The 57,671-nt window shown below is 59.3% G+C and carries 50 protein-coding genes (2 of these 50 cut by a window edge); 24 read left to right on the plus strand and 26 right to left on the minus strand.

Features of this window, described 5'->3' with window-relative positions; all coding sequences use genetic code 11:
* Together EX00_RS13545 and melA are read right to left on the minus strand one after the other, a co-directional pair.
* On the minus strand, positions 1-1,561 hold the 5' portion of the coding sequence (locus EX00_RS13545) for an ABC transporter substrate-binding protein (RefSeq protein ID WP_047458475.1). It extends 527 nt beyond the left edge of the window; the window shows 1,561 of its 2,088 coding nt (coding positions 1-1,561); the start codon lies at positions 1,559-1,561; its stop codon lies beyond the left edge, outside the window.
* Positions 1,562-1,701: 140 nt separating this feature from the next.
* Positions 1,702-3,168: an alpha-glucosidase/alpha-galactosidase gene (melA, locus tag EX00_RS13550; protein ID WP_047460283.1), complete on the minus strand. Its 1,467-nt coding sequence runs from the start codon at positions 3,166-3,168 to the stop codon at positions 1,702-1,704.
* A 213-nt stretch (positions 3,169-3,381) separates the two neighbouring features.
* Between melA and EX00_RS13555 the strand changes: the two genes are divergently transcribed.
* Entirely contained in the window at positions 3,382-4,284 is a 903-nt protein-coding gene (locus EX00_RS13555; RefSeq protein ID WP_047458478.1) for an AraC family transcriptional regulator, read from the plus strand.
* Between the two features lie 298 nt (positions 4,285-4,582).
* Positions 4,583-6,826 carry a glycoside hydrolase family 2 protein gene (locus EX00_RS13560; RefSeq protein ID WP_047458481.1) on the plus strand — a complete coding sequence of 748 codons (2,244 nt, stop codon included), beginning with the start codon at positions 4,583-4,585 and terminating at the stop codon, positions 6,824-6,826.
* A gap of 91 nt (positions 6,827-6,917) precedes the next feature.
* Here EX00_RS13560 and EX00_RS13565 read toward each other — a convergent pair whose 3' ends face one another.
* A complete protein-coding gene (locus EX00_RS13565) occupies positions 6,918-7,844 on the minus strand; it encodes a GntR family transcriptional regulator (protein WP_047458484.1) in 927 nt (308 codons plus the stop codon).
* A 230-nt stretch (positions 7,845-8,074) separates the two neighbouring features.
* Here EX00_RS13565 and EX00_RS13570 point away from each other — a divergent pair, with 230 nt between their 5' ends.
* The 7 genes from EX00_RS13570 (at position 8,075) to EX00_RS13600 (ending at position 15,204) form a co-directional block, all read left to right on the plus strand.
* Positions 8,075-9,580, plus strand: coding sequence for a UxaA family hydrolase (locus EX00_RS13570; RefSeq protein ID WP_047458487.1), 1,506 nt, complete (start codon positions 8,075-8,077; stop codon positions 9,578-9,580).
* Positions 9,581-9,664: 84 nt separating this feature from the next.
* The gene (locus EX00_RS13575; RefSeq protein WP_047458489.1) at positions 9,665-10,684 is read left to right on the plus strand and encodes an aldo/keto reductase; all 1,020 of its coding nucleotides are present in this window, start codon (positions 9,665-9,667) and stop codon (positions 10,682-10,684) included.
* A 180-nt stretch (positions 10,685-10,864) separates the two neighbouring features.
* Positions 10,865-11,854 (plus strand): ABC transporter substrate-binding protein, encoded by a 990-nt coding sequence (locus EX00_RS13580; RefSeq protein ID WP_047458492.1) that lies wholly within the window; start codon positions 10,865-10,867, stop codon positions 11,852-11,854.
* 135 nt (positions 11,855-11,989) lie between these two features.
* Positions 11,990-13,540 (plus strand): sugar ABC transporter ATP-binding protein, encoded by a 1,551-nt coding sequence (locus tag EX00_RS13585; RefSeq protein ID WP_047458494.1) that lies wholly within the window; start codon positions 11,990-11,992, stop codon positions 13,538-13,540.
* A 30-nt stretch (positions 13,541-13,570) separates the two neighbouring features.
* The gene (locus EX00_RS13590) at positions 13,571-14,542 is read left to right on the plus strand and encodes an ABC transporter permease (RefSeq protein ID WP_047458497.1); all 972 of its coding nucleotides are present in this window, start codon (positions 13,571-13,573) and stop codon (positions 14,540-14,542) included.
* Positions 14,543-14,614: 72 nt separating this feature from the next.
* On the plus strand, positions 14,615-14,896 hold the full coding sequence (locus EX00_RS13595; RefSeq protein ID WP_047458500.1) for a type II toxin-antitoxin system ParD family antitoxin: 282 nt from the start codon (positions 14,615-14,617) through the stop codon (positions 14,894-14,896).
* Between the two features lie 2 nt (positions 14,897-14,898).
* Entirely contained in the window at positions 14,899-15,204 is a 306-nt protein-coding gene (locus EX00_RS13600; RefSeq protein WP_047458503.1) for a type II toxin-antitoxin system RelE/ParE family toxin, read from the plus strand.
* Between the two features lie 154 nt (positions 15,205-15,358).
* Here EX00_RS13600 and EX00_RS13605 read toward each other — a convergent pair whose 3' ends face one another.
* The 4 genes from EX00_RS13605 to EX00_RS13620 form a co-directional block, all read right to left on the minus strand.
* Positions 15,359-16,360 (minus strand): acyltransferase family protein, encoded by a 1,002-nt coding sequence (locus tag EX00_RS13605; RefSeq protein ID WP_047458506.1) that lies wholly within the window; start codon positions 16,358-16,360, stop codon positions 15,359-15,361.
* Entirely contained in the window at positions 16,357-17,649 is a 1,293-nt protein-coding gene (locus EX00_RS13610; protein ID WP_047458509.1) for an O-antigen ligase family protein, read from the minus strand. The genes EX00_RS13605 and EX00_RS13610 overlap by 4 nt, the downstream gene beginning before the upstream one ends.
* 9 nt (positions 17,650-17,658) lie before the next feature.
* Positions 17,659-18,933 (minus strand): polysaccharide biosynthesis/export family protein, encoded by a 1,275-nt coding sequence (locus tag EX00_RS13615; RefSeq protein WP_047458512.1) that lies wholly within the window; start codon positions 18,931-18,933, stop codon positions 17,659-17,661.
* Between the two features lie 84 nt (positions 18,934-19,017).
* Entirely contained in the window at positions 19,018-19,698 is a 681-nt protein-coding gene (locus EX00_RS13620) for a sugar transferase (protein ID WP_047458515.1), read from the minus strand.
* Between the two features lie 740 nt (positions 19,699-20,438).
* Between EX00_RS13620 and EX00_RS13625 the strand changes: the two genes are divergently transcribed.
* Positions 20,439-20,729: an exopolysaccharide production repressor protein gene (locus tag EX00_RS13625; protein ID WP_047458518.1), complete on the plus strand. Its 291-nt coding sequence runs from the start codon at positions 20,439-20,441 to the stop codon at positions 20,727-20,729.
* An 89-nt stretch (positions 20,730-20,818) separates the two neighbouring features.
* Positions 20,819-21,829 (plus strand): glycosyltransferase family 2 protein, encoded by a 1,011-nt coding sequence (locus tag EX00_RS13630; RefSeq protein WP_047460286.1) that lies wholly within the window; start codon positions 20,819-20,821, stop codon positions 21,827-21,829.
* Between the two features lie 11 nt (positions 21,830-21,840).
* On the opposite strand, the gene EX00_RS13635 is transcribed toward EX00_RS13630, so the two are convergent.
* On the minus strand, positions 21,841-22,782 hold the full coding sequence (locus tag EX00_RS13635) for a polysaccharide pyruvyl transferase family protein (RefSeq protein WP_047458521.1): 942 nt from the start codon (positions 22,780-22,782) through the stop codon (positions 21,841-21,843).
* An 85-nt stretch (positions 22,783-22,867) separates the two neighbouring features.
* Positions 22,868-23,827 (minus strand): glycosyltransferase family 2 protein, encoded by a 960-nt coding sequence (locus EX00_RS13640; RefSeq protein ID WP_047458523.1) that lies wholly within the window; start codon positions 23,825-23,827, stop codon positions 22,868-22,870.
* Positions 23,828-23,945: 118 nt separating this feature from the next.
* Here EX00_RS13640 and EX00_RS13645 point away from each other — a divergent pair, with 118 nt between their 5' ends.
* Entirely contained in the window at positions 23,946-25,433 is a 1,488-nt protein-coding gene (locus EX00_RS13645) for a lipopolysaccharide biosynthesis protein (protein WP_047458525.1), read from the plus strand.
* 87 nt (positions 25,434-25,520) lie between these two features.
* Here the strand turns inward: EX00_RS13645 and EX00_RS31465 are convergent, their stop codons facing one another.
* Positions 25,521-25,721 (minus strand): hypothetical protein, encoded by a 201-nt coding sequence (locus tag EX00_RS31465; RefSeq protein WP_155294064.1) that lies wholly within the window; start codon positions 25,719-25,721, stop codon positions 25,521-25,523.
* A 145-nt stretch (positions 25,722-25,866) separates the two neighbouring features.
* Here EX00_RS31465 and EX00_RS13650 point away from each other — a divergent pair, with 145 nt between their 5' ends.
* The 8 genes from EX00_RS13650 (at position 25,867) to EX00_RS13685 (ending at position 35,394) form a co-directional block, all read left to right on the plus strand.
* Positions 25,867-26,940, plus strand: coding sequence for an acyltransferase family protein (locus EX00_RS13650; RefSeq protein WP_080761271.1), 1,074 nt, complete (start codon positions 25,867-25,869; stop codon positions 26,938-26,940).
* Between the two features lie 3 nt (positions 26,941-26,943).
* Positions 26,944-27,747, plus strand: a complete 804-nt coding sequence (gene exoK / locus EX00_RS13655; protein WP_047458528.1) for an endo-1,3-1,4-beta-glycanase ExoK — start codon at positions 26,944-26,946, stop codon at positions 27,745-27,747.
* 109 nt (positions 27,748-27,856) lie between these two features.
* Entirely contained in the window at positions 27,857-29,065 is a 1,209-nt protein-coding gene (locus EX00_RS13660) for a glycosyltransferase family protein (protein WP_047458530.1), read from the plus strand.
* Positions 29,062-30,060 (plus strand): glycosyltransferase family 2 protein, encoded by a 999-nt coding sequence (locus EX00_RS13665; protein WP_047458534.1) that lies wholly within the window; start codon positions 29,062-29,064, stop codon positions 30,058-30,060. Before EX00_RS13660 ends, EX00_RS13665 begins: the two co-directional genes overlap by 4 nt.
* Positions 30,057-30,998, plus strand: coding sequence for a glycosyltransferase family 2 protein (locus EX00_RS13670; protein ID WP_047458537.1), 942 nt, complete (start codon positions 30,057-30,059; stop codon positions 30,996-30,998). Before EX00_RS13665 ends, EX00_RS13670 begins: the two co-directional genes overlap by 4 nt.
* Positions 30,995-32,044, plus strand: coding sequence for a glycosyltransferase family 2 protein (locus EX00_RS13675; RefSeq protein WP_047458540.1), 1,050 nt, complete (start codon positions 30,995-30,997; stop codon positions 32,042-32,044). Before EX00_RS13670 ends, EX00_RS13675 begins: the two co-directional genes overlap by 4 nt.
* 4 nt (positions 32,045-32,048) lie before the next feature.
* Positions 32,049-32,954, plus strand: a complete 906-nt coding sequence (locus tag EX00_RS13680) for a UTP--glucose-1-phosphate uridylyltransferase (protein WP_047458544.1) — start codon at positions 32,049-32,051, stop codon at positions 32,952-32,954.
* Between the two features lie 82 nt (positions 32,955-33,036).
* Complete coding sequence (locus EX00_RS13685; protein WP_047460292.1) at positions 33,037-35,394, plus strand: polysaccharide biosynthesis tyrosine autokinase; 2,358 nt, start codon at positions 33,037-33,039, stop codon at positions 35,392-35,394.
* A gap of 6 nt (positions 35,395-35,400) precedes the next feature.
* On the opposite strand, the gene EX00_RS13690 is transcribed toward EX00_RS13685, so the two are convergent.
* The 5 genes from EX00_RS13690 to EX00_RS13710 form a co-directional block, all read right to left on the minus strand.
* Complete coding sequence (locus EX00_RS13690) at positions 35,401-36,288, minus strand: DMT family transporter (protein ID WP_052210737.1); 888 nt, start codon at positions 36,286-36,288, stop codon at positions 35,401-35,403.
* 128 nt (positions 36,289-36,416) lie between these two features.
* Positions 36,417-36,977 (minus strand): NADPH-dependent FMN reductase, encoded by a 561-nt coding sequence (locus EX00_RS13695; protein WP_047460294.1) that lies wholly within the window; start codon positions 36,975-36,977, stop codon positions 36,417-36,419.
* Between the two features lie 82 nt (positions 36,978-37,059).
* A complete protein-coding gene (locus EX00_RS13700; protein ID WP_047458550.1) occupies positions 37,060-38,286 on the minus strand; it encodes an NAD(P)/FAD-dependent oxidoreductase in 1,227 nt (408 codons plus the stop codon).
* Positions 38,287-38,296: 10 nt separating this feature from the next.
* Positions 38,297-38,611, minus strand: coding sequence for a MocE family 2Fe-2S type ferredoxin (locus EX00_RS13705; protein WP_047458551.1), 315 nt, complete (start codon positions 38,609-38,611; stop codon positions 38,297-38,299).
* Positions 38,612-38,641: 30 nt separating this feature from the next.
* The gene (locus tag EX00_RS13710; protein ID WP_047458554.1) at positions 38,642-39,727 is read right to left on the minus strand and encodes a fatty acid desaturase family protein; all 1,086 of its coding nucleotides are present in this window, start codon (positions 39,725-39,727) and stop codon (positions 38,642-38,644) included.
* Between the two features lie 154 nt (positions 39,728-39,881).
* On the opposite strand from EX00_RS13710, the gene EX00_RS13715 reads away from it, so the two are divergent.
* Both EX00_RS13715 and EX00_RS13720 read left to right on the plus strand, forming a co-directional pair.
* Positions 39,882-40,910: a LacI family DNA-binding transcriptional regulator gene (locus EX00_RS13715; protein WP_047458557.1), complete on the plus strand. Its 1,029-nt coding sequence runs from the start codon at positions 39,882-39,884 to the stop codon at positions 40,908-40,910.
* Positions 40,911-41,069: 159 nt separating this feature from the next.
* A complete protein-coding gene (locus EX00_RS13720) occupies positions 41,070-41,882 on the plus strand; it encodes a TIM barrel protein (protein ID WP_047458559.1) in 813 nt (270 codons plus the stop codon).
* A gap of 36 nt (positions 41,883-41,918) precedes the next feature.
* Here the strand turns inward: EX00_RS13720 and nikR are convergent, their stop codons facing one another.
* The 3 genes from nikR to EX00_RS13735 form a co-directional block, all read right to left on the minus strand.
* Positions 41,919-42,356 (minus strand): nickel-responsive transcriptional regulator NikR, encoded by a 438-nt coding sequence (nikR, locus tag EX00_RS13725; protein WP_047458562.1) that lies wholly within the window; start codon positions 42,354-42,356, stop codon positions 41,919-41,921.
* Positions 42,357-42,428: 72 nt separating this feature from the next.
* Entirely contained in the window at positions 42,429-43,187 is a 759-nt protein-coding gene (cobM, locus tag EX00_RS13730) for a precorrin-4 C(11)-methyltransferase (protein ID WP_047458564.1), read from the minus strand.
* Between the two features lie 16 nt (positions 43,188-43,203).
* Positions 43,204-44,430 carry a bifunctional cobalt-precorrin-7 (C(5))-methyltransferase/cobalt-precorrin-6B (C(15))-methyltransferase gene (locus EX00_RS13735; RefSeq protein ID WP_047458567.1) on the minus strand — a complete coding sequence of 409 codons (1,227 nt, stop codon included), beginning with the start codon at positions 44,428-44,430 and terminating at the stop codon, positions 43,204-43,206.
* Between EX00_RS13735 and EX00_RS13740 the strand changes: the two genes are divergently transcribed.
* A complete protein-coding gene (locus EX00_RS13740) occupies positions 44,429-45,199 on the plus strand; it encodes a cobalt-precorrin-6A reductase (protein WP_047458569.1) in 771 nt (256 codons plus the stop codon). The genes EX00_RS13735 and EX00_RS13740 overlap by 2 nt on opposite strands.
* On the opposite strand, the gene EX00_RS13745 is transcribed toward EX00_RS13740, so the two are convergent.
* The 8 genes from EX00_RS13745 to EX00_RS13785 form a co-directional block, all read right to left on the minus strand.
* Positions 45,163-45,927, minus strand: a complete 765-nt coding sequence (locus tag EX00_RS13745) for a precorrin-3B C(17)-methyltransferase (RefSeq protein WP_047458572.1) — start codon at positions 45,925-45,927, stop codon at positions 45,163-45,165. The two genes, EX00_RS13740 and EX00_RS13745, sit on opposite strands and share 37 nt — an antisense overlap.
* Positions 45,924-46,661, minus strand: coding sequence for a precorrin-2 C(20)-methyltransferase (locus EX00_RS13750; RefSeq protein WP_047458574.1), 738 nt, complete (start codon positions 46,659-46,661; stop codon positions 45,924-45,926). Before EX00_RS13750 ends, EX00_RS13745 begins: the two co-directional genes overlap by 4 nt.
* On the minus strand, positions 46,658-47,290 hold the full coding sequence (locus tag EX00_RS13755; RefSeq protein WP_047458576.1) for a precorrin-8X methylmutase: 633 nt from the start codon (positions 47,288-47,290) through the stop codon (positions 46,658-46,660). The genes EX00_RS13750 and EX00_RS13755 overlap by 4 nt, the downstream gene beginning before the upstream one ends.
* A 2-nt stretch (positions 47,291-47,292) precedes the next feature.
* Positions 47,293-48,705, minus strand: a complete 1,413-nt coding sequence (cobG, locus tag EX00_RS13760) for a precorrin-3B synthase (protein WP_080761242.1) — start codon at positions 48,703-48,705, stop codon at positions 47,293-47,295.
* A 75-nt stretch (positions 48,706-48,780) separates the two neighbouring features.
* Positions 48,781-49,557 (minus strand): precorrin-6A synthase (deacetylating), encoded by a 777-nt coding sequence (cobF, locus tag EX00_RS13765; protein WP_047460298.1) that lies wholly within the window; start codon positions 49,555-49,557, stop codon positions 48,781-48,783.
* Between the two features lie 74 nt (positions 49,558-49,631).
* Positions 49,632-51,428, minus strand: coding sequence for an HAD-IIIC family phosphatase (locus EX00_RS30805; RefSeq protein ID WP_052210738.1), 1,797 nt, complete (start codon positions 51,426-51,428; stop codon positions 49,632-49,634).
* 701 nt (positions 51,429-52,129) lie between these two features.
* Positions 52,130-53,791: an FAD-binding dehydrogenase gene (locus EX00_RS13780; RefSeq protein WP_047458581.1), complete on the minus strand. Its 1,662-nt coding sequence runs from the start codon at positions 53,789-53,791 to the stop codon at positions 52,130-52,132.
* Between the two features lie 109 nt (positions 53,792-53,900).
* A complete protein-coding gene (locus EX00_RS13785) occupies positions 53,901-54,362 on the minus strand; it encodes an Lrp/AsnC family transcriptional regulator (protein WP_047458583.1) in 462 nt (153 codons plus the stop codon).
* Positions 54,363-54,550: 188 nt separating this feature from the next.
* Between EX00_RS13785 and putA the strand changes: the two genes are divergently transcribed.
* Positions 54,551-57,671, plus strand: the 5' portion of a protein-coding gene (gene putA, locus EX00_RS13790) for a trifunctional transcriptional regulator/proline dehydrogenase/L-glutamate gamma-semialdehyde dehydrogenase (RefSeq protein ID WP_047458586.1). 584 nt of this gene lie beyond the right edge of the window; the window shows 3,121 of its 3,705 coding nt (coding positions 1-3,121); its start codon is at positions 54,551-54,553; its stop codon lies beyond the right edge, outside the window.

Consider the following 57,671-nt stretch of genomic DNA (forward strand, 5'->3'; position numbering starts at 1 on the left):
TCTCCATCTGGCCCACGACACCCTCGGCAAGGCTCTTGTCCGTGGTGTAGTCATTGTTGACCAGCAAGGTGATCTCGACATCCTTGCCACCGGCCGTGCCCGCCGGGAAGTTGACGATACCGTCGCCATCCGTGTCCTTGAGACCGGCCTTGGCAAGCTCTGCCTTCGCGCCGGCGAGGTCGAAAGGATAATAGACGGTGGAGGCGCGATCGTAGAAGCTGGTGCCCGAGGACAGGCCGCCTGGATAGATCGCCGTGAACGGACCCTTGACCAGCGATTCACCGATCGCCTTGCGATCGAGCGCCATGGTCACGGCCTTGCGGAAATCCTCATTGCGGTTCAGCTCGCGAACAGCCTGTCCGCGTGCATCCGGGCTGCCCCAGCCGTTGGCCGAGAAGTTCATCTGCAGGTTATAGCCGATGAGGCGTGGTCCGAAGGCAAGACGTGCCGGGGCGTCCGGCTGGGCGGCGCGCTTCAGCGAGGCGACGAAGTTTTCCGGCTGCTCCAGATTGGAAAGGTCGCCGGAGCCGGCAACGGCCTGCACATCGCGGTCAGCCCAAGTCGAGAGCTTGTAGTCCAGCTCGTTGAGGTAAGGCAGCTGATTGCCCTTCTCGTCGACCTTCCAGTAATAGGGGTTGCGGCGCAGAACGATAATGTCATCGGAACGATATTCGACCGGCACCCAGGCGCCCATGACGGGTATGTTCATGTATTCCGGCGGGAATGCATTCTTGAACTGGTCGTAGGTGTTCTTCGAATATTTCGGGTGCTGCGGCTTGAGGATATGCGACGGACCCGGGCAGAAATTCGGATAGGCCATCGTGTAGAGATATTGCGTCGGGAAGGCATCCTTGAAGGTCCACTCGACGGTATAATCGTCAATCTTTTTCAAGGTCGTGCCGACGCCGAACGCTTCTGGCGACGCACCGCCGCCGAGCGGCGAGACGTTCGGATCGATGACTTCGTCTTCCCAATAGAACATGATGTCATCGGCATTGAAGGGTACGCCGTCGGACCATTTCGCACCTTCGATCAGATGCATGGTGAGCTTGTGGCCGTCCGCCGACCACTCCCATCCCTTGGCAAGGTTCGGCAGCGGCTCGGTGTCCTTCGCCTCGACCTGGAACAGTGGTGCTGTGCGCGTCAGGCATTCGGACAGGGCGATATCGATGCCGCCCCAGCCCTGGGTCTGGCCGGCGCCGTAGTTCCAGCCTTCCGGCCGGCCGCCAACGACATGGCGCAGCGTGTCGCCATAGACGCCGATGCCATCAGGCATGTTGCCGGTCTTGTAGACGAGCGGCTCCTTCGGCAGGCGATCCTTGACCGGCGGCAGCTTGCCGGTCTTCACGAACTTCTCGGTGACCCAATCCGGCTCGTGATAGTCCGGCAGCGCCTTGAACTCCAGAATGGAGTCGCGCGGCACATACTTGATCTTGCCTTCCGCTGGGAACACCGGCGGGACCGGCGGCGCGGTCGGTTCTGATGCATAGGCGCTCATGGCGATCGCGGACGTCGCAATCGTCATCGCCGCTAGAATGCTGATCGGTCGAAAATGTCTCATCGTTTTCTCTCTCCCCTTATCGCGAGCGTCCCCGTGGAAGCGCCGCATTCCTCCAACGAACGCGAACCCGTTGACCGGATGCGGCGGGCCTTTCCTCCTGAGAGCCCCGCCGCAGCCAACATGTCCCGGACGTCAATCCACTAGCCGGCCTGTTTCAGGGCTGCCTTCTCCGCTCTCAATTCCTCGATCGAGCGGGCGTTGCGGCTGGCCGCGCCCTTCCAGTCGCGGGTCTTCACCTTGGCCCTCGACAAGCGGTCCTTGGCGCCCTCGACAGCATGCGCATATTGCGGCAGCCAGCGGGCCTCCGCGACGACCATTTCATCGACCATCTGCCAAACTTCTTCCGGTGTCGATATTGCGCCGACCAGCGGATCGTGCAGAACCGCGAGTTTCAGCAGATCGAGATCACCGCTGACGGCGGCATGGACCGACATGCGCTGGACATTGATCGAGGAAATGCAGGTCGCGGCGCAAGCTTCCGGCAGTGTGATCCCGGCCACCATGTTGATGCCGAAACGATCGACGAAGCCCGGCGACTCGATGATGGCGTCAGCGGGCAGATTGGTGATGACGCCGTTGTTCTTGACGTTGAAATGACCGCGATAGACGCGATTGGTTTCCAAGGCCTCGAGGATGTGGCTCGCATGCTCGTTCGAACGCCTGGCCGGATCGATGGGCTGTGATGCGCCGTCGAGGATCTGCTGGAATTCCGTCTCGAACCAGTTGCGGGTCTCGGTGGAATGGCGCAGATAGCCGCCGGTCTCGCCATGGATCCAGTCGGACATGTCGATCCACTTGTTGATCTCGTCCGGCCTCTTGCGATACCAGGGCAGATATTCCGAGAGATGGCCATTGCTCTCGGTGGAATAGACCCCGAAGCGCTTCAGCACGTCGATGCGCAACTTTTCCTGCTGCGAGAAGACGGGATGCGCTTCGAAAGCGGCGATCAGCTCGTCCTTGCCGATCTTGCGGCCATTGAGGCGAAGATCGGTAAACCAGGTCTGATGGTTGATGCCAGAGCAGATATAGTCGAGCTCCGCCTTGTTCTTGGCGCCGAGAACCTCGGCGATCTGTTCGGCACCATGCTGGACGCCGTGGCAGAGGCCGATGGTGTCGACCTTGCCGTATTCGATCGCCGCCCAGGTGTTCATCGCCATCGGGTTGGCATAGTTCAGGAATTTCGCGCCGGGCTCGGCGACCTCACGGATATCCTTGCAGAAATCAAGAATGACCGGAATGTTGCGCTGGCCGTAGAGAATGCCGCCGGCGCAAATCGTATCGCCGACGCATTGGTCGATACCGTATTTCAGGGGAATGCGAATATCTTCGGCATAGGCTTCCAGCCCGCCGACCCGCACGCAGCTGATGACGTAGCGTGCGCCGGAGATCGCCTTGCGGCGCTCGGTGGTGGCCGTCACCCGCGTTGGCAGCTTGTTCGCCTCGACGATCCGGTCGAGGATCGCCTTGATCATCGTGAGATTATGCTCGCTGACATCGGTCAGCGCGAATTCGACGTCCTGGAACTCCGGCACGCAGAGAATGTCGGTGAACAGCTTTTTCGTGAAGCCGACGCTGCCGGCACCGATAATAGCGATTTTGAAACTCATGATCCTCACCTTGAAGTCGGTCAAACAATCAGCAACGGAGAAGAGAATGGTGTTTTCGTCCCATGATCGCGCGGCGTTGGGCGAGATGGCAAAACGAGCATTTTTTCCTCCTCCTACCGGTCCTCATCGGCAGGTACTTGCTGTTTTCTGGCGGGATTATGCCTATAATGAACGGGCCGACCAGAGAACAATTATGCTTTCAAGGGTAATTTTGTGCTGCAAGATTTGATCGCCAACGGCCAGACCATGCGGACTGTGTCATTGCCGCGCGGCCGCCACCGGCTGCACGCCATGCCGACCAGCGCCGGCTATGAAATAAGGGATAACGAGCCTTACGATTGGGATGGGCGCCGGCGTGGCCAGACGCCGTTTACGGTATTGCAGCATACGATCAGCGGCAGCGGCCGGCTGCGCTACGAGAATCGCGATTACCGTGTTGACCCGGGCGATACATTGCTGGTGCTGGTGCCGCATAATCATCGTTACTGGTTGGAAAAAGGCGAACGCTGGGAGTATTTCTGGATATCGATGAATGGCGAGGAAGCGCTGCGCATCCACCGCCTGATTCTCGCCGCCGCCGGGCCAGTGCTGAAATTGCAGCCGGCAACGATCGATCATCTCGCCGATTGCAGCCTGCGGCTGGTGCGTGGCGCCGCGACGCCGGCCTCGGCGTCAGCGGTCGCCTATGAAGCGGCGATGGCGCTTTATGACGACGTCTTCGGTTCACATGGCGTTGCCGCCGATCGTTCCGCCATGCAGACGGTCATCGATCATATCAACGCCAATCTCGACAAGCCCCTGCCCGTCAGCGAACTCGCCAAGGTCGGGGGCCTCAGCCGCGCTCATTTCTCCCGTGTCTTTGCCGACAGCGAAGGCTTGCCGCCGGGCGAATTCGTCCTGCAGCAACGCATGCAGCGGGCGGCAAAGCTGCTCACCAAGGCGGCCTTCATTCCGGTCAAGGAAGTGGCGATCATGTCGGGCTTCGACGACGCCAATTATTTCTCGAAAGCCTTTCGGCGCATCTACGGCATCAACCCCACCGAATTCCGCACCACTGGCATGTATGCCGCGGTGCGCAGTCCGCAGGAGGACATCAGAGCCGGGAAGGGCAAGTAGCCGAATCACGCGAGCTGAGCATGCGGCATGCCGCCGCAGGTCGTTCCCCGCCGCAGGACTATCGGCCTCTAAATGCCTAACTTTCTTGACATAACGGCCGCAGAAGTAAGCTCGGATAAGGCCGGGCGAAAACGTTTTCGGCGGAAACGCCGATCCGGCCTCCGATTGCGTTGCGCCATGGCTAGAGGCCTGTATAGATATCGCCCGCTGCGGCCATGATCGCGTCGCGGCCGCGCCTCTTTGTCTAAGCAACACTCGTTCGTCCAAGGTACGGCGGGCTCTTTCGATAGGATTGAATATGCGTTCTGTTGTCGCTTTCAACGAATCCTGGACTTTTCGCGAGGGGTTCTCGGCTGCCGAGGCCGGCCGCCGCCAGGAAGGGCAACCGGTCGCATTGCCGCACACGGCGGTCGAGTTGCCGTTCAATTATTTCGATGAGAAATCCTATCAGCGCGCCTTTACTTACCAAAAGCTCCTGCCCTGGAGCGCCGATTTCGCCGGGCGAGACGTATCGCTGGTTTTCGACGCCGCCATGGCCGACGCTGTCGTCTATCTCAATGGCGAGGAAATCGTCGCACACAGGGACGGCTACACGCCCTTCGAAGCGCGGCTGACGGGCCGCCTGAAGCAGGGCGACAACCTGATCACTGTCAAGATCGACGGCAGCGAGAACCCTGAAATCCCGCCCTTCGGCGGCCGCATCGACTATTTGACCTATGCCGGCATCTACCGCGACGTCTGGCTGAAGATTGCCGCACCCGTCTCGATCGCCAATATCAAGGTCGAGACCGGCAAGGTGCTGGCCGATGTGAAGTCCGCCACGGTCCGCTGCGACATTACCAATCCGCAGAGCCTCACCTTCAATGGCTCGGTGACTGCAAATCTCCGCGCGCCGGACGGCAAGGTGCTCGCGTCCGCGACCACCGAGACCTCGGGCGGCAGCGTGACCTTCTCCTTCGACGATCTGGCCGGCATCTCACTGTGGGATCTCGACAGTCCCGTGCTCTACACGCTGGAAGCCGAGCTGAAGACTGATCATGGCTCCGACCAATATGTCGCGACGTTCGGTTTCCGCACCGCCGCGTTCACCGACGAAGGCTTCGTGTTGAACGGCAAGAAGCTGAAGCTGCGCGGTCTCAATCGTCACCAGGCCTTTCCTTATTCCGGCTATGCCATGGGGCGCTCGGCGCAGGAGCGTGATGCCGAGATCATGAAGCAGACGTTGAAGTGCAACGTCGTGCGCACCTCGCATTATCCGCAATCGAAATGGTTTCTCGACCATTGCGACCGCATCGGCCTGCTGGTCTTCGAGGAAATTCCCGGCTGGCAGCATATCGGCGGCGAAGAATGGCAGCAGGAGTCGATCCGCAACGTCCGCCGCATGATCGAGCGTGACTGGAACCATCCCTCGATCATCATCTGGGGCGTGCGCATCAACGAGTCGCAGGATTCGCATGATTTCTACGCCGAGACGAACCGGCTGGCGCGCGAGCTCGATCCCACCCGCCAGACCGGCGGCGTGCGCTATATCACCGAGAGCGAAATGCTCGAGGACGTCTATACGATGAACGACTTCATTCTCGGCAACGAGGAACTGCCAGGCGTCAATCGCCCACGCACGCCGCTGCGGCCGCAGCAGGAAAATACCGGCCTGTCAAAGAACGTGCCCTACCTGATCACCGAGTTCGGCGGCCACATGTATCCGACGAAGATCTACGATCAGGAGCAGCGCCAGGCCGAGCATGTGCGCCGGCATCTGGAGGTGTTGAACGCGGCCTATGGCGATCCTTCGATTTCCGGTGCCATCGGCTGGTGCATGTTCGATTACAATACCCACAGCGACTTCGGTTCCGGCGACCGCATCTGCTATCACGGCGTCATGGACATGTTCCGCGAGCCGAAATTCGCGGCCTATGCCTATGCCAGCCAGTGCGAGCCTTCCGAAGATATCATCATGAAGCCGGTGACGATCTGGGCGCGCGGCGAGCGCAATATCGGCGGCGCGTTGCCACTGATCGTGCTGACCAATTGCGATGAGGTCGAGCTGCGCTATGGTTCGCTGACCAAGCGACTCGGCCCCGATCGCGAAACCTTCCCGCATCTGCCGCATCCGCCCGTCGTTTTCGACCATCGCCACTTCACAAAAGACGAACTGGGTGTCTGGGGCATGGAATGGGAAGATGCCCACTTCACCGGTTTCGTCAACGGCAAGCCGGTGGCGGAGCTGCACATGGTCGCCGACCCTCTTCCGACAAGGCTGGAAGTGGAGGCTGACAGCCTGACGCTGCGTGCCACAGAGCGCGATACTACCCGCGTCATTATCCGTGCGCTCGACCAGGCAGGCACGCGCCTGCCCTTCCTCAACGACGTCGCGACCATCAAGCTCATTGGCCCCGCCAAGCTGATCGGGCCGGACTCCGTGGCCTTCCAGGGCGGCACGACGGGCTTCTGGCTGCAGGCGACTGGCGAGGCCGGCATGATCGCGGTCGAAGTGTCCTCAGCGCGCTTTGCCAGCCAGACCGTCGAGCTGAAGGCGGAATGATCGCCTGATCAAGCGGTGGGCGATCAACAGATACTCGCCCGCCCCGCTCTAATCCACCGGCGCAACTCAGGCTAGGCGTCGGCAAATGCGGCTAGCTGCGCACGGCTGGAATATCCGTTTCCACAATATCACCCGCATTCTGCGGAATGGATTGCAGCAGCGTCTGCCGCGCCGAGGCGAGATGCTTGCGGCAGGCGGTGTCGATCCGCTTGGGATCGCGTGATTGCAGCGCTTCGATATAGTCGAGATGTTCGGCGATGGCGCGTGAATTGCGCACACGGGCGAAGGCCTTGTTCCACTGGTAGTGATAGTGGAAGACGATGGCGATCGCGTCGTAAAAATCGGCGATGAAGCGGTTCTTTGAGGCGCGGTGGATGAGAAGATGGAATCTTTCGTCCAGCTGCGAAAAATCGCGATAACGCTCGTCGAAATCCTCGAGCAAGTCATAGTGTTCCTGCTGGATGGCAGCCAGACTTACCCAAGCTGGATGATCGACCGGCATGCGTCCGAATTCGGCCGCTGAATGCAATTCGAACATCTCGCGCACGTCGGCGAGTTCCAGCGCGAATTCGCTGGTGAAGCCTTTCAGGATCCAATGGCTGTTCGGCCGCTTCTCGATCAGGCCGAAACGGCTGAAGCGGATGAGAAATTCGCGCACCACCGACGTTCCCGTGCCGATCTCACGCGCCAACTCCAACTCGTTGATCTGCATGCCCGGCTGTGCTTCGTCGGAGAGAATGCGCAGCATGAAACTGCGCTCGATGATATCGTGCAGCGAATTGGTTTCTTCTTGCGGAAAAAAGTCCGCCTCGGTCGGCTGGCGCAGCACGGTCTTCTGCCGTTTGTTCCAGCGGATGATGCCGGCGTCGCTCAGACGCATCAGGATAGCGCGCGCCGTGCTACGGCTGACGCCGAGCTCGGCCGCGATCTCGGGCTCTGTCGGCAGGGCGGCATCCAGCTTCAGGCCGGCGACGTAGCGGTTATACGCATCCTTGAAGAGCGTGTTCTGTCTCGCCATTTCCCCCCTCGCTTATCATTCGCTGCTCTCTATCGGCCGCGATCTTCGTAACTTGCTCGGATAGCAATCAAACGCGGGAGCACCGCTTCTATGCGTCGCCCCTCCCCTCCGGAAGCGCCAGACGATTTCCTCGTTGACTTCAAAATGTTTATTGTAGATAAAAAACAAAAGCAATCGGCAACGGCCTGGGAGAGGCTCGCCGAACTGCAAGATTGTTCTGGGAGAGAACTTTGAACAGCCAGCCTTGGATCCTTCTGTCGGAAGGCGACAATGTCGCCGTGGCAACGGCGGCAATCGAAGCCGGCGTCGCGGTCGCCAACGGCGTTGCGACGCGAGGCAAGATCGACCCCGGCCATAAATTCGCAATCCGCGACATCCCCCTCGGCACGTCTGTGGTGAAATACGGTCAGGCCATCGGACGCACGACCGCCGAGGTAAAGGCGGGCGATCACGTACACAGCCATAATCTGCATTTCGAAAACGACCGCCTGGCAGCCACTGCCAATACGGCGCCCGAAGCAGCGACCGAGGCCGACAAGGCCCGTACGTTCATGGGCTATCGCCGCGCCGACGGCCGTGCCGCCACCCGTAACTATATCGGCATCATTGCCAGCGTGAACTGTTCCACCACGGTTTGCCGCGCCATCGCGGAAGAGGCAAACCGGACGCTCCTTCCGCATTACGACAGCATCGATGGTTTCGTGCCGATCGTGCACGACCAGGGCTGCGGCATGAGCTCGACCGGCGACGGCATGCTGACGCTGCACCGGACACTTGCCGGCTATACGCGGCATGTGAATTTCGGCGGCGTGCTCATGATCGGCCTCGGCTGCGAGGTCAACCAGTTGACGCTCTACGGCCAGAGCGGCGCCGGCGCCAGCAAGCGGCACTTCAATATCCAGGATGCCGGCGGCTCGCGCCGCGCCGTGGCGCTTGCCATGGGTGTCCTGAAGGAGATTTCAGACGAAGTCGGCCAGGCTCGCCGCGAACCGATCTCGATCAGCGAAATCATCGTTGGTCTGCAATGCGGCGGCTCGGACGGTTTCTCCGGTATTACCGCCAACCCTGCCTTGGGTGCGGCCGCCGACCTGCTGGCCGCTGCCGGCGGCACGACGATCCTGTCGGAAACATCAGAGATTTACGGCGCCGAACATTTGCTGCGCAGCCGTGCGGTCAACGACGAGGTCGCCGCCAAGCTCGACGCGAAAATCGACTGGTGGGAAAAGTACGTCGCCTTGCACGGCGCCTCGCTCGACAACAATCCCTCACCCGGCAACAAGCGCGGCGGGCTGACCACCATTCTGGAGAAGTCGCTCGGGGCCGTTGCCAAGGGCGGCCGGTCGCCGCTGACTGCGGTCTATGGCTACGCCGAACGGGTAACGGAGCATGGGCTCGTCTTCATGGATACGCCCGGCTATGATCCGGTTTCCGCAACCGGTCAGGTGGCGGGCGGTGCGAACATGATCGCGTTTACGACCGGTCGCGGCAGCTGTTTCGGCTCACGTCCGGCACCGTCGTTCAAGCTGTCGAGCAATTCGGCGCTGTATCGTTCCATGGAAGAAGACATGGACATCGATTGCGGCACCATTGCCACCGGCGAGGCAACGATATCGGGCAAAGGCCGCGAGATCTTCGAACTGATTATCGAGATCGCATCCGGCAAGAAGACCAAAAGCGAAACCTTCGGCTATGGCGATAACGAATTCGTGCCCTGGCATCTCGGAGCGACGCTCTAGACTGATACTCACGCCGCAATGCCTGGCTCCTGATGAGCTAAGCATGGCGGAGACCGATTGAACGATCATCACAAGGGAGAGGTGATGAAGAGAAGAAAAATCGGCAGGACGGACCTGGAGGTCACCGAAATCAGTTTCGGTGCCGCAGCGCTCGGCGGTCTTTACCGCGCCTGCCCGCGCGACCAGGCCATGGAAACCCTGCAGGCGGCATGGGATAGCGGCATCCGCTATTTCGACGTCGCCCCTTGGTATGGCTTCGGCCTCGCCGAGCGCCGCGTCGGCGATTTCCTGCGCGACCAGCCGGAAGACAGCTATGTGCTGTCGACGAAGGTCGGACGCTTGATGCGGCCTGTTCCGACCGACAAGGTGCCGAATTACGGCTATGTCGATCCCCTGCCCTTCGATGCGGATTACGACTACTCCTATGACGGCATCATGCGGTCGGTGGAGTTCAGCTATGCCCGCCTCGGCCTCAACCGCATCGACATCCTCTACGTTCACGATATCGGCGGCTACACCCACGGCAAGACGCTGAACGAGCACCATCTTGGTCAGCTTCTCGGCTCGGGGATCAAGGCTCTAGAGGAGTTGAAGTCGTCGGGCACGATCAAGGCCTATGGTCTTGGCGTCAACGAGGTGCCCGTCTGCCTCGACGTCATGCATGCGACAGATATCGACTGCATCCTGCTTGCTGGCCGCTATACGCTGCTCGACCGTTCCGCGGTCGCGGAGTTACTGCCGCTTTGCGAAAAGAAGGGCACGTCGCTCGTTGTTGGCGGCGTCTTCAACTCCGGCATTCTGGCGACCGGCCCCGTGCCGGGTGCGAACTTCGACTATCTTCCGGCGACACCGGATGTGCTGGCCAAGGTCGGCGCGATGGAAGAGATCGCCCGCCGTCACGGCCTGCCGCTTGCGGCACCGGCCATCCAGTTTCCGTTACATCAGCCGTCCGTGGCTTCAGTCCTGATCGGCACGGCGAAGGCATCAAGTCTCACCCGCAACATGCAGCTCGTGGAGCCTGAACTCCCGGCGAGCCTTTATGCGGAATTCGAAGGATTGACCCTGGTTGCGCCGCCGTTGGGCGACAGCGCCGTTCGGGTTTGAGGAAGAATAAAGAGCTATCGAGTCACCGGGAGAGGCGACTTGAAAGAGGAGGAAAGCCTGTTTTGGCGTGGTGGCTTCGTGCTGCTACGCGATGCGTGAGCCATCTGGTGCTCACGGTACCGAGCCGCAAGCGTTCAACGGCCGGTGTACAGGAGAAGAGCGCGTTGAGAGGAGAAACCAATGACCATCGCCAAATCCCTTCTGTCCCGCCGCACCTTTGCCGGTCTTGCCGGCGCGGCCATGATTGCCGTCGCCATGCCGGCGCAATCCTTCGCCGCCGAAGTGACGATCCCAATCATCGTCAAGGACACGACGTCCTTCTACTGGCAGATCGTTCTCGCTGGCGCTCGCAAAGCCGGCAAGGATCTCGGCGTCAAGGTGCCGGAGCTGGGTGCGCAGGCTGAAACCGACGTCAACGGTCAGATCAGCATTCTTGAAAATGCTGTCGCCGGCAAGCCGGCCGCAATCGTCATCTCGCCCACCGAGTTCAAGGCGCTCGGCAAGCCTGTGGACGAAGCAGCGAAGTCCGTTCCGATTATCGGTATCGACTCCGGCGCCGACTCCAAGGCTTTCAAGTCATTCCTGACGACCGACAACGTGCAGGGCGGCCGTATTGCTGCTGATGGCCTTGCCGCTGCGATCAAGGCAATGACCGGTAAGGATGAAGGCGATGTCGTCATCATTACCAACACGCCCGGCGCCGGTTCTCTCGAACAGCGCCGCACGGGCTTCCTGGATCAGGTCAAGACCAAGTATCCGGGCCTGAAGGTCGTCGCCGACAAGTATGCTGACGGTCAGGCAACGACCGGCCTCAACATCATGACTGACCTGATCACGGCAAATCCGAAGATCGTTGGCGTCTTTGCCTCCAATCTGATCATGGCGCAGGGTGTCGGCCAGGCCATCGCTGAAAACAAGCTCAGTGACAAGGTCAAGGTCATTGGCTTCGACAGCGACGACAAGACCCTCGGCTTCCTCAAGAGCGGCGCTATTGCCGGCCTCGTCGTTCAGGACCCGTACCGCATGGGTTACGACGGCATCAAGACCGCTCTCGCCGTCTCCAAGGGTGAAAAGGTTGAAGCCAATGTCGACACCGGCGCCAACCTCGTGACCAAGGCCAACATGAGCGAGCCGAAGATCGAGGCCCTGATCAACCCGAAGGTCAAGTAAAGCTTAGAGGCTGCGCCCGACAAGTCGGGCGCAGCCTTTTCATCTAAAGCCGGATGATTTCAGGTCTATTCGACCCAAAGTCCGAACCCGCTCTAGAATGAAAAAATGGAGCGTGATGCGAGAGGAAGGAGACCCATGACGAGCCTCGAAGAAATCAGCCATCGGCACGATGACACGATCAAGACGGAAGCAAGTCGCGTTCCGGCCGGCTCGCCTATCCTCGAACTCAAGGGATTGCAGAAGCGCTATGGCTATGTCGAGGCGCTGAAGCCGGCGACGATCACGTTCCTGGCCGGCGAAATCCACGCCATTGTCGGCGAAAACGGAGCCGGCAAGTCGACGCTCATCAAGCTTTTGACCGGCGTCATCACCAGGACGGATGGCGAGATATTCTGGTGCGGCCATCCGGTCGCCCTTGCCAATCCCAATGAAGCGATCGCGCGCGGCATCAACGCCGTGCATCAGGAGGTCGTCCTTTGCCCGCATCTGACGGTCGCGGCCAATCTCTTTCTCGGTGACGAAGTCAATCGCTTCGGTCTGATGCGCAAGAAGCAGATGGTCGCCATGGCCCAGACGGTGCTTGACGACCTCGGCTTCGGACTGCCGGCCGCCGATCTTCTGAGCTCCCTCACCATTGGTCAGCAGCAGTTGGTCGCAACGGCAAGAGCCGCCATGCGCGGCACGCAATTCCTCATTTTCGATGAGCCGACCGCCTATTTGACGCGCAAGGAATCGGCGCAGCTGTTCAAGCTGATCCGCCGCTTGCAGAGCGAAGGCGTGACGATCGTCTACATCAGCCACCGCATGGAGGAGGTCTTCGAGCTGGCCGACCGCGTGTCCGTGCTGCGCGACGGCACGCATGTCGGCACCCGCCTGATTGCCGAGACCAATGACGACGAACTGATCAAGCTGATGATCAATCGCTCGATCGAACAAATCTACCACAAGGAAGAGATCCCGATCGGTGAACCCATCCTCGAGACGCGCGGCCTTTCCGGTCCTGGTTTCGAGGATGTTTCGCTGACTGTACGGGCCGGCGAGATCGTCGGGCTTTATGGGCTGATCGGCGCCGGTCGCAGCGAATTCGCGCTCGGCCTCTATGGCCGTCAGCCAGTCTCGGCAGGCGAGATCTATTGGCAGGGACGCAAGGTCCAGATCCACAACGAGCGTGACGCAATGGACCTCGGTATCGCCCTCGCGCCCGAGAGCCGCCGCGATCAAGGGCTTTGCCTCAACCTGCCGATCGGCCTCAATATCAATCTGCCTGTGTTCAGGCGGCTGAGCCGCGGTCCGATCATCAACAACAAGAGCGAGGCTGCTAATGCCGACAAGCAGATCCGCGATCTCAGCATAAAGACGCCCAGCCGACGAGTCCTGGTTTCCGCCATGTCCGGCGGCAATCAGCAGAAGGTGGTCATCGGCAAATGGCTGAGCCATGGCGCCAAGCTTTTCATCTTCGACGAGCCGACGGTGGGTGTCGATGTCGGCACCAAGGCGGAAATCTATCGGCTATTCGCCAAGCTGCTTCGCGACGGCGCGGGCATCATCGTCATATCCTCCTACCTGCCCGAGGTTTACGAGCTTGCCGATCGTCTGCATGTGTTTCGCCACGGCCAGCTGGTCGCCAGCCATGATTTTCACGCCGCCACGCATGAGGAAGTCCTCGGCGAGGCCATCGGCGTCTGAACGATAAAAAATCGAAAGAGGAGAACAAGAATGGTCGCGAACACGACAGAAGGCCCCGCCGTTGCACCGCGGCGTAAGATGAGCATCCTCTTCAGCCTGACGCTGATCCTGCTCTTGATTGCGCTATGGGTCGTGCTCGGCTTCTCGACAGACGTGTTCTGGACGCAGCTCAACATCACCAACCTGGCGCGCCAGGGGTCGATGACGGCCATCCTTGCGCTTGGACAAACCTTCGTCATCATCACCGGTGGCATCGATCTTTCCGTTGGCGCAATCGTCGGCTTCTGCACCGTGATCGTCGCCTGGCTGCTCCAGGCAGGCGTTCCGATCTGGGCCGCTATCCTCATAACCTTGCTCTTCGGTGTTCTTATCGGGGCATTCCATGGCTTCGGCATCGTGCGCATGGGCTTGCCGCCCTTCATCATCACGCTGGCGACGCTGACCTCTCTGCGCGGCATCGGCTTGCTCATCACCAACGGTTCGAGCATCAACATCGTCAACGACGCTTTCACAAATTTCTCGGTCGCGGATTTTCTCGGTATTCCGAGCCTGTTCTGGATGGTGATCGTGGTGGCAATTCCAGCCGTCGTCTTCCTGCATTTGAGCCGTTGGGGCCGTTATCTTTTCGCCGTCGGCTCCAACCGCGAAGCAGCGCGCCTGTCCGGCGTCAATGTCAACGGGATGATCTATTTCGCCTATATACTGTCTGGAACCTGCGCCGCCTTGGTCGGTGTTCTGCTTGCCTCGCGCATAGCCATCGGCAACGCGACCCAGGGCGATGGCTGGGAACTGCAGGCGATCGCATCGTCGGTTATCGGCGGCACCAGTCTGTTTGGCGCGATCGGTTCCGTCTACGGCCCGCTGATCGGCGCCTTCATCCTAGCGACCATCAACAACGGTGCAAACCTCCTGAACCTGAATTCGTTCTGGCAGCGCATCATCACCGGCGTGCTGATCATCGTGATCGTCTATTTCGATCAGTTGCGGCGGCGTCGTCTCTAAAGATATTCGACAACGGCCCTCTGGTAATGGTATGCTGAAAGCATACCATTCATCTCTCCAGGCAGCAGGACTATGGCCTCAGTCGAAAAAATAACGATCGCTCTTACCCCTGAGATGGCAGGCTTCATCCGCAGCGCCGTCGATGCGGGCGATTATGCATCGACCAGTGAAGCAATTCGAGAAGCAGTCCGCGAATGGAAGGAACGCCGCGATTTGCTCGGTTACACGATAGAGGAACTGCAAAGCCTCGTGGATGAGGGTCTGGCCAGTGGTCCAAGCAAGCATGCCTCCATGGCAGATGTAAAAGCCGAGGCAAGACGCAGATTGGAAGCGACTGTCGAAAAGACACGCTGACCATGCTGCGAATAGAGCGAACACACCGCGCGGACGAAGATCTGATCTCCATCTGGCTGGAGATTGCGAAGAACAATCCTGTCGCCGCGGACCGCATCCTTGATGCGATTGAAAGCCGTTGGCTCCAGCTTGCCTTTCATCCTTTTTCAGGCCTTGCTCGAGATGACATCGCTCCGGGAATTCGCCATCTGGTCGTTGGGAGCTACCTTATTCTTTATCGCATTGTCGACGATCATATCGACATCGTCAGGGTATTATATGGTCGACGAGAGATCACCCGCAAGACGATAGAGGATGATAGTCGCTAGAACGTTTCAACGCTTCACGGAAGCGCAGAAACGCTCCATCTCTTTGGCTTTACGCAATTCCGGACGGAAAACCACCGCGCACTTTTCCTGAAATTGCTCTGGCTCTTCGAATGTCATCCGGCATCAAAATCGAGAACAAGACTCGCCCTGCCCATCACGCCGGCGAAGGGCGTGATCTTTGCCAGCTTCGGCTCTTCAATAGACTACGCAGCGGCTTTTCGATCAATTCGTAAGCACAGATACCTAGCAAAACGCCTGAGACCAGACTGATGAACATTGAGACATCGGAGGGTATCTCAGTGCGCGCCATCAATTTCAGCACCGCCGAGATCGCCAGCGTGTGCCAGAGATAGATAGAATATGAACTGTTGCCCAGATAGGTGAGCAGCGGAATATCAGGCAGCTTTCCGCTGTGTTCCAGCGATACCGTACCGAGCACCAACGCCACGGCAAGCGGCCCACAGGTCAGTTCGTTGAAGTCGAGGCGTAGAATCTGGATAGCGGCAAAGCCCAACAACGAGGCGACGATCAAGGCCAGTCCGAGGCGAGGACCTGGTATCTTCCCGGATAGCCACATTCGGGCAAGGATGATGCCGGCAACGAACTCCAGGATGATCGGCCGCGTGTAGACGAGCAACAATGGTGATTGCGGATTGAAGATGACGCCAGCAATGACGAAGGCAACAAAGACAACGGCTATGCTGGCAAACCGCAGACGGCGCGATAAAAGCAGCGCCGCGGCAAAAATGGCGTAGAAGAACATCTCGTAGTTCAACGTCCATCCCTGCACCAAAACCGGCCAGATCATGCCACTGCTCGGCGAGCGTGCGGGAATGAAAATCATCGAGCCGAGAACATGGCCAGCCGTCAGTTTCATGTTCGGAAACAGCCCGGCAACTGCCCCCGCGATCATGATGGCGGTAACGATCCAATAGGACGGCGCGATGCGCTGCAGGCGATCGAACAGGAAGCGCACCGGTGTCACGGGTCGACGCTCGCTTATGGTCCACATGATGAAGCCGCTGATGACGAAAAAGACGTCGATACCAGCCGCCCCGATCTGAAAGTGGCTATTGCTGCGTTCCGCCGCATGGAACAGAACCACCGCGAGGGCGGCAAGAGCGCGAAGATACTGAATGCCATAAAGAGTTTTCATCTGCCGATCTGAGGCTCCCAATTCACGGGCGCCCCAAGTTCCGTTCGATCGTCGGAGACGAGCGGAGCCATCCGTGGCGCTTGCGCCTTCATCGTCAGCTTTCCTGCTATGAAGTACAACAGGAACGAACCGACCTGGTAGGGATTGAGAATGTCGATCTCGACGAAGGCGCGGATCAAGAGCAGCGTCGCCAGACCGAACAGAACATAGGATTCATCGTTTCTGAGGTCGTTGAGAAACCGCTTGAGGTGGCCGATAACCGCCGTCAGCAATATCGACACCAGCAGGAAGACGCCGATCAGGCCGGTTTCGACCGTCGTTTCAATGAAGGTATTGTGAAAATGGAAGCCAGCGCGGGAGGTGATGTAGAATTCTTCCCACAGGCGCTCCGGTTCGGAGAAGCCTTGCACCCAATAGGCTTGATAGCCGATCCCGAAGAACGGATGCAATGCGGCGGCGGCTATACCCTGTTGCCAGAGATAGGTGCGACCGGTCAGCGTCGAGTCCTTGCCGAAGGCGCCGAGCACGAGATCGACGGCGCCGAGATAGACACCGGCGACGGCGAGAACGATCCCCGATATGGCCGCGGTGGCAAACAGTTTTTTGCGCTGTCGTGGCGACAGGAACAGGATGACGCGCATGCCGATGCAGAGCATCACGACCAAGCCGGTGACCAGCACCGAGGTCGCCGATTGCGAAGCAAGAAGACAGTAGGCGGCCAACAGCCCGACGACGCCCGCCCCAACCAGCCAGATACGGCGCTCGCCAAGAATGAAGACGGCGGCGAAGGCGAAATAGATGCCGAGCGAGGCATAAAAGCCGAGCTGGTTCTTCGAGTCGAAAGCGCCGACGAAGCTATAGGTACCGTCGATCGCGTCGAGGGCATAAAAACCGAACAGCACGGAATAGAGCAGCACGATGCTGGTGCCGGCAATTGCGCCGCGTATCAGGGTGCGGATATCGAGCGTGCGCACGGCGATCAGCGCGCAGATGATATGCGTCATGTACTGGATTGAGGCGCGAGCGGTAACCGACGGTACAACCGACCAGAAGATGGAGAGGCAGGTAAAAATGCCGAAGGCAAAGATCCAGAGCTGCTTGGAATAGTTGCCGAGCGCGCGGCGATAATCGATCAGCACCAACGGAAACCACATCGCGTAGTAAACGAGAATGGAAACCTGCCCGAAGCGGGCGGAATAGGCGAAAGCGAAAAAAGAGAGCGCAATCGCCACCATGCCATAGGTGGCGTTGCTGCCCGGATGAATAAAGGTCGATTTGCGAATCCGCATCGACTCTCCTTATCGCATGGCGAGACCGGCACTCACCTTGATGAGGTCGCCGGGCAAGACCAGGGTATTTTCCTGGGCCGGAATTTCCTTCGCCTGACCATTCTCATCTCGTACGATGGTATAGACGATATTCACATCCTTCCCGCCGGCATCGATATTGTTGGCATCGGCCGATTGCGCGACAGCCTCCTGCATCAGTGCCTGGCTGGTGGAGAGCTTGAGCTGCAAGGTTTCCAATTGGGTAGCGGTATCCTGCAGATCTTGCGCGAGCGAGTTCTGCCAATCGTTGCGCACCGTATTTTCGTCCTGAGTGGCCTTGCTGATGCTCTGCTTGGCGTTCAGCGATGCCGTGTCGGTATCCAGAAGATTGGTCTCAACGTCGGAAGCGCGCTGCTCGGCCGCAATCTTGCGCGAAGCAAGTTCCAATCCTCTTTCCGCCAGGCTCTCGACCTTGTCGCGGTCTGCCTTGGCGAGATCAAGTTGGCGGCTTAACGTATCGGTCTTCTTCGCCAGCCCCTCGACCTCGCTTTGCAGCAGCACCTTCAGGTCCGCCAGCGCCTGCAACTGCGTCTTCATCCGCTGACTGCGCGTCTTCATCAGGGCGTCTTCGCTGGCGAGGATGTCGCTCGATTGCGGCAGCTTTTGCAGCTCCGGCGGAACATCGATCTGATCCTTGTCGGAGAGCTCGGCCAGAAGGCGAGCCTGGCGCATCAGCAACCGCCCGCGTTCCGCCATGAGAACGACGGCGTCACCCTTGGCATTGATGAAATCGCGCGCAAAACGCTGGCCAGCATCCGCGCGGCGCATGCCGCCGCCCAGACTGATCGCCTTGAGGACGCTCAGATTGGGCGCAAAAGGATACTCGCCCGGATTTTGAACTTCGCCGGAGAGATAAATCGGCCGGTATTGCGAAAGCTCCACCGAAGCCGAAGGTCGGTCGCGAAGGCCGAATTGCTTCTGCAATCCAAGACCGATCGCTCCAGCGATCTCATCCGTCGTCTTGCCGCTGGCAGGCATGTCTCCGATGAACGGAATAGATACCGAACCGGAGGGACCGACCGTATAGTCACCCGAAATCACCGACCAGTCGCGAATCGTGCCCTCTGCCGTCTGCCATTCGGCAACGCGAATGCGCAGTTTGTCCATGACGCCCAAGTGATATCCGGGAAGGTTATCGGCACGAGCATTGCCTGACACCGTGCACAGGCTGAGGAGGATGAGAGCTGCGCAACGAAAAGGTGTGGTTGCGCCAACAAGCCTACCAGAAGGCTGAATTTCAATCATGCAGGATCTTCCCTGTTATTAATTTGCAGCCCCGCAGACGCGGGGAAACCGCAGGAGCCTTCCCTGCGGCATCTGCTTTTGTCGTTAGTAGCTGCCGCGCGACAGGCAAACCGCAGGAATGGTTTTAGCGATAATCATCATGTCGCTGCTAAGTGACCAGTTTTTGACATAATGCGTATCGAAGGCGACGCGGCTCTCGTAGGAGACGTCGTTGCGGCCACTGACCTGCCACAGACCAGTCAAGCCAGGACGAGACTGGAGATAGTAGATCGCGGAGGTTTCATAGCGTTCCAGCTCATCCTCAACGACGGGACGAGGGCCAACAACACTCATTTCTCCGCGGATAATATTGAGGAGCTGCGGCAATTCGTCGAGGCTCAGTTTACGAAGCACCGCCCCGATAAGGGTAACGCGGGGGTCGTTTTGCAGTTTGCGCGTTGCGCGCCATTCGTCCATCGCGCGGGGATTGGCCTGCAGATAGGCCTGCAGCACCCTGTCACCGTCGACGACCATGGTACGGAACTTCATGCAACGGAAGGTTTTGCCGTTGTGACCGATGCGGCGATGACCGTAAAAGATCGGGCCCCGGTCCGAAAGCTTCACCAAGAGCATGAGCATTAAGAAGAGGGGGCTGATGAGGATCAGCCCCATCAGGGCGGCTGTGAAGTCGAATCCCCTCTTTAGGATTCCACCCGTCGGCGGAAAGACGTCGCTTTCCGTAGCGCTGAAAAAAGCCGATGTGGCCGATCTCGTCGCAGACTTCATAGAGATGACTCCATTCATGTTGGCGAATTGGTCGGAAATGTCTCGGACGCGTAGTTAGTGCGATGCAGCGAAGAGTGTAGGATGAGATTGGGATTTTTTAAGCCAATTTTTTATGGCAATGCCGATCCACGGTATGGTTTTACCGCCAACGCGGTTAGAGCACCCAGCTTAGACGTTTCCGGCACGATCTCTATACAGCTTACTCATGGTATAAATAGCAGAATAATTCACTTCTTACGTTACCGGTGATGGTGTAGTAGAATGTTAAATGTGGAATTTGTCGATTTATTCGCCGGATATTGTCGAATTATGCCTTGATCTCTCTTTGGAACTTCTAAGAAAATCTGTTTTTTGTTGGAAAATATTGCACTGCAACAACATATTGCGGCGCACATATTGATCGAAGCGATTACTGGACTTTGTAACAAAAGTTGATTGAATTGTTTAAATTAAATTCGATTGCACTAATCGATTAGCACTACGAAAATTGAATGTGAAATTTTTGCGAACAACCTTTGGGAGAGTGTCCAGAAGAGAAAAAAGATAATGAATGCAATTGTACTGATTGTGGAGGAGTAGTTTTAACGAGCGCGACGTAGCATCCGTATCAATTCGTAACGCATTGTCGTCGCTTGGTTGAATCTAAATGAATCATAAAATATATTTAAGTTCTGGGTCTACTGAGGGAGGCAAGACCTTGATTACTTTTATGCAGATATTCCTGGGGAGGAGGTAACGTCATGTATGCACCTCGCGTCTTCATCAGCATGGCGGGCACTCTGGCCGTATTCGCCATCGCAACTTATTTTTTGACGCATTCTCTTTCGATCACCCTGATCGAAACTTTGATTTGCGCCATCCTACTTCAGATCGGTTACTTCGCGGGCGTTCTTTTCCTGGTGTGGAAGGAACGCAATGCGAGGGATGCGTTGTTGAATGAAGGCTCCGCTGGAATACCGTTGCGTGAAGGTGACAAAGTCGGTGGCCTGCCCGCCGCCAACCTCAACCGTTCCGAACCCTTCAACCCCTGACGTCGCCACGCGGCGTATCTTTTGGCAATCATGTGGTTGCCGGATGGCTGTTGTCGTCCTAAGTCTCCAACAGAACCATGGAGGCCGACTTGATCGACAGTGCCGAAAACAATGTCTGTGTAATCATTGCCGCGAAGAATGCCAGCGATACCATTGGTCTCGCCGTGGCTTCGGCGCTGCGCGAGCCGGAAGTGGCTGAGGTCGTCGTCATCGACGACGGTTCGACGGATGGCACGGCCGCCGCTGCCGCTCAGGCTGATGATGGTACCGGCCGCCTGATCATCCAGGAGTTTGAGAAAAACCGCGGCCCCGCGGCTGCCCGCAATCACGCGATCGAGATTTCGCGCGCGCCGCTGATCAGCATCCTCGATGCCGATGATTTCTTTTTCCCGGGGCGCTTCAAGCCGCTGCTTGCCGGCAATGATTGGGATTTCGTCGCCGACAACATCGCCTTCGTCGATGCCGACACGGTTTCGACCGCCTATACCATGCTCGATCATTTCGATCCGAAGCCGCGCTTCCTGGACCTCGTCGCCTTTGTCGAAGGCAATATCTCCAAGCGTGGTGTCCGGCGCGGCGAGATCGGCTTCCTGAAGCCACTGATGCGCCGGTCGTTTCTGGACAAGCATGGGCTACGCTATGACGAAGCGCTGCGTCTCGGCGAGGATTACGACCTCTATGTGCGGGCTCTTGCCAAGGCCGCGCGCTACAAGATCATCCATAGCTGCGGCTACGGCGCCGTGGTGCGCAGTAATTCCCTGAGCGGCCAGCATCGCACCGACGATCTGCGGCGGCTCTATGAGGCGGATCGGGCGATCCTCGCTGCAGGCGGACTTTCGCAGACCGATGCGGCGGCCATCCGCCGACACGAGCAACATATTCGCGACCGGTACGAGCTGCGGCATTTTCTCGACATCAAATCGCAATCGGGCATGAGCGCTGCCGCGTCCTATGCCTTGGGCAAGCCCGCCGCCATTCCAGCCATAGCCGGCGGTATTTTCGCCGATAAGACCGAGCGTTTTCGCAAAGGTGGCAGCGCGCCGATTGCACATTCGGGCGCGAACGGCCTGCGATATCTCCTGCAGGCCGCTCCTGAATAAGCCTTGGCGCGTCAGAAGTAGTCGCGCCGCACGCCTTCGATCACTGTCATGAAGCGCTCCTTGCGACCGGCAAGGGCCGCGTCGCTGCTAAGCTGCGGCTTCGCCTTGCTGGCTTGCCAGAGCGCCAGCGCCGAAGGTACCGCAAGTGCCTGTTTCGCCATCACGCGCAGCGTGGTCTGTTGCGGATCGACAAGGACGGTCTCGCCAAACCGCTGCTTCCCCAATTCATCGGCGGCCTGCTCGTCGCGTTCGAAACCGACGCCCCAGAAGCGGGCGCCCTTGGCGATCGCTTCGGCGCGGGTGGAGACAGGAATATGTTTCGGCGCATAGGTAACGTCGAGCGAGCGTGCCCAGTCGTTCCATTTGAAGCTGTTGATCGCCCGCGAAGTGCTGACGGCAATCCACGGCACGCGGAAGGCGTCGGCAAGGATTGCGCCATGCATGGATTCGGCAACGATCAGCTCGGAGGTGGCGATCTCGCGGATCACAGCCTTCGCCTCGCCACGGGGATCGAGATAGGAAAGACCAACTGTCTTGCAAATACCCTGCCAGAGCCCGGCCCCAGCCGATTCCCAGTGCGGCACGAAGGTATGACGCTTGGTCTTCGGCAGATTTTTGAATTCCGGCATCTCGGTGACCATCACAGCGGGATCAACGATGCCCATATCCGCGGGAAGGCCAACTTTTTCCGCCGTAAGCGGGCCGCGTACGCAGCGGATGTCCCATTTGCTCTTGTCGCTCGTATCGGGAAGAGAGCCATAGCCGAAGCCGCTGCCGATGACGAGCTTTTGGCCTTCAGTCGGCAATAGCAGCGTGTTCAGGACGGTTCCCACGCCAACCAGCAGTGTTTCCTCATGAACATCGCGCAGGCCGGGGAGTAGAAAATCCCAGAGCCAGAGATTGAGATCGTCACCGAAATTGCCATGGGTTGATTCCCAGTGGAACGGCTTCATACAGGACTCCTTGATGATCTAGACCGTAGCTGAACATACATTGGCTCTAGAATATGGCATGAACAGCTTTGCTGCAGTGCGAAAACTAGGGCGTAAACTTGCCCGCGGCAAGCTGCATCGCACTCTGCAATATACCCGGATCGCGCCACGCCCATTTTGCAAGCAGCCCGAGCTGCGGCCATCTCCGGCGCCGCAGCTGTCGCACCTGGCTCCACAACGCCTGTTGACGGGCGCGATTTTTGCAGGCGCGAATGGTCACGATATCCTGCGGCCGGCGCGAAAACCGCTGTTCCAGCGTGTTGAGTGCCGTCCAGGTGGTGAACTGCTGGTGCAGGAACTGGGGCGAGTCATTGTCGATGCTGTGAAAGATGTTGACGCCCTCACCGCGCAGCGCTCCGGCATCCTCGCAGAGCAGGATGCGCCTGGCGGCCAGGATGCAGTCGCAGAAGAACAGCACATCCTCGGCTGCCAGCCGCAGCGCGGCCTCGAAGCGGACCTTCTCGAACAACGGCCGACCGATCACCATGCAAGAGAGATGCAGGAAGCTCCAGTCTTTCAGCATCACACTGGCGATATCGGGGATTTCGATGATCGAGGGCGTGTCGGAGAGGCGCACGGCATCAGGTAATTTTGCCAGCTCATCTATGCCGAAATGATAGGAAAAACCCTCACCGCCGTCGATGGAGTCCCAATAGCAATCGCCATCATGGCGCGTCAGTGCCTCGAAAGCGTTGCTCAGATGCTCCGGTGCCCATTCGTCGTCGGAATCGAGGAAGGCGACGAAGCGGCTTGCGGCCGGCACGTTATCAAGACCGGTATTGCGCGCACCGCCCGGTCCCGCATTGGCTTGGCGGATGACCGTAATGCGCGCCCGCTCGTCGTTTCCGAGCGATTGAAGTTCACTTACCGCCGAGAGCGGCGATTCATCATCGACGATAAGGATATCGAAATCCTGAAACACTTGCTTGGATATCGATCTCAATGCGCGCTGCAGAATGCCTGTCTGTCTCTGGTAGAAGGGAATAACAATCGTAATTGACGCCATTTTTTCGCCTTACGTTTTTCAACAAAGAATTTGCGACCCCCTCCCAGGGTCACGGCCATGCATTTTTCGACAATCTCCATCGCTGACTACAGCCGCTCCCTAGAGACAGGATGTCGTAATGACCTCAACAGTTAGTGTCCGTTCGATAACGAACAATGTCGGATGGAGCGTTTTATCGAAGACCAGTACATTTGGATTGAAATTCGTGACTGTGCCCATCCTGGCGCGCATCCTTACTCCCGAAGAATTCGGCGTTGTCGCCGTGGCGCTCACGGTCGTGCAATTCCTTGCCATGATCGGCGGCGCCGGGCTCACCTCCTCTCTCGTCATCCAGGAGAAGGAGGATATGCTGACAATTCACTCCGTCTTTTGGGTGAATCTGGCCGTATCGACACTGATGGCCGTAGTTCTCTATATTTTCGCCGACTTCTTCGCAACATTGTTGGGCGCTAAAGAGGCAGCCTATCTGCTGCGCATCATGGCCTTCATGATTCCCATTCAGCTTGCCGCCGATGTGGCCTATTCGATCCTGGCGCGGCGGATGAATTTCAGCAAGGACGCGGTCTGGAGCATGATTTCGGAATCCTCCGGCGCGCTGGTCGCGGTCGGGCTCGCCTTCTTCGGATTTGGCGTCTGGTCTCTCGTCGCGCAGCTTTTCGTCTCCGGCACCGTTCGCCTTGTCGGTCTTTACACCGTCTCCGGCTATTGCCCCCGGTTCGCCTTCTCCTTCAGCCGCATCAAGGGCCTGACGAAGTTCTCCTTTGGCATGATGGGCTCGGAAATAGCCAATTTCGTCGCCTTCCAGTCACCGATGGTGATCATCGCTCGCCACCTTGGTCTCGCCAATGCCGGCGCCTATTCCGCCGGCAACCGTCTTGCCAGCATCCCGAACCAGGTCGTGCTCTCGGCAGTCATGGGCGTGCTGTTTCCGGCCTTCAGCCACATGACTCATGACCGCAAGCGCCGGTCGGATGCGCTCATCTTCAGCACACAGGTCATGACGGTGCTTCTGGCTCCGATGATGTTCGGGCTATGGGCCATTGCCGAGCCGACCATGCTGGTGCTGTTCGGAGAGAAATGGGCATACGCCTGGCCGGTGCTTGGGCTGCTGGCGCTTTCCAAGGCGATCCTGACGCCCTGTAGCACCTTCATTGCTTACCTCAAGGGTGTCGGACGCGGCAACGTCCTGTTCTGGTCGGCCGTCGTCCGCGCCATCATCACCACGGCCACGGTCTCCTACGGCGCGATCACCGGCGATCTGATCAACGCCGTGGTCTGGCTCTGCATCGTCAACGCCATCACGCTGATCTTTTACTCCTGGGCGGTTTTTCGCGCCGACGGCACGCCGTTCCTCCAGGGCCTCTACGTTAGCAACCGGCCGATGATCACCGCCCTTATCATGGCGCTCATCGTCCGCTTCATGCTGGACCATTTGAAGGTGGCAATGCCGAATGCTGTGCTGCAGATCATCGTGGGCTCGGTGGTGGGCGGCGCGATCTACCTCGCTTTCGTCCTGCTGACCGAGAGAGCACTTGTACGAAAAGTCTTGCAACTCGTTCGTTCACACAGAATGCCAAAGACGAAAACTCAACCTATAGCTGAGTGATTCAGCCGGATTTTCTTAGAGAACTTGCACTGCTGCCGCATTCTGATCATGTTTGTTCACGGATTCTGTGGCGGTGCAAAAAAATGTTCACCTATTGCGAAAAAAATGATGTTGGCGCTTCATAGGGCTGCAGATCGTTTCACGAATTATTTCAGCGTACTTAAATCCTTTTAATACCAGAGACTTCCACAGATAACGGCCTGCCGAATCGCCTGTTTCATTATCCTTTTCGCCCCGAAATTGCGGCTGCCGAAGCCCATTTTTTCTTGTTTTTTGCTGCACTGCCATATTTCTTTTCGTGAGATCGCCCTAGGTTAGGCGTGTGGGCTCTGGTCTGCTCTGGTTGAAACGGTCGCAAGGGGGGGAGCGACCTGGAAAAGGGGTGACGGACATCGTGAATGTGACTGCCAACGTGTCTTCGCGGATAAACCTCATGCGTATCGTGCTCATTTCGGGCATCATATTTGTGCATATCCCATTCGATACGGATTCCAGCCCGTTTAACGGTGACTATGGGCTCTTCGACTGGTTCCGGGTCTTCCTGCGCGAAAGTCTTTTTCGCGTCGGTGTTCCGTGCCTCAGCGCCATTTCCGGCTATCTTCTTTTCCGTCACGGCACGGCAAAGCTTGACTATGCCAAGACCATTCGCCGCAAGACGAAGACCGTTCTGCTACCCTTTTTGCTGTGGAACAGCGCCTTCTTTCTTTTCGTGTTGATCCTGCAGAGCGTCGGCGTCGGCGACGGCTTTCTGCCGGACGTTTCAAACGCCAGCCCGCGCACGCTTTCTACGCTCCTTTTCGCCATCAATGGCACGCCGATCAACCTGCCTCTGTATTTCCTGCGTGATCTCTTCGTCTGCATCCTGCTGTCGCCATTGCTGGCGATGCTGATCGGCCGCTTTCCGCTGCCGACGCTGATGGGCTTGCTGCTGCTGGCGGTGTTGCCGATCCCGCTCGGCATCGTGCTTCGAAATTCCATCCTCTTCAGCTTCGGCTTCGGCATCTATCTCAGCCTCTATCGCGTCGACCTGATGATCATCGACCGCTACGCCGCAGTTATCGGATCTACCTTCATCGCCCTTACGGCCCTGCTGGCCACGGCAGCGTACCTCACCGGCCCGGACTTTCCCTTGTGGCTCGATATAAGCCGCAACCTCATGGTGCTCGTCGGCATTCCTGGTTTCTGGGCATTATCGGCGATCTTCATCAGGAGCAGGATCGGCCAGAGCCTGGCGGGAACCGGCAGTCTGAGCTTCTGGATTTTCTGCGCCCATCACCCCTTGCTAATCTGCCTTTGGATTCTTTGGAGCCGTGGCGGCAGTGAACTCTATCCGATTTTCTATCTATCGGCGGCCGCCATCGCCCTAATCGTGCTGCCCCTGACCAACGGCGTGGCGCGTTCCGCCCTGCCCTCCCTCTATAACCTGCTGACCGGCAGCCGAACGCGGCAGCGTGCCGAGACCCCGGCAATTGCCGGTCGTCCGCAGGCGACTTACAAGCAAAGGTGACACATGACGAAACCGACCGCCCATGCGCGCAGACTCAGCCTTGCTTCACTGGCCATCTTGAGCGCCGGCCTTGTTCCTTGCGTGGTTTCCGCGCAGGAGGACAAGCCGAACGGCACCTCCTTCGTCGACAATTTCGACAAAATCGACAACAGCCGCTGGTACATTTCGGATGGCTGGAACAACGGCCCGCACCAGAACTGCACCTGGTCGAAGAAGCAAGTCAGCCTCGAGGGCGGCGCGCTGCAGCTTCAATTCACCCAGGGCAAGACCGGCCAGCGCGACTATGCCTGCGGCGAGATTCAGACCACCAAGCGTTTTGGCTATGGCACCTATGAGGCTCGCTATCGCACCGCAACCGGCCCCGGCCTCAATTCGGCGTTCTTCACCTATATCGGTCCGACCGATAAGAGGCCGCATGACGAGATCGATTTCGAGGTGCTCGGCAAGAATGCCGGGCAGGTCCAGGTCAATCAATACATCGCCGCCAAGGGTGGCAACGAGAAACTGGTTTCCGTCCCCGGTGGCGCAGATCAGGGCTTCAACGACTATGCCTTTGTCTGGGAGAAGGATCGGCTTCGCTACTATGTGAACGGCCAGCTGGTCCAGGATGTTACCGACCCGTCGAAGATACCGACGCATGCCCAGAAGATCTTCTTCAGCCTCTGGGGCACCGACACGCTGAGCGGCTGGATGGGCAAGTTCGCCTATGGCGGCAGCCCGTCGACCATGCAGATCAAGCGTGTTGCCTTCACCGCGGAAGGCGACAAGTGCCAGTTCCCGGAATCGATCGCCTGCAAGCTGAACTGAAACAACAATACGGCTGCGGAGCAGATTGCGCAGCCGGGCAAGATGCCGTGATGCAACACGAACGAAACGAAACGCCCGGCTTCGACCGGGCACGAAAACGGAAGTCTGAATGCTGCATATTCTCTACTTCGTCCACGATCTCGCAGACCCCGCCGTCCGCCGGCGGGTGTTGATGCTGCAGGCGGGCGGAGCACGGGTGACATTGGCTGGCTTCCGGCGTGACGACAACGCGCTGGCGACCGTGCACGGTATCGAACCGATCGAGCTCGGACGGACGCGTGACGCGCAATTCACACATCGCATCGCGGCCGTTGCCAAGTCCGCGCTGAAATTGCGCGGCTCAATGCATTCGGTCCAGAAGCCGGACGTGATCATCGGCCGCAATCTTGAAATGCTGGCCTTGGCCAAGCGCGCGAGAGCCATCTTCGGCGGCGATATGCCCGTTGTCTACGAGTGTCTCGATATTCACCGGCTGCTGCTGCGCAAGGACACGCTTGGCGGCGCCCTTCGCGGCATGGAACGGTATTTTGGGGTGGATGCCGCGCTGCTGCTCACCAGCTCACCTGCCTTCGTCGAACGCTATTTCCGCCCCCGTTCCGGCCTCGATCTGCCGATCGTCCTGCTGGAAAACAAGGTTCTGGCGCTTGATGGCCTTGGTGACGCGGCCTCCCCCTCTCCCCGGTTGCCGGCCAAGGGCCAGCCCTGGAAGATCGGCTGGTTCGGCGCACTTCGCTGCCGCAAATCGCTGGCGTTGCTCGATGAGTTTTCGCGCCGGATGGACGGGCGTTTCGAGATTATCCTGCGCGGGCGGCCGGCTTATTCGGAGTTCGACGACTTCGATGGCATCGTGCGTGACGCGCCTTTCATGCATTTCGCCGGTCCCTATAAGAACCCGGAGGATCTCTCGGCGATCTATGGCGAGGTACAGTTCTCCTGGGCGATCGATTTCTTCGAAGAGGGTCTGAATTCGAGCTGGCTGCTGCCGAACCGGCTCTATGAGGGCGGCCTTTACGGCACCGTGCCGATTGCCATGGACGGCACCGAGACATCACGGTTCCTCGCGAGCCGGAAAATCGGCCTGATGCTCGATAAGGCCAACCCCGCCCATCTCGTGGCGCTCATGAACGACATGAACGAGGAACGCTATCTCGCTGCTTTCGACGCCGTGGCCGCGCAAGACCGCAGGCAGTGGATGACCGATCGCGCCGACTGTCAGGGCCTTGTGCAGCGGCTGGCTTGCCTGACCCACACCAACGAGCAAACCGCCGATTCACAGGCCATCCCGCAACTGCAACGCAATAGAGGTGGATTGCAATGAAAACTGGAGACCCCAAGCACATGCGTTGCCTGATCGTCATCCCCTGCCTCAACGAAGAAAAGCATATCGAGCCGCTGATCGCTAAGCTCGGTGGCGCTCTGGATGAACTTGACGCCAGGATCGTGGTCGCCGACGGCGGCAGCACCGACAGGACGCGGGAGATTGTCAAGGAGATCGCCGGGGCGGACCCGCGCGTTCTCCTGCTCAACAATCCGAAGCGGCTGCAAAGCGCTGCAATCAATCTCGCTGTCGAGACCTTCGGCAACGAGTACGACTATCTCATCCGCATTGATGCTCATGGCGACTATCCCGATGATTATTGCCAAAGACTGGTGGAGGAGGCCGACGCGACCGAGACAGATTCAGTCGTCGTCGCCATGCGCACCATGGGTTTCAGCGCCTTCCAGAAGGCGACGGCGGTGGCGCAGAACTCGAAGCTCGGCAATGGCGGCTCGAAGCATCGCGAGGGTGCCAAGGGGCATTGGGCCGATCATGGTCACCATGCGCTGATGCGCATCACCGCTTTCCGCGCCGTCGGCGGCTATGACGAAACCTTCAGCCATAACGAAGATGCCGAACTCGACTACCGGCTGCGCAAGGCCGGCTATCGCATCTGGCTCACCGACAAGACGACGATGACCTATTATCCACGCGCCAGCATTCCGACGCTTTTCCGGCAATATCTCGGCTATGGCCGTGGACGGGCGCGCAACATCCTGAAGCATCGCAGCATGCCGAGTGTTCGCCAGATGCTGCCACTGGCCGTGGTGCCGATCTTCATCGGCGCCTTCCTGGCTATCCTCAACTGGGTTGCGGTCATTCCCGTCAGCCTCTGGGCCTTTGCCTGCATCGCCTATGGTTTCTGGATCGCGCTCGGCCACCGCAACCCCTATGGGCCACTTGCCGCCATCTCGGCCATGGTCATGCATTTCGCCTGGTCGATGGGCTTCTGGATGGAAGTCCTCAAATTTCGCGGGCGCAGGGTGGTGTCATGACGCAAAGCCCGGAGAGCCCACGCGTGAAAATCGATATCGCCGTCTGCACCTATCGCCGTGCCGAGCTGGAGCAGACCTTGCTGTCGCTGGCGGCCTTGAATGCACCGACCAGTGCTCTCGTCCGCATTATCGTTGCCGACAACGACGTGACGCCGAGCGCGCAGGACCGCGTCGAGGCAGTGCGCTCGGCCGTGCCCTTCGACATTGCCTATGTGCATTGCCCGGCTTCGAATATTTCCATTGCCCGCAACGCCTGCCTGGAGCATGCGAATGGCGATTTCGTCGCCTTCATCGATGACGACGAAACGGCCTGGGAGAATTGGCTGACGGAATTGCTGGCGACGGCGGATACGACCGGAGCCGATGCGGTTCTCGGACCGGTGCGCGCCGTCTATCCGGATGCGGCGCCGGACTGGATGCGCCGTGGCGATTTCCATTCGACCCTGCCTGTCTGGATCGCGGGCGATATCCGCACAGGCTATACCTGCAACGTGCTCTTGCGGCGCAAGGCGCCCTCACTTGCCGGTCGCCGTTTCAACCTCGCGCTCGGACGCAGCGGCGGTGAGGACACGGAATTTTTCGCCCATATGCATCAGGCAGGCGGGCGCATTGCCTTTGCCGAGGACGCGCTGGTCCATGAGCCCGTGCCGAGCGGGCGGGCCAAGCTGTCGTGGCTTTCGAAGCGACGTTACCGCATGGGGCAGACGCATGGGCGGATGCTGCTGGAAGGGGCGGCCGGTCTTGGCCGCTGGAAGGCAATTGCCGTTGCCGGCACCAAGTCCGCCTACTGCTTCGCCGCCGCCGCGCTTCTTTCCCCCTTGCCGATACAGCGTCATCGCTACGGCCTGCGCGGCATCATGCATGCCGGTGTCGTCAGCGGCCTGTTCGGCGTTCGTGAAATCGAGCAATACGGAAACCTGGAGAAAGCGCCGCAATGACGGATTTCATCCCTGATGTCAGTTTCGTCATCGCAGCCTACAATGCCGAGGAGACGCTGGAGCGCGCCATCGACAGCGCGCTTGCGCAGGGCGCTGTCAGCATGGAGGTGATCGTCGTCGACGATTGCTCCAGCGACAGCACTCGGGACATCGTCAGCAATCACTCCGATCCTCGCGTGCGCCTGGTCGCCATGCCCCATAATGGCGGCCCAGGCGCGGCGCGCAATGCCGGGCTGGACGCGGCGCGCGGCCGCTGGGTGGCTGTGCTTGATTCCGACGATGCGCTCCGTCCGGACCGCATGGCGCGACTGATCGCGCGGGCCGAAAAGGCCGGGGCGCAGATCGTGATCGACAATCTCGATGTCATCCGGGGCGAGAACGAGGCCGCTGGCACCATGTTCCCCGAAGCCATGCTCGCCCGCATACCCCTGCTGACGCTCGCAAAATTCATCACATCGAACATGATTTTCCAGTCCGAGCATAATCTTGGCTACACAAAGCCCGTCTTCGAACGGGCCTTCCTGGAAAAGCACCACTTGCGCTTTGAGGAATCCCTCCGCATCGGCGAGGATTACATCTTTCTCGCCTCGGCCCTGGCCAGGGGCGGCGTCTGCGCGGTCGAGCCGACGGCGGGCTACCTCTATTATATCCGCGATGGTTCGATCTCGCGGGTGCTGAAGCGGCAGCATGTCGAAGCGATGATCGCCGCCGATGCCAAGTTTTTTGCCGAACATCCTTTTGGTGCCGCCGCCCTCGCCGCACAGCGGCGACGGACGCGGAACCTGAAGGACGTACTGTCCTTCCTGATGCTGATCGACAGCCTCAAGGATGGCGCCCTACCGGCCGCGCTGAAGATTGCATGCAGCAATCCACGCGCGGTTCGCCACCTGCGCATGCCGATTGCAGTTCGCCTTCGCCGTCTCGCCGCCTCTTTTTGGGGTAGTAGCGAAACGACCGTCCTTACCGGCGGTGAAGTGGCTGCGGCCTCGCAAATCTCCTCCTCCCTCCCCAGTTTGGGCGCAGGCCCTCACTCTAACAAAGGATAGAGCCATGGACCGTAAGCTTCCCGTGAGAAAAGCAGTTATCCCGGTTGCCGGCAACGGAACCCGTTTCCTGCCCGCCACGAAGGCAATGCCGAAAGAAATGCTGACGATCGTCGATCGTCCGGTGGTGCAATATGCCGTCGATGAAGCCATCGAAGCCGGCATCGAGCACATCGTCTTCATCACCAGCCGCAACAAAACGTCGATCGAGGATCACTTCGACGATACGCCGGAGCTGATTTCCTCGCTGAACAGGGCAGGCAAGACAAAGCAGGTTTCCGAACTGGAACGTCTTCTGCCGCGCGCCGGCTCCGTCAGCTTTATCCGCCAGCAGGCGCCGCTTGGCCTCGGCCATGCCGTGTGGTGCGCCCGCGACGTGATCGGCAACGAACCCTTCGCGCTATTGCTGCCCGACATGGTCTGCCATGGCCTGCGCGGCTGCACCGCCGGGCTGATGGATCTCTACAACGAAGTCGGCGGCAATGTCGTCGGTGTTGAGGAATGCTCGCCGGAAGAGACGTCGAGCTACGGCATTATCGGCAGGGGAGCGCCGGTTCGCCATGGCTTCGGCGTGACCAAAATGGTTGAAAAGCCGCATCCTTCGGAAGCGCCTTCTAACTTTTACCTTAATGGTCGTTATATTCTGCAGCCCGAAATCTTCGATATCCTGGCCCGGCAAGAGCGCGGCGCCGGTAACGAGATCCAACTTACCGACGGCATGCTGCGCCTGTCTGAAACACAGGGGTTCCATGCTCAGGCCTATAACGGACGGACTTACGATTGCGGATCGAAGCAAGGCTTCATCGAGGCGAATGTCGCCTTCGCGCTGGCGCGCGCTGATATTGGTGGTCTCGTCTATGACTCGATCCGGAACCTGGTTCTCTCGCACGAAGCGCAGATGAACGCAGCTTAAACCAACACACTTTAGCCTGCGGTCCTCGCGGCCGCAGGCCAGAGCCGTTATTCAATTGGGCTTCTCCGACAAGGTGGTCGCCATGCACCAGAAAAATTTCACTTTCCATAGCGCTACCCCCAAAGCGGAGGAGCAGGATGGCTTCATTGACCTCGATCGCCTGATGGCAATGGTGATCCGCCGTATCCGCACCATCATGCTCGGCGTGGCCATCTTCGTTGCGCTGGCGATCGCCTATCTGTTGTTCGCCACCCCGACCTATACGTCGGCGACACAGATATTGCTCGATGAAACCATGACCAAATATGCCGAGGACCAGCCGCCGCCGACCAGCGGCCAGCAGGCTGACATGGATATTGCCAGCGCCGTCGAGATCCTGAAATCCAACGAGATGGCCCTGCGCGTTGTCGACACGGCCGGTCTCATCGACAATGACGCGTTCGTCAATCCACCGCAGTCGCCGGTCGCTTTGATCAAATCCGGTGTGAAGCTGATCGCCAGTGTCTTCAAACCCGCCAAGCCTCCCTTGACGGCCGCGGAAGCACGGGAGGCACGGCGTCAGCAAGTCGCAGCCATGTTGCAGGACGCTCTCAAGGTCGAACGCGTCATGCGCAGCTCCGTCGTTTCGGTATCCTTCAGCTCGACCGATCAGGTCCTGGCGGCGAAGATCACCAGCGCCTATGCCGATTCCTATCTGACCGACCAGCTCAACGCCAATTTCGATGCGACCGAGCGCGCGTCCGTCTGGCTGCAGGAACGGCTGAACGACCTGCGCCAGCGCGCGCAGATAGCATCGCTCGAAGTCGAGAAGTACAAGGCGGAGAACGGCTTGACTTCGACTGGCGGCGAACTGATGTCGGAGCAGCAGATCTCCGATCTGAACAAGCAGCTGATCATAGCGCAGGCCGACACTGCCAGCGCCTCCGCCCGCTATAACCAGTACAAGTCGATCATCGATCAGGGGCCGGACAATGCGGTGAAAAACGCAACGATCTCGTCCAGCCAGTCCGGCAACAGCGTCTTGCAGGACCTGAAGACCCGCTACCTTGCGGTGCAGAAGCGCGAGCAGGATGTGACGCAGAATTTCGGCGCCGACCACCCCCAGGCCGTGGCTTTGAAGGCGGAGCGCCAGGACATCACCCGCCAGATCTATGAGGAACTCCAGCAGCTGACGGCGAGCTACAAGAACGAATACGACGTAGCGCAATCGCGCGCGACATCGTTGCGTGACAGCATCGAGGGCATGGTCGGAAAGAACTCCGAGGCCAACAAATCCCTCGTGCAGTTGAACGAGCTGAACCAGAAGGCGACGGCGCTGAAGACGTTGTACGAATCCTATCTGGGCCGCTTCGAGGCTGCGGCGCAACAACGATCCTTCCCGATCGCCAAGGCGCGCGTCATATCCGCGGCTGGTGTTCCGACCGCGCCGTCAAGCCCGAAGAAGACGCTTGTCATGGCGCTTTCGATCATTCTCGGTTTGATGGCCGGCGGTGCCTTTGCCGCGTTCCAGGAGTTCCGCGATCGCTTTTTCCGCGTCGAGGCTGATGTGCGCGCAGCGCTCGGGCTCAAATTCCTCGGCTATCTGCCAATGCTTGGCCAACAGGGCTTTCCGAAGAAGAAGAACAGCCGCAAAAACAAGGTTGGTCCGATGCCGGCAATGGCCACGGCAGCGGTCGAAGAGGGCGAAAACGGCGTCGCCTTCGAACGCATCATGCGTGTCTCCGTCGAAGCCCCGCGTTCGATGTTCGCCGAGACCCTGCGAAACGCCAAGCTTGCCAGCGATGTCATGCTGCAGGGACGCACAGACCGGGTGATCGGTGTCGTCTCCGCACTACCCGGCGAAGGCAAATCGACGACAGCCGCCAATTTTGCCGCCCTGCTCGCCAGCAGCGGCAAGCGGACTTTGCTGATCGACGCCGACTTGCGCAATCCGGGTTTGAGCCGGACGCTCAGAACGCCGCCGCAGGTCGGGCTTATCGAAGCAGCGCTTGGCGAAGTCCCCTGGGCAAGCGCCGTCAAGGTCGATCCGCGCACCAAGCTTGCCATCCTGCCGGTGGTGCTGCGCGATCATCTGCTCCATACCAGCGAGCTTCTGTCCTCGCAGGGCATGATGAACCTAATGGAGAATGCGCGGAAGATGTTCGACTATATCGTCGTCGACCTTGCGCCGCTCGGACCCGTCATCGACGCCAAGGCCTTTGCGCCGCAGGTGGATGCTTTTCTGCTCGTTGCCGAATGGGGCGCGACGCCGACCAGTCTCGTCAAGGACATTCTGGAACAGGAGCCGCAAATCAATTCGCGCATCCTCGGCGTTATCCTCAACAAGACCGACATGTCGGAACTGTCGCGCTATAGCGAGTTCGGCGCCACCGAACGCTACCGGCAGAAGTATGTCAGCTACTACACCGAAGACCATCCTAGAACCGAGGTAGAGGCGTAAAAGCCTCTATCCCCCAGCAGCCCTTGCTCGAGCTTTGGCCAGGGCATTTTCACGCCAGATCGTGAAAATGCCCGCACCCACGACAATGACGGCGCCGATGATCATATTGACGCCGAGCGTCTCGCCAAAAATCGCAACACCGATGATGGCGGAGAAGACGAGCTGCAGATAGGTGAGCGGCTGGATCACCACCGCGTCGAGAAGATCATAGGCGCGGATGAGGAAATAATGGCTCGTCATGCCGGTAAGGCAGAGCAGGCCCATGAAAACCCAGTCGGACGGCAGAAGCGGCGTCCAGAAAAATGGTCCGACTGTGCTCATCGCGACCGCCCCCACAACGCCGGTGTAAAAGAAGCTCGTCATCGACGAATCTACCCGGCTGACATAGCGGGTGATGACGACATAGAGTGAAAACACCAGGGCGCCCGCCAGCGGCACCAGGAAGCGGATGTCGAAAAAGCCGCTTTCGGGCTTCAGGATCAGCAGCACGCCAACAAACCCGACCGAGATCGCCAGCCAGCGTCGCCAGCCGACTTTTTCGCCGAGGATCGGCACGGACAGCAGCGCCACGATCAGCGGGCCGGATGAGAAGATCGCCTGCGAATGCGCAAGGCCGACCATGACGAAGGACGAAATGGCGATGACGATCTGCAAGGCGAGCAGCAACCCGCGGACGACCTGCAGGCTGGGCTTCCTGGTATGGGCAGCCGCGCGCAATCCACCCGGCGATCGCGCCGCCAGTGCGATCGCAAACAGCATGAAGCCCCAATAGCGGATCATCGCCACGAAGAGCGGCGGATAGGCGCTGACCAGATGTTTGGAGATGCCATCCTGTATGGCGAAAATACTGATCGCCAACAGTGTGAAGACATAACCGGCAGTGTTGGATTTCATTTCGGCTCGAAGGAAGATTGCATGCGGCCCCGAAAGCGCCGACTGACTCGACGCTGCTAGTCACAATAGGCCATCCGATCTTTCAATCATAGGCTTTGGAAATGGTCTCCACGCACGAAATATGCGTATCAGCTGTTTTTCGTACCCTCGACAAAGGCGGCAAATCCTTCGATGAAAGCGGCGAGGTTGTGCTTCACCTTCTCGTCGATGATTTTACTTTCCGCATCGAAAACGCTGCCGGCGCGCGAGACCATCAGCCGCCCGCCGAACCACGGATTGGTGCCGAGCGTTCGCAGCACCGGCAGCCAGGCATTCTGGCTGAGGATCGTGCCGAAATTGCCGGGCGACGCGCCAAGGATGGCGACAGGCTTTGCCTTGAAAACGCGGGTGATATCGTCCGACGGACGGCTCATCCAGTCGATGGCGTTCTTGAAGACACCCGGAAGTGAGTTGTTATATTCCGGCGTGAACAGGATCAGCCCATCGGCGGCGGCGGCCAATTCCTTCAACTCAGTCACCTTCTCCGGAATCCCCTCTGCTGCCTCGATATCAGCATCGTACAGCGGCACGCCATGAATGGTTGCGGCGATGAACTCGACACCTGGCGGCACCAGTTCGACAGCGGCATGCAGCAGCGTCGTGTTGAAGGAGCCCTTGCGGAGGCTGCCCGATATGCCAAGTATTTTCATCGTATCCCCCTGATGGATTGAGGAGAGAAGATTTGCCGTTCCAGGCCGATCGTCAAGGGAGGGATCGGCCTTTAGGCGCGGATCATGCCGCAAGAAGCGATTTCAGTTTGACATGGCTCGCCGTCAGCGCTTGGGGATCGGGATGCGCGCGCGCGGCGATCAGCATTTCGGCAAGGCGGATATCGCGGGCGACGGCGTTGCCTCGGCCGATGCCGCTGGCCGCGAGAAGCCGACCGTTATCATCGAGATGAAAGAGGATGAAGGCTCCGTCGGAGAGATCGCGCCTCAGCATCGCCGTGGCGCCATCGGCGAGACCGGCGATCTGCAAGGTCAGATCATATTGGTCAGACCAGAACCACGGCACGGCGGAAATGCTATTGCCTTCGCCCAGCATGTTGCCGGCGGCCAGCGTTCCCTGTTCCTGCGCATTGCGCCAGGACTCCAGCCGAACCCGCCGCCTACCATAAAGCGCCAGTGGGAAAGAGCAGCAATCGCCAGCCGCAAAGATATCGGCTTTGGAGGTTTCCAGCCGCTCGTTGACAGCGATGCCGTTGTCAATGACAAGGCCGGCTTTTTCCGCCAACGCGACGTTCGGCACCGCGCCGATGCCGATCAGGACAAGATCGGCGGAGACGATCTTGTCGTTCTCCAGGTGGACAACAACGCTATCCGTCCCCTCCTCCACTGCGACAATGGTTTCGCCGCAGAAGATATCGACACCTTCTTGCCGATGGCGCCCTGTTATGACCTCTGCAATCGCGTCCGGCACGCCTCGCTTCAGGATGCGCGGCAGGCCCTCGATGATGGTGACCTTAGCACCGAGCTTGCGCGCCGTGGCCGCCAGTTCGAGACCGATGAAACCACCACCGATAATCGTGATGTGTTGACCAGGATGAAGGGCAGATCGCAAGGCGCGAGCGTCGGCATGGGTGCGGAGCGCACGAATACGCTCGCCGGTTCCCGCAATACCGGGGAAGGCGCGTGCAGATGCTCCGGTTGCCAGCAGCAATTTGTCGTAACTAAGTTTTTCTCCGCCGGTGAGCGCGACCACCTTGGTGGCCGGATCGATGTCAATCACATCCGTGCCAAGCCGAAGATCGATGCGCTGTTCCGCGTAACGCTCCAGTGCCGCCACGTATTTTGGCTCATTCGCGTGAACAAGACCCTCTTTGGAAAGCGGCGGACGCTCATAGGGCGCGACCGGTTCGGCACCGATCAGGGTGATGTCGCCGTCAAAGCCCTTCTCCCTCAGCGCAAAGGCAGCGCGCGCGCCGCATTCCCCCGCTCCGACGATGATAAAATGCGGCATGGCTTTCTCCTTAAACGGCAATGAAGACGGTGCCGCCCTCGACCTTGACCGGATAGGTCTGGAGATTGACGCAGACAGGCGCGCCCTTGGCCTCGCCGGTCCGGTAATCGAAACGGCCGTTGTGCTTTGGACATTCGATGATGTTGTCCATGACCAGCCCGTCGGCGAGATGGATCTGCTCATGCGTGCAGAGGCCGTCGGTCGCGAAGTAGTCATCGTCCGGGCTGCGATAAATGGCGAAGGTCCGTCCGCCATGGTCGAAGCGCATCACATCTTCCTCGTCTATCGCATCGGCTGCGCAGACTTCGATCCAGTTGCCACTCATTTTTGCCTCCCTGTTTTCAGTTTTTTGCTGCTATTGCGCCGCTTCGGGCAATGCGCCGTGGAATTCTTCCCGGTAGGGCCGCGCCGTCGGCGGCAGCTCACGCTTCAGGAAATAATCCTCATTGCGAAGCTGGTGGAGAAAGGCCGGGATCATTTCGCGATAACCCGACCAGATGGACGGATTGGGCTGCGGAAGGTCGTGTTTGATCATCGCATGCAGCTTCGGCAGCGCATGGTAAGGCACCATCGGGAACATGTGGTGCTCGACATGGTAGTTCATATTCCAATAGATGAAGCGGCTGATCGGGTTCATCAGCACCGTGCGGCTGTTCAGCCGGTGATCGATGACGTTGTCGGCAAGGCCGCCATGCTGCAGCAGGCCGGTCAGCACATGATGCCAGGCGCCATAGAGCCGCGGCAGGCCGATCAGCACCAGCGGCAGGATCGAGCCCGTGTAGACGACTGCTGCGATCGTCACGACATAGATGGCGGTCCAGATGCGGGCGATACGGATCGCCTTCGGCTGTTCCTGCTCGGGGATGAAGGTCTTTTCTTCGGCACTGACAATGCCGGCGGCATTGCGGATCATATCCAGCATGCCATAGGCGGCATCGAGAATGCCGAAGAAATTCAGGACAAGGCGCAGGAGATCCGGCGGCCGCATGACGGCGATTTCCGGATCGCGGCCGACGATGACGGTATCTGTGTGGTGGCGCGTATGGCTCCAGCGCCAGGTCACCGGATTGCGCATGATCATGAAGCAGGCGATCTGATAGACCGCGTCGTTCATCCAGCGCGTCTTGAAAGCCGTGCCGTGACCGCATTCATGCCAACGGCTGTCGGAGGCCGAGCCATAGAGCACGCCATAAGCCAGAAAGAAGGGGATACACAGCCACGAGCCCCAGAAATAGACGCCGAGCCCGGCGAAGACCGCCATGCTGCCCAGCCAGATGATCGTGTCACGAATGGCGGTCTTGTCGGAGCGCTGCATCAGCGCCTTCATCTCCTTGCGGGGAATATCAGTGTGATACCATTCCGCCGCCGCCAGCCCCGTTTCGACCGCCCGCTTGCTACTCGGGCCGAGCAAGCTGTAATCGCGTTTGATTATCTCAGTCATCTCTTCCTCCCGCGATGCGCAGAAATGAGCGCGCCGCACCTCATGCCGAAAAGGATAGGCTTAGTTTTTTCTTGCCTCAATGCTGGAATGATGGAATCTATCAAAAGCAATCATTCTGGCATTTCATTATTGATAGAACACATCAGGAGCCGATATGCGTCGCCCGACGATTTCCGATCTCGCAAAAGCATCCGGCGTCAGCGTCGCGACGATTGATCGCGTACTCAACGGACGACATCGCGTCCGGGAGGAAACGGCCCGGCGTGTCTATGAGGCCGCCCAATCGATCGGCTATCATGCAGTGGGCTTGCTGCGGCAGCGCGTTTTCGAGGACCTGCCGCAATACCGGCTGGGCTTCGTGCTGCAGAAGCCATCGCAGCCCTTCTATCAAGCCTTCGCCAAGGAGATTACGACGACGGCGCAAACGGTCGCCACCGCACGCATCCATGCACAGGTCGATTTCGTCGCCGCGTCGACACCGACGGCGATCGTCGAAAAGCTGAAAGCCATGGCGGCGCGGACCCAGGCCGTTGCGCTTGTCGCACCCGATTATCCGGCGGTAACCACCGCAATTGAGGAACTGAAGGAAAAGGGGATCCCCGTCTTTTCATTGCTCTCGGATTTCGCGACGGGCGTACGCGAAACCTATATCGGCGTCGACAATCGCAAGGTCGGGCGCACGGCCGCCTGGACCATCGCCAAGTCGGCGGATCGCCCGGGCAAGGTTGCCTGCTTCGTTGGCAGCCATCGTTTTCACGGCCATGAACTGCGCGAGATCGGCTTTCGCTCCTACTTTCGCGAGAATGCGCCCGATTTCGAGGTGCTGGATACGCTGATCAATCTCGACACAGCAGAAATCACCCACGAGGCAACGCTGAACCTCTTGCAGAAACATCCGGATCTCATCGGTTTCTACGTCTGCGGCGGTGGCATGGAGGGCGCTATTTCCGCTATCCGCGAGGAAGGGCTTGCCGGCAAGCTGGTCGTCGTCGTCAACGAGCTGACGCCGGAATCGAAGGCGGCGCTTGCCGATGATGTCGTCACCATGGTGATCGGCACCCCTCTCCCCTCCCTCTGCAAGGAGTTGTTTGGCTTGATGATTGGCGCCATTGAGCGCGGCGAGGCGGCCATGCCGAGCCAATCCTTCCTGCCCTTCGACATTTTCATCTCGGAAAACATCTAGCTGGCATTGATGGAATCCCCTCATTGCACGGATATTTCTATCATCAATGATGGCCGATCCTCGCGCTCGGCGATGGATCGGCCGCGTGATTCTGGATAGTCATCTGTGGCATGTACGGCCAAGCAATTGTCCCGCCGGCCGACGAGGAGGAATACCCGCATGAGTTCCATTCGCTTCGCGCTCAATCACATGTGCGCGCCGTCCCTGTCCCTTGAATCCTTCTTCTCCACGGCAAAAAGCCTCGGTATCGACAGCGTCGAAATCCGCAACGACTTGACCGGCAACGCGATCATCGACGGCACGTCGGCGGCGACCGTCAAGGCGCTTGCGGCAGAGCATGGTTTGACGATCATTTCGATCAACGCGCTACAGCGCTTCAACGAGTGGAATGAGGCCCGCGCCCAGGAAGCGGCCGAACTTATCGGCTATGCACGCGATTGCGGCGCCAAGGCGCTGGTGCTGGTTCCCGTCAACGACGGCAGCGGCCGTGAGCCGGAGGCTCGCCGGCAGAACCTCCTGAAAGCATTGACGTCGCTGAAGCCAATGCTGGACGAGGCTGGGATCATCGGCCTGGTCGAGCCGCTCGGTTTCGAGATCTGCTCGTTAAGCTCAAAGACGGAAGCAGCCGCCGCGATCGAATCCTTACGCGCGCAATCAACCTTCCGCCTCGTCCACGACACGTTCCATCATCACCTTGCCGGCGAAACGGCAATCTTCCCCGAGCTCACCGGCCTGGTCCATATCTCCGGCGTCAGCGATCCCGACGTCTCAGTCTCCGATATGCGTGACCCGCATCGCGTCCTGGTCGATGCCAGTGACCGCCTCGACAATGCCGGCCAGATGCGGGCGCTGTTGTCCGCCGGCTATGCCGGCCCCTTCTCCTTCGAGCCCTTTGCGCCGGATGTACACGCGCTGAAGGAATCGGCGGAGGCGCTGAAGCAAAGCATGGCCTATTTGTCCGCGCAGGTTTGATGGCGGCAAAGCGAGCTTCCAACCGGATCTCGCGGATCAATCGTGTGAATGTGGCCCATGATCGTGTGAGCCATGTTCCGACGGGATAAGATGCAAATTCCCGAAACGCACACCGCGTTGGGTGACCACGCTGTCGGCGAAGGATTTGATCTCTCCGACCGTGCCTTTCAGCACCGAGACCTCAAGGCAATCCTGCCCGTCGACATGGACATGCAGCGTTGAGACCGAAAGGCCATGGTGATGGTGCTGCGTTGTCGTCAGGCGGCGCGAGAGGTCGCGGGTCTCGTGTTCGTAGACATAGGTAAGCGTGGCGTAGCACTTCGTCTCGCTGTTGACGGCGGCCTGTTCGCGGGTGACGGCGTCGCGCACAAGATCGCGCAGCGTTTCAGAGCGGCTGGCATAACCGCGCTGTTCGCTGATCTTGTCGATCGTCTCGAGAAGATCGTCATCGATGGTAATGGTGATGCGCTGCATCTCTTTCCCCTTTTGCGAATGCACCGACTAGAGGAAATTTCAGCGAGAATTGCAAACGGCACCTGCTGCCTGTCATTCCCTGCCCCGGAACCGGCGCTGATAGGCGGGATCGTAAAGCGAGCTCTCGCGGAAATCGTCGGCGGTAAGTGACGGGCCAACGAAGATCAGTGCGGTGCGCTCGATCGGTTCGGCCGCGACCTTGGCCTCGATCGTGCCGAGTGTACCCCGAAGAATGCGCTCGTCCGGCCAGGAGGCCTTGACGACGATCGCCACCGGGCAATCCGCGCCATAAATCGGCGTCAACTCCTCGACCACCTGCCCGAGCGCATGGATCGCCAGGTGAATGGCGAGCGTCGAACCCGTGGCACCAAATTTCTCCAGCGTTTCATTGTTCGGCATCGGCGAGGCGCGGCCGGAAACACGCGTGAGCACAAGGCTTTGCGCAACGGCGGGAATAGTCAGCTCGCGTCCGAGGGCAGACGCCGCCGCCGCAAAGGCGGGAACGCCGGGCGTCAGCGTGTAGGGAATGTCGTGCTTTTCCAGACGGCGGATCTGCTCGGCGACAGCACTCCAGACCGAGAGATCGCCGGAATGCAGGCGGGCCACATCCTCGCCGGACGCAGCTGCTTTCAGATATTCGGCCTCGATTTCGTCCAGTGACATGGGTGCGGTGTCGACGATGCGGGCGCCGGGCGGGCAATATTGCAGGAGTTCCGGCGAGACGATCGAGCCGGCATAAAGGCAGACCGGGCATTTGCCGATCAGATCCCTGCCACGCACGGTGATCAGGTCGGCCGCACCCGGTCCTGCTCCGATGAAATGCACCGTCATTCCGTTCCCTCACTTCTCATTCTTTAACCCAGGACCACTGCGTCACCGGCATCGCGGGCCGCCAACCGGTCATGCTGCCGATGGCTGCTGCGCGGGCGATATCGATGCGGATCAGCGAGCCGCCACGCCGGGCATGTTCGGCCAGTAGGATCGCTTCCATCTCGGTCGTCACCGCATTGGCAACCAGCCGCCCACCCTTCTTCAATCCGCCGATGGCCACGTCCATGACGCCCGCATCGCTGCCACCACCGCCGATGAAGATCGCATCGGGCGTGGGTAGATCGGCAAGCGCATGCGGTACCTGTCCCTCGACGACTGTAAGCCCCGGGACACCGAAATTTGCCGCATTATCTCGGATGCGGGCAGCACGGTCGCCGGAGGATTCGATGGCGATGGCGCGCATCGAGGGATCGGCGAGCATCCATTCGATGGCGATAGAACCGGAGCCGGCGCCGATATCCCACAGCAATTCGCCACGGCGCGGCGCGAGCGCCGACAAGGTCATTGCCCGGATCTCCCGCTTGGTGATCTGGCCGTCATGTTCGAACAGGTGATCATCAAGCCCGGCGGCGAGAGGCAGGATGCGTGCATCCTCCCCAGCGACGACGTCGATTCCGCAAACGTTCAAATCATTGATGCTGGAAAGCGCAAAATCGGAGGCTATCTGCGTGGAGACACGCTCATTCGGCCCACCCAGGGCTTCAAGAACTGTCAGCATAGATTGGCCGAACCCGTTCTCCTGCAACAGACGGGCAAGATCAGCCGGCCCCTGCCCGTCCGAGGTCAGGGCCAGGATTTTTCGGTCCGGATGCAGATGTGGTCGGACGAGGTCGATCGGTCGGCCATGCAGCGAGAGGGTAGTGACGCCCTGCAACGGCCAGCCGAGGCGCGAAGCGGCAAGGCTAAAGGAAGACGGCGCGGGAAGGACGGTCATTTCGGAGATGGGGATATGTCGTGAAAGCGTTGCACCGACGCCGTAAAAAAAGGGATCGCCGGAAGCGAGGATGACGGTCAGCATTCCACGCCGCGCGAGCACGGCCTCGATGGAGTTTTCGAAGGGGCTCAGCCAGGCATGCGCCTCGCCCTTGATCAAGGGCCGCATGAGGTCGATATGCCGCGCGCCACCGAAGACAACAGGGGTGGATGCAATCAACCGCTTGGCCTCGTCGCCGAGCCCGGCTGGACCGTCCTCGCCGATGCCGATAAGAGTGAGCCAGCGTTGAACGGAAGGTATCTCAGACATGAGCGGAACCCGCATTCTGATCTTGGGTGGCACGACGGAAGCCCGCCGGCTGGCCACCGCGCTGGCTGCACGCGCCGATCTCGATATCATCCTGTCGCTGGCCGGCCGAACCGCCGATCCGGCTCCGCAGCCGGTTCCCATTCGCACCGGTGGCTTCGGTGGCGCCGAGGGTCTCGCCCGCTATTTGAAGGATGAGGCCATCAATCTGCTGATCGACGCGACCCATCCCTTCGCCGCCCGCATTTCCACCAATGCTGTCGAAGCCGCCGGTCGCAGCGGCATTGACGCCTTCGCGCTCCGTCGGCCCGTCTGGTTGCCGGTCGAGGGCGATCGCTGGCGCACCGTGCGGAGCGTTTCCGAGGCGATTGCAGCAATCGGCCCTTCCCCTCTGCGCGTCTTCCTGGCGATCGGCCGGCAAGAGGCTCATCATGCCAATGCCGCGCCTGACCATCATTATTGGGTGCGCAGCGTCGATCCGGTCGAGCCGGTGCTGACGGCGCCTGATGTCACCTATATCCACGCCAAGGGTCCGTTCCATCTGGACGACGAACTGGCCATGCTGCGGGAACGCCATATCGATGCGATTGTCACCAAGAACAGCGGTGGCGATGCCACCTATGCGAAGATCGAGGCTGCGCGGCAATTGGGCATCGAGGTGATCATGGTCGAGCGCGCGCATGCCGCCGGCTTGCCGGCTGTCGAAACTATCGAGGCTGCGCTGCATCGTATCGATCATCTCGCCTCTTCCTTGATGAAGCGCGGCGTGTAAACTAGGTCAGACTTTCCCTCGCGAGTGATGACGCACGTCTCGGCAGAGCCGATGATCACGCAGGTCGCCATATCAGCATGCGATGCCTCGGCCTCCGCAAGCCGCGCAACCGCGATGCGCTCATCCGGCCGCCCGGCAGCACGACCAAAAATGACGGGCGTCGCAGCCGGCAATACGTCGCGCAATATCTCAAAAGCCTTGCCGAGCTGCCAGGGGCGTGCCTTGCTGATCGGATTGTAGAGTGCGATCACCAGTCCTGCCTGTGCGACCGAGCGAAGCCTGTTTTCGATGATCGTCCAAGGCTTCAGATTGTCGGACAGCGAAATGGCACAGAAATCGTGCCCCAGTGGCGCGCCGATGCGCGCGGCAACGGCAAGCATGGCGGTAATGCCCGGCACAACGACGAGGTCGACATCGCGCCACTCGTCCGGCCCATTGTCGATCGCCTCGCAGACTGCCGCCGCCATGGCAAAGACACCGGGATCGCCGCCGGAGACAACGCAAACATTGGCACCCGCCACGGCCCGCTCCAGCGCTGCCTTGGCGCGGTCTAGCTCTTCGCGATTGTCGGAGGCATGGCGGATCTGATCCGCGCGCAGCGAAAGACGATCGAGATAGAGACCATAGCCGAAGAGTTCGGTAGCATCAGCTGCGGCAGCCAGTGCCTCCGGCGTCATCTGCTCCGGATTGCCGGGGCCTGTGCCGATGATCGAGAGACGCCCGCTCATGGTTTTCCTTCCCAACCGGGAACAAGGATCAGCGAGAAATAGGGGGCCTCGATATCCCCTCTGCCGGCAAGCGGCGTCATCGCGCCGTTCATCATCGTACCGCGCTCGACATAGATGGCCTCATCGAGCCGTCCGGCGGTCTCGAGCGCACGACGGATTTTCGGTAAGTTGCGGCCGACCTTCATGATCACGGCGGCCTGGGTATCGCCGAGACGGCGGGCCAGCTCGCCTTCCGCCATCGTGCCCGGAAGCACGGAAAGCACGTCGTCTCCCTGCACCATCGGCAGACCGGCGAGGGACCAGCAGCCGGACATGGCCGTCACACCCGGGATGACCTCCGTTGGAAAACGGTCGGCAAGGCGCACATGCAGATGCATATAGGAGCCATAGAAAAGCGGGTCGCCCTCGCTGAGCACAGCGACGGTTTTCCCATCCCTCAGATGTGCGGCGACAATTTCGGCGGAGACATCGTAGAAGGAGGTGATCTGGCGATTGTATTCCGGTGCATCCTTGTCGATTTCCGTCGTCACGGGATAATAGAGCGGCAGGAGCGTTGCGTCGGCTCGCAGCAGATCCTCGACGATCGCGCGGCCGTTGCCACTCCGCCCCTGCTTGGCGAAATAAGCGACGACATCAGCCGCCTCCAATGCCTTCACAGCCTTGATGGTCAGGAGATCCGGATCGCCGGGGCCGGTGCCGACACCGATCAGCCGGCCGGTGGAATGCGCGTTCATAGGCCGGGCCTCGCCAATGCATTGAGGGCGGCGGCGGTAATGGCGCTGCCGCCAAGCCGGCCGCGGACGATGGCATAGGGAACGCCATAGGAGTTTTCGGCCAGCGCATCCTTGGATTCCGCAGCACCTACGAAGCCGACGGGCATGCCGATGATAGCGGCCGGTTTCGGGGCGCCGTCGCGCAGCATTTCAAGCAGATGGAACAGCGCCGTCGGCGCGTTGCCGATGGCGACGACGGAGCCGGCCAGACGATCGCCCCAAAGATGCATCGCAGCCGCAGAGCGGGTATTGCCGGTAGCCTTCGCCAATTCCAGCGTGCGCGGATCGTGCAGCGTGCAGATCACCTCGTTGGCGGCCGGCAGGCGGGCACGGGTGACGCCATGAGCGACCATCTCGGCATCGCAGAAGATCGGTGCGCCACGCGAGAGGGCTCCGCGAGCGACAGCGACGAAATCGGCAGAGAAGACGAAATGCTCGGATGCTTCGACCAGGCCGCAGGCATGGATCATACGAACGGCAACATCGGCCTCCGCCTCGGAGAAGCGCGACAGATCAGCTTCATTGCGGATGATCGCGAAGGAGCGCTCATAGATCGCATTTCCCTCGCGGATATAGTCATAGTCTGGCATTCCTACCCCTGTCGTAGCGCTGTAACGACCGCATCGGCGCCAAGTCGTGTAAGACACTCCTCCGTCGATTCGCCAGCACCTTTATTATTCCGCACCAGCCGGCTCATCCGCGCGAGTACCGATTTTAGTTCTTGTTTTCCGATGTAGGCCACGGGCTCGCTCGATGCGGACCCATTTACGACAATCCCATAGCCTGTTGGCGCACCGACGAATGTAAGCGCTGCCTTGCCCGGATGGGCACAGCCTTTGCGGCAACCGGAGAGATGCACGGTCAGCGAGCCATCGAGCAATTCGGAGGCCAAGTCGAGCACATCCGCGGCGACCAGTTTCGTGGCGTAGAAAGCGGAAGCACAGGCTCCCGCCCCGGAACAGACGTCTATGTGGTTCGACGGATCAGCCGCGCGGGTTCGAAAACCATGCTTGCCGGCCGCCAGCTGAATATCCCGGGCCGCTCCATCTGCAAGGCCCAGCACCAGCAAGGCGTGGTCCGGCGCAGTCCGGATTTCATTTGCCCCGGCAGCTTCGGCGATATCGAGGAAATTCAGAATATCTCTGGCATGGATCTGCCCGAAGGAGGGACGCAGGCCAAGAACAAGGTTGTTGTCACCGAGATGATGAATGCCGATTGGCGAAACATGCTGGCCGGCGGTGCCGGGTGCCCCGTCTTGCATCGAAGAGAACCTTGCCCGCAGGCTGGCTGTGTCGAGATCGCGGCCGCGTGCAGTCGGGCCAAGATGGGCCAGCGCTTTCAGCAGCTCGATAACAGCCGGGATGGATTGCTCGGCGGGCAGAGATGCCAGGACCTTCGCTGTCTGCGCCGTTCCACCTATCGCCAGATTCCAAACGGTCGAACTGCTGTCAGCTTTTGTGGCCCTCAACCTTATATCCGCCGACATCGCATCCAGCGTCAGCCGCCCACCGCCATCGATGATGATGGTCAGCTTGGGAGCCAAGACTGGCTGAGGATCGAGTGCTACGATTTCCCGGCGAAGCCTCAGGGCCATATCCCGTGCATCGGCCGCCTCCAACGGGTCCAGCCCGCTGAGCGGCGGAACCTCGATGGTAACACCGCTCTCCGGAACGATGCCGGCGCGATCGATGTCTGCGGCGAGACCTGCCATACTGTCCGTCGTCATACCGCGCAGTTGAAGATTGCCGCGCGCCGTGATCTCGATCAGCCCATTGCCATGCTTCGCAGCCGCCTCGGCGAGCGCTCGAAATTGCGCAATGGTCAGGCCCGGCGTTGTCGGGCGCAGCCGCACGAGCAATCCGTCGCCGGTCACCATCGGTGCGCTGAGCGAAGGGCAGGCGCCGCGGGCCATCGACGGTGCATCCGCAACGCAGGAGAAAGCATCCATCTCCTGTCGCGAGGAGACGTCGTGCCTTTCCATCCTATAGCTGTCGGCCACCGCCATGAGACAATCCTTATGAAGGACATGTCCTGACATAATCCGCATCGGCGGGCAAATAATTTGGCGGCAGGCGCCGCCTCATGCCGGGTCGTCGAAATCCTGGCCCTTGCGAAGCAGATAGATATCCATGATCCAGCCATGCCTTGCCCGCGCCTCCGCCCGGGTCGTCACGATACGATCCGACACATCGGCGAGCCGGCCGGCAATGGTGATCTCATCCTCGGTGCCGAGATAGGCACCCCAATAGATATAGACATCGGGATCGTCGATCTTGCTGAAGGCCTGCTCGCCGTCGAGCATGACGACGGCGGTTTCGACCACGCCGGGGAAACTTTCCGCCAGCCGGCGGCCGGTGGTGATCTGGACCGGCTTTCCGACGAGATTGAGCGGAATGCGATGGCTCGCCGTCAGCGCCTGGATGCTGGTGATGCCGGGAATGACGCTATAATCGAGGGCAACACGTTTGCGCGCACTGACCCGCTCGATGATGCGGATCGTGCTGTCGTAGAGGCTGGGATCGCCCCAAACCAGGAAGGCGGCGCTGCCGCTCTCCGAGATATGCTCCTGGAACAGCCGTTCATAGGTTGCCGAGAGATCCGCATGCCAGTCGTCGACGCTCTGGACATAGCTGCGATCAGCCGTCTGGCGCACCGGCACGGCATAGTCGACGATGCGGATGGTCTCCTTCGTGACATAGCGCTGACAGATATCCCTGCGCACCTCGGCAAGCTCTGCCTTGGCCATACCCTTGCTGGGGATGAAGATGACACCGACCTCGTTCAGCGTATTGATCGCCTGCACGGTCAGGTGCTCGGGATTTCCCGTTCCGATACCGACAATATAGATGTGTCGCATGTCCAAGCCCTCGTTCCATGGGCTGTGTGCCGGAAGCGGGGGGCTATTTCAAGTGCGGCGATAGAACTCACCACTCAAGCGACCCCGATCTTTACATGTGAGTATGCTTCGGGAAAATCGCCATCCGTCACCCAATGGGCTCCATCGTAATAGAAACCGCATTTCTGAAAGAGATCGCGAACAATCAGATTGGCTTCCGTTTCGATAATACGTCCGCTCTTCAGATCTCCATGATGATAGAGAAAACGAAGGACAGCGCTTTCAACCCCAAGCCCAACGACCCGGCAGCTCATGACAAACTGATCCAGGTGAAACCGATTCAGTATTGCCACACCGACCAGCCCATAGGAGGAGTAGTTGTCTTGAACTTCAAACGTTGAGAATTTCCAACCATCGGCAAATGCCCGGCTGCATTCTTCCATGCTCCATCGCTTGCCAGTCGTATTGAATTGATTGGACTTATTGAGTAATTCGAATGCGCGTGCGAAGCTACTATGTGAGATATCTGTTATCTCCCGGATAGCAACCTTCACCCCCAGGGATGTGAGAAACTCGCCGCGACTCATCTGGGTCCTGGCCGTCTCACGCTTGACTTGATCCTGGATCATCTCTGTACGACGAGCGGATTCCTGACTGATGTAAGGCACCTGCAACTCCGGCGCCCATAGAAGGATTCTCCGGATCGAGTATAGCTCCGCTCCCAATGTGCGGATTGCCGGGAACGCCGCCTGGACCGATTGGCGCTCGACCGGATTGTCGTCAATAAAGAGAACATTCTTCGGCAGGAGGTTTGTATAAGTCAGAATCTCCTGGATGTTTTCAGCCTTCGGCCGCCAATTGATCTTCCGGATCGCAAAATCATCAAGATTAAGCCTCCCACCAAGAATATCTGGCCAAAGTTCATTTATAGTCGCTTCCTCGTTTTTGCTGACGATTGCAAGGATTATACCCCTGTGTTTGAGATACTTCAGGGCTTCGACCATCCCAAGCGGCCAGCCTTCAAGGATATGGGGGTGAATGCCTTCCTCAGCCACGACGCCACGCCAAAGGGTGTCGTCGAGATCCAGGATCACCAGCTTCACACTGTCTTTCTGCCTGATCGTCCGATACATGGCATCTACTTCACCCCATAACGCGAGGACGAAGTCATCTATATTGAATGGATAAAGGTCCGAAAGCTTGGTGGGAACAGCGATGCGTCCCGTATCATGCTCGCTGTCCCAATCATTGGCATAGGACGCGTGACTCCATGTCCAAACGAAGTCTTCCTGGATATATTTTTTGCCAAAGGTGCAGGCTATCGCATCGGTTTGAACGATATGAGTATTGGTCCTTTCTTCCGCAATCTGATGAAGGACCTTATTGAGCTGTTCAACAAAATAGGTCGGGTTGCGAAAATCGTGGCGGGGCAAAAGCCGCCCTATGAGGTTCTGCTGAGGTGTCAGAAACTCCGATACGAACGTCAATAGATTGGAGTTTTCGGTATATTGCAATGCACCGTTCAGCGTTTGAAAAAGCCTATCCTTCGCTTCTTCGAATTTCTCGATGAAGGGCGCTTCGCTTTCATGGGATAGATCAGCGAGCATCGTTTCGGGTAGGACGGTTCGCAATGGAAGATAGACAAACTGAAAGTCATATTCATCAGCGGGCCTTGGCAAAGCGCCTTCGGAAACGCCGGGAAAATTGTAAAGAATATGGTCTGCTTGAACATCCGGGAAAACGCGATGCGCATATTCCGAAACACCCTGCGAAGTGCACGAGCCAATAACGAGAATTCGTTTGATTTCGGTAGCGAGCACAGCCAAGTCTTGTGGTACCCGAAAGCTGAACTCGGAGGTCGATCTCGTCACTGATAGGTTGCTTTCGAGCATTTCTTTGTGCCTGATTGTGCGGTTGAGATCTCATCGGAGAATGCTTAAATTATTTAGAAAATTATTTTATATATGATATAGAATAAAATATTTACTTCATGAAATAAGATTTATACTTAAATAATATAAACATCGTAGCAATAAATATACGCATACATGTATTTTAAGTTTGAAAATACATGAAATACCTAAATATCGATGAATATCATGCTACAACCATCATATTTTCTACCATAGATAAGTAATATCATTATAGATTTGCATCGACGCCAGCCGGAAACCGTCTACGTTATACGTATTCCGCACCATAGGCTGAAATTTTCGATAACTTAGACGCCCAACAGTTGTGATGAGAGAGAGGGCATGGCTGTCGACAACGAATTCGCCCGGGCACAGTAGATTGGCGGAGTAACGCGTCAGTGACGCAGGGAGCATCTGCGTCACATTCCAGGCGTCATGGAATGAATGGTAAGGGCCGGAGACCGACGTGCCCTGCTTGGCGCTTCACGATGGCATTGGGCAGCCTCGGAATTTTCAGAAATTACGCAAAGGAAAGGACGGTGTGCTCGCCGACCGTTGTGTAACGCCAACGCCCGGAATGGGTTTCCTTTGGCAAAATCCGACCCAGAAAACGTCGCAGCTTGGTCAATATTGCCGGTTGGTCTAAAAACGTCGTCAGGAACAATTTATTCTGAAAGACATCACATTCCTTGCCGGACGACAGAACGTCCCGCGGCGCGTCCGGAAAAGAGGCAGCCACCCAGGAAAGTCCCCTCCAGCGCGCGATAGCCGTGCATGCCGCCGCCGCCAAATCCTGCGGCTTCCCCGACCGCATACAGGCCGGGAATGATGTCTCCGCGACCATCGAAAACGCGGCTTTCAAGATCGGTTTCCAGACCACCCAGGGTTTTGCGGGTGAGAATATTGAGACGCACCGCGATGAGCGGACCATGGGCAGGATCGAGGATTGGATGCGGCTTGGCGGTGCGCCCGATCTTGTCGCCCAGATAGCTACGGGAATTGTGAATGCCCGTGATCTGGGCATCCTTGGAAAAGCGGTTCGCGATCTGTCCGTCGCGAGCGCGGATCTCGCGATCTATCTTTTCCAGTTGCAGCAGCTCCGATTTGACAAGACGGTTCATGCCGGCCACGAGATCCGGCAGGCTGTTGGCGACCACAAAGTCCTCGCCATGCTGCTTGAATGCCTCAACGGGCGCGGGCGCCGTCTTGCTGAGGGCGCGGCGTATCACCAGCTTCCAGCTTTTACCGGTGAAATCGGGGTTCTGTTCGGATCCGGAAAGAGCGAATTCCTTGCGGATAATGCTCTGGTTCAGAATGAACCAGCTATAGTCATGGCCGGTAGACATGATGTGCTGCAGGCTGGTCAGGGTATCGTAGCCGGGATAGTTGGGCTGGGGCAGCCGGTTGCCTTTGGCATCGAACCACATCGACGATGGCCCGGGGAGAATTCGGATCCCGTGGTTCGGCCAGATCGGCGCCCAGTTCTTGAGGCCTTCGGTATAGTGCCACATCCGGTCGCGGTTGATCAGGCGCCCTCCGGCTTCCTCGGCAATTCCGATCATCCTGCCGTCGACATGCTTTGGAACGCCCGAGACCATCGTCTCCGGCGGCTTGCCCAATCTCTCCGGCCAGTTCTGGCGCACGAGATCGAGATTGCCGCCGATGCCGCCGGACGCCACGATGACGGCACCGCCGGTCAGTTCGAAATCGCCCACTTCCACGCGCGAGGTTTCCATGCCGCGATTTGCGTCGCTTTCCTCCAGAACGGCACCCGAAACGCCAGTGACAGCGCCATTGACGACCGTCAGCCTGTCGACGCGATGCCGCCATAAAAAGCGGATCAGGCCTTTCTCTTCAGCCGCCCGGGCGCGCCGTTCGAACGGTTCGACCACACCGGGTCCTGTTCCCCATGTGATATGAAACCGCGGAACGGAATTGCCGTGGGAGGTTGCGCTGGCCCCTCCACGCTCCGCCCATCCGACGATCGGAAAGATGCGATGGCCCATGGCCCGCAGCCAGCTACGCTTTTCGCCGGCCGCGAAGTCGACATAGGCCTCCGCCCAGCGTCTTGGCCAATAGTCCTCATTGCGATCGAAGCCTGCCGTGCCCTGCCAATCCCGCCATGCGAGGTCGCGTGAATCCTTGATGCCAAGCCGGCGCTGCTCCGGTGAATCGACAAGAAACAATCCACCCAGCGACCAGAAAGCCTGCCCCCCGAAATTTTGCTCTGGCTCCTGATCCACGACGATCACTTTCCGGCCCGCATCGGCAAGTTCCGTCGCGGCAACGAGACCCGACAGGCCGGCTCCCACAACAATGGCATCGGCAGACAATTTTTGCATCGCATCCTCCCAAAACGCGAATTTCTCTTACTATAGTTGTATCGTGGGGAGAACTCCGCGAAGCAAAATCGATGGCAGCCAAGCTGATATGTTCGATTAAAACGGGACGTTAGGACCAGCTTTCCTTGACCGCCTGCATGACGACATTGGTCGAGGTGCTCGCCACGAATGGCAGGCTTGAGATCTTCTCGCCAAGCACGATCCGGTATCGGCGGATATCCGACGTCCTGATCTTGAGAAGATAATCAAAGCGGCCGGCGATCATGTGGCACTCTTCTATTTCCTTGATCTTTTTGACGGCATTGTTGAAGCTGAGCAAAGCCTGCTCGCGCGTATCCGTCAGTTTCACCTCGGCAAAGGCGACATGATCGAGGCCGAACTTGGCGGGGTTCAGAATTGCCTTGAAGCCGTCGATGTAGCCCGTGTCGATCAGCTTTTTCAATCGCGCCTGGCAGGGCGTCTTGGAAAGGCCGACACGCTCGGAAAGGTCCGTGATCGACATGCGGCCGTCTTCCACGAGCGCATCGAGGATCTTCTGATCGAACTGGTCTATTTCACTGGTTTTAGTCATTTCTATAGGCAATCCCATTTGAAATGTCGGATATTGAAGTTCAATATGACTGCAATTTCGTAAATTCAAGGCAGAACGTCCTTTACGGCTGAGATATAATCTCTCGACGCGTTGGAGCGTCACTCCAGCCAAGCAACAAACGCCTAACAGGCGATCGGCATTTCAGACCATTGCACCTCGAGGTAACCATGACAGCCACCGCCAAACTCGCCGATCAGCCGACACCGCCGCCCGCCCCGCCATTCGCGCAATTCGCGCCGCCGATCCGCGGGCAAGGGCCTCTGCGCCGGGCAATCACCGACGCTTATCGGCGTCCGGAGACGGAATGCCTTCCACCGCTGATCGAGGCGGCGACCCTGCCGGAGGCTGTCCGGAATGCCGTCAAGAAGACCGCTCGGATATTGATCGAGGCTCTCCGCGCCAAGCACAAGGGAACCGGCGTCGAGGGTCTGGTGCATGAATATTCGCTGTCGAGCCAGGAGGGTGTCGCCCTGATGTGCCTCGCCGAGGCCCTGCTTCGCATTCCGGACACTGCCACGCGCGACGCCCTGATCCGGGACAAGATTTCCGACGGCGACTGGAAGTCGCATCTGGGCGGCGGTCGTTCTCTGTTCGTCAACGCCGCCACCTGGGGACTGGTCGTTACCGGGAAGCTCACCTCGACGGTGAACGACAAGGGGCTATCGGCCGCGCTGACACGATTGATCGCGCGCTGCGGCGAGCCGGTCGTTCGCCGTGGCGTCGACATGGCCATGCGGATGATGGGCGAGCAATTCGTCACCGGCGAGACGATCGACGAGGCGCTGCGGCGCGCCCGCACACTCGAAGCCAAGGGCTTCCGCTACTCTTATGACATGCTTGGCGAAGCCGCGACGACACAGGCCGACGCCGAGCGTTATTATCGCGACTACGAAGCCGCGATCCACGCAATCGGCAAGGCTTCGGCGGGCCGCGGCATTTACGAAGGCCCTGGTATCTCCATCAAGCTTTCCGCCCTACATCCGCGATATGTGCGCTCGCAGACCGAAAGGGTCATGGGCGAACTGCTGCCGAAGGTGAAGGCGCTCGCTGCCCTCTCCAAGCGATACAATATTGGCCTGAACATCGATGCCGAAGAGGCCGACCGGCTTGAACTGTCGCTCGACCTTCTGGAGGAGCTTTGCCTCGACCCTGATCTTGCCGGCTGGAACGGCATGGGCTTTGTGGTGCAGGCTTACGGCAAGCGTTGCCCCCATGTTCTCGACTTCATCATCGATCTCGCCCGCCGCTCGGGGCACCGGCTGATGGTCCGTCTCGTGAAGGGTGCTTATTGGGATGCCGAGATCAAGCGCGCCCAGGTCGACGGCCTCGACGGTTTCCCCGTCTACACCCGCAAGGTCTACACCGACGTTTCCTACATCGCCTGCGCCAAGAAGCTGCTCGCGGCGACCGATCTGATCTTCCCGCAATTCGCGACGCATAATGCGCAGACGCTGGCGACGATCTATCAGATGGCCGGCAACGACTTTTCCGTCGGCAAATATGAATTCCAATGCCTGCATGGTATGGGCGAGCCGCTTTACGAGGAAGTCGTGGGCAGCGACAATCTCGATCGCCCCTGCCGGATCTATGCGCCCGTTGGCACGCATGAAACGCTGCTTGCCTATCTCGTCAGGCGCCTGCTTGAAAACGGAGCCAATTCCTCTTTCGTCAACAAGATCGCCGACCCCGCCATCCCGGTCGCCGACCTGATTGCCGATCCGGTCGAAGTGGTGCGCGCGATGAAAGTCGTTGGCGCCCAGCACGACAAGATCGCTCTTCCCGCCGATCTCTTCCATGACGTCCGCAGGAATTCGGCCGGCATCGACCTGTCGAACGAGACATCGCTGGCGGGCCTTGCCGAGCGCCTGCAGGCGTCGGCGGCGATGGAATGGGTTGCCAAGCCCTTGCTCGCGGATGGCTCCGAACGCGGCGAAACCCGGCCCGTCCTCAATCCTGCCGATCATTCCGATCTCGTCGGTCATGTCACTGAATTGGGTACCGATGATGCGGCCATCGTGATGCGTCTCGCTGCCGAAGCGGCTCCGGAATGGGCTGCCGTCAGTCCGACCGTCAGGGCCGAGCGGCTGGAACGGGCCGCGGACCTGATGCAGGCGGAGATGGAGACATTGATCGGCTTGGTGATGCGCGAGGCCGGGAAATCGGCCGCCAACGCCATCGGCGAAGTCAGGGAGGCCATCGACTTCCTGCGCTATTACGCCGAGCAGGCGCGCAAGGTGCTGAAGCCTGACAGCGTTCCGCTCGGCCCGATCGTCTGCATCAGCCCATGGAATTTTCCGCTGGCGATTTTCACCGGCCAGATCGCGGCCGCGCTCGTCGCCGGCAATCCGGTCGTCGCCAAGCCGGCCGGCGTCACGCCGCTGATCGCCGCGCAAGGCGTGCGCATTCTCCATGAAGCAGGAATTCCGCGCGGCGCGCTCCAGTTCGTGCCCGGCAGCGGCCGAACGGGCGCCGCCCTTGTCGGCGCTCCGGAGACATCGGGCGTGATGTTCACCGGGTCGACGGAAGTGGCCCGACTCATCCAGGCACAGCTTGCGGAGAGATTGTCTAAATTCAACAAGCCGATCCCGCTCATCGCAGAGACCGGCGGGCAGAACGGCATGATCGTCGATTCCTCCGCGCTCGCCGAGCAGGTCGTCGGCGACGTCATCGCCTCGGCTTTCGATAGCGCCGGGCAACGCTGCTCGGCCCTTCGCGTTCTCTGCTTGCAGGAGGAGATCGCCGACCGGACCTTGACCATGCTGCGCGGCGCGCTCGGCGAATTGTCGGTTGGTCGCACCGATCGGCTGGCGATCGATATCGGCCCAGTCATCGATGATAATGCCAAGCGCGGCATCGACGAGCATATCGAAAACATGCGCAAGCTGGGTTGCAAGGTACAACAAGTCGACCTTCCGCCCGCTGCGGCAAAGGGAACATTTGTCGCCCCGACAATCATCGAGATCAACAACCTGGCGGACCTCAAAAAGGAAGTGTTCGGCCCGGTACTGCATATCATCCGCTACCAGCGGAAGAAACTCGACAAGCTGATAGATGCGGTGAATGCTTCGGGTTACGGACTGACCTTCGGGTTGCACACGCGGCTTGACGGCACCATCGCACATGTCACCGGGCGCGTTAAGGCGGGCAATCTCTACGTCAATCGAAACATCATCGGCGCCGTGGTGGGTGTCCAGCCGTTTGGCGGGCGCGGCCTTTCCGGCACCGGGCCAAAGGCCGGCGGCCCCCTCTATCTTCGCCGGCTGGTCGCCTCCTCGACCGAGCCGCTTC

This window comes from Martinezella rhizogenes, assembly GCF_000799715.1.
In the GTDB taxonomy this organism is placed as follows: Bacteria; Pseudomonadota; Alphaproteobacteria; order Rhizobiales; family Rhizobiaceae; genus Rhizobium; species Rhizobium rhizogenes_C.

Excerpts from the sequence above, each read along its gene's own strand:
- melA (WP_047460283.1), bottom strand. The coding sequence starts at position 3,168 with ATGAGTTTCAAAATCGCTATTATCGGTGCCGGCAGCGTCGGCTTCACG.
- EX00_RS13560 (WP_047458481.1), top strand. The coding sequence starts at position 4,583 with ATGCGTTCTGTTGTCGCTTTCAACGAATCCTGGACTTTTCGCGAGGGG.
- EX00_RS13565 (WP_047458484.1), bottom strand. The coding sequence starts at position 7,844 with ATGGCGAGACAGAACACGCTCTTCAAGGATGCGTATAACCGCTACGTC.
- EX00_RS13575 (WP_047458489.1), top strand. The coding sequence starts at position 9,665 with ATGAAGAGAAGAAAAATCGGCAGGACGGACCTGGAGGTCACCGAAATC.
- EX00_RS13580 (WP_047458492.1), top strand. The coding sequence starts at position 10,865 with ATGACCATCGCCAAATCCCTTCTGTCCCGCCGCACCTTTGCCGGTCTT.
- EX00_RS13585 (WP_047458494.1), top strand. The coding sequence starts at position 11,990 with ATGACGAGCCTCGAAGAAATCAGCCATCGGCACGATGACACGATCAAG.
- EX00_RS13590 (WP_047458497.1), top strand. The coding sequence starts at position 13,571 with ATGGTCGCGAACACGACAGAAGGCCCCGCCGTTGCACCGCGGCGTAAG.
- EX00_RS13595 (WP_047458500.1), top strand. The coding sequence starts at position 14,615 with ATGGCCTCAGTCGAAAAAATAACGATCGCTCTTACCCCTGAGATGGCA.
- EX00_RS13600 (WP_047458503.1), top strand. The coding sequence starts at position 14,899 with ATGCTGCGAATAGAGCGAACACACCGCGCGGACGAAGATCTGATCTCC.
- EX00_RS13605 (WP_047458506.1), bottom strand. The coding sequence starts at position 16,360 with ATGAAAACTCTTTATGGCATTCAGTATCTTCGCGCTCTTGCCGCCCTC.
- EX00_RS13610 (WP_047458509.1), bottom strand. The coding sequence starts at position 17,649 with ATGCGGATTCGCAAATCGACCTTTATTCATCCGGGCAGCAACGCCACC.
- EX00_RS13615 (WP_047458512.1), bottom strand. The coding sequence starts at position 18,933 with ATGATTGAAATTCAGCCTTCTGGTAGGCTTGTTGGCGCAACCACACCT.
- EX00_RS13620 (WP_047458515.1), bottom strand. The coding sequence starts at position 19,698 with ATGAAGTCTGCGACGAGATCGGCCACATCGGCTTTTTTCAGCGCTACG.
- EX00_RS13625 (WP_047458518.1), top strand. The coding sequence starts at position 20,439 with ATGTATGCACCTCGCGTCTTCATCAGCATGGCGGGCACTCTGGCCGTA.
- EX00_RS13635 (WP_047458521.1), bottom strand. The coding sequence starts at position 22,782 with ATGAAGCCGTTCCACTGGGAATCAACCCATGGCAATTTCGGTGACGAT.
- EX00_RS13640 (WP_047458523.1), bottom strand. The coding sequence starts at position 23,827 with ATGGCGTCAATTACGATTGTTATTCCCTTCTACCAGAGACAGACAGGC.
- EX00_RS13645 (WP_047458525.1), top strand. The coding sequence starts at position 23,946 with ATGACCTCAACAGTTAGTGTCCGTTCGATAACGAACAATGTCGGATGG.
- EX00_RS31465 (WP_155294064.1), bottom strand. The coding sequence starts at position 25,721 with ATGGCAGTGCAGCAAAAAACAAGAAAAAATGGGCTTCGGCAGCCGCAA.
- EX00_RS13650 (WP_080761271.1), top strand. The coding sequence starts at position 25,867 with ATGCGTATCGTGCTCATTTCGGGCATCATATTTGTGCATATCCCATTC.
- exoK (WP_047458528.1), top strand. The coding sequence starts at position 26,944 with ATGACGAAACCGACCGCCCATGCGCGCAGACTCAGCCTTGCTTCACTG.
- EX00_RS13660 (WP_047458530.1), top strand. The coding sequence starts at position 27,857 with ATGCTGCATATTCTCTACTTCGTCCACGATCTCGCAGACCCCGCCGTC.
- EX00_RS13665 (WP_047458534.1), top strand. The coding sequence starts at position 29,062 with ATGAAAACTGGAGACCCCAAGCACATGCGTTGCCTGATCGTCATCCCC.
- EX00_RS13670 (WP_047458537.1), top strand. The coding sequence starts at position 30,057 with ATGACGCAAAGCCCGGAGAGCCCACGCGTGAAAATCGATATCGCCGTC.
- EX00_RS13675 (WP_047458540.1), top strand. The coding sequence starts at position 30,995 with ATGACGGATTTCATCCCTGATGTCAGTTTCGTCATCGCAGCCTACAAT.
- EX00_RS13680 (WP_047458544.1), top strand. The coding sequence starts at position 32,049 with ATGGACCGTAAGCTTCCCGTGAGAAAAGCAGTTATCCCGGTTGCCGGC.
- EX00_RS13685 (WP_047460292.1), top strand. The coding sequence starts at position 33,037 with ATGCACCAGAAAAATTTCACTTTCCATAGCGCTACCCCCAAAGCGGAG.
- EX00_RS13690 (WP_052210737.1), bottom strand. The coding sequence starts at position 36,288 with ATGAAATCCAACACTGCCGGTTATGTCTTCACACTGTTGGCGATCAGT.
- EX00_RS13695 (WP_047460294.1), bottom strand. The coding sequence starts at position 36,977 with ATGAAAATACTTGGCATATCGGGCAGCCTCCGCAAGGGCTCCTTCAAC.
- EX00_RS13700 (WP_047458550.1), bottom strand. The coding sequence starts at position 38,286 with ATGCCGCATTTTATCATCGTCGGAGCGGGGGAATGCGGCGCGCGCGCT.
- EX00_RS13705 (WP_047458551.1), bottom strand. The coding sequence starts at position 38,611 with ATGAGTGGCAACTGGATCGAAGTCTGCGCAGCCGATGCGATAGACGAG.
- EX00_RS13710 (WP_047458554.1), bottom strand. The coding sequence starts at position 39,727 with ATGACTGAGATAATCAAACGCGATTACAGCTTGCTCGGCCCGAGTAGC.
- EX00_RS13715 (WP_047458557.1), top strand. The coding sequence starts at position 39,882 with ATGCGTCGCCCGACGATTTCCGATCTCGCAAAAGCATCCGGCGTCAGC.
- EX00_RS13720 (WP_047458559.1), top strand. The coding sequence starts at position 41,070 with ATGAGTTCCATTCGCTTCGCGCTCAATCACATGTGCGCGCCGTCCCTG.
- nikR (WP_047458562.1), bottom strand. The coding sequence starts at position 42,356 with ATGCAGCGCATCACCATTACCATCGATGACGATCTTCTCGAGACGATC.
- cobM (WP_047458564.1), bottom strand. The coding sequence starts at position 43,187 with ATGACGGTGCATTTCATCGGAGCAGGACCGGGTGCGGCCGACCTGATC.
- EX00_RS13740 (WP_047458569.1), top strand. The coding sequence starts at position 44,429 with ATGAGCGGAACCCGCATTCTGATCTTGGGTGGCACGACGGAAGCCCGC.
- EX00_RS13735 (WP_047458567.1), bottom strand. The coding sequence starts at position 44,430 with ATGTCTGAGATACCTTCCGTTCAACGCTGGCTCACTCTTATCGGCATC.
- EX00_RS13745 (WP_047458572.1), bottom strand. The coding sequence starts at position 45,927 with ATGAGCGGGCGTCTCTCGATCATCGGCACAGGCCCCGGCAATCCGGAG.
- EX00_RS13750 (WP_047458574.1), bottom strand. The coding sequence starts at position 46,661 with ATGAACGCGCATTCCACCGGCCGGCTGATCGGTGTCGGCACCGGCCCC.
- EX00_RS13755 (WP_047458576.1), bottom strand. The coding sequence starts at position 47,290 with ATGCCAGACTATGACTATATCCGCGAGGGAAATGCGATCTATGAGCGC.
- cobG (WP_080761242.1), bottom strand. The coding sequence starts at position 48,705 with ATGGCGGTGGCCGACAGCTATAGGATGGAAAGGCACGACGTCTCCTCG.
- cobF (WP_047460298.1), bottom strand. The coding sequence starts at position 49,557 with ATGCGACACATCTATATTGTCGGTATCGGAACGGGAAATCCCGAGCAC.
- EX00_RS30805 (WP_052210738.1), bottom strand. The coding sequence starts at position 51,428 with ATGCTCGAAAGCAACCTATCAGTGACGAGATCGACCTCCGAGTTCAGC.
- EX00_RS13780 (WP_047458581.1), bottom strand. The coding sequence starts at position 53,791 with ATGCAAAAATTGTCTGCCGATGCCATTGTTGTGGGAGCCGGCCTGTCG.
- EX00_RS13785 (WP_047458583.1), bottom strand. The coding sequence starts at position 54,362 with ATGACTAAAACCAGTGAAATAGACCAGTTCGATCAGAAGATCCTCGAT.